We start from the raw sequence: 56,979 nt of genomic DNA on the forward strand, positions 1-56,979 counted from the left end.
TTGCCTAGACAACGCCGATCATGGACGCCCTCGCGTCTACTTGCGGTCCCACATCCCTTGGAATCGATCATCTAGGCCGACGGCGTCTCGCCCGCCGGCCCCGCCGGTGTCGCCGCCCGCTCGGCGGCGCTGCGCAGCACGCAGAACTCGTTGCCCTCCGGGTCGGCGAGCACCACCCAGCCGGCGCCGTCCGGCCTGGTCTGATCGTCGACGAGGGTCGCGCCGATGCCGAGCAGCCGCTCGACCTCCTCGTCCCGGGTCCGGTCGGCGGGTTGCAGGTCCAGGTGCAGCCGGTTCTTCACCGCCTTGCCCTCGGGCACGGCGATGAACAGCACCTCCGGGCCGCCCGGCGGCAGGAGCATCGCCTCCGGGTCGCCGGGGAGGTCGTCCGGCTGCATCGGGCAGTCGAAGACCTTCGACCAGAAGCCGGCCAGGGCGTACGTGTCGGAACAGTCGATGCTGATGTTGTGGATCGTCGAACTCACAGTGGTCCTCCACGAGGGTGATGTCGCGCAATCGTCGCTCAGCCGCTGATGGCCACCGGCCCGGGTACCGCCGGGGCGTCCACCGCCGGCAGCGTGACGGTCACCTCCAGGCCACCACCGGACTGGGCGACCACCCGGACCGTTCCACCGTGCGCCTGACAGACCGCGCGGACGATGGACAGCCCCAGGCCGGAGCCGCGCGCGCCGGTACGTTCCCGGCCGCCGCGCCGGAACGGCTCGAACAGCCCCGGCACGTCGGCCTGGTCCACCTCGAAACCGGTGTTGCCCACCACCAGCCACGAGCGGTCGCCGTCGGTGCCCGTCCGTACCCACAGCCGGCCGTGCAGGTGGTTGTAGCGGACGGCGTTCTCGATCAGGTTGCCGGCCAACCGGTCCAGCAGCCCCGGGTCGCCGACCACCGGGGCGGACTCCAGTGACGTCTGCACCCGCAGGCCGATCCGGTCGACCTCGCGGCGCATCGCGGACAGCGCGTTGGCGGTGCCGGTGGCCAGGTCGCACTCGCTGCGCCGGCCCAGCCGACCCCCGGCCTGGGCCTCGCTGCGGGCCAGCACCAGCAGCGCGTCCACCAGGCTGTTCGCGCGCTCCGAGGCGTCCCGCACCACGGTCGCCATCCGGCGGTACTCGGCGGCGTCCGCGTCGTCGTCACTGAGCGTCACGTCGATCTCGGTCCGCATGACGGCGAGCGGGGTACGCAGCTCGTGCGAGGCGTTCGCCACGAAACGCTTCTGCGCCTCGAACGCGGACGCGATCCGGTCCAACATCGCGTCGAACGTCTTCGCCAGCTCAGCCACCTCGTCGTCCGCGCCCGAGTAGCCGATGCGCTGGTCCAGGGTCGCCTCACCGAGCCGCTGGGCGGTCGCGGTCACCTGGTGCAGGGGTCGCAGCGCCCGGCCGGCCACCGCGTACGCGCCGGCGACCCCCACCACGCTGATCGCCAACAGCGCGACCAGGCCCTTGGCCAGCAACTCCCCGGAGGCGGAGTCGACAAGTTCGCGCTGCCACTGGGCCGCGTCCATCCGGCCGCCGTCGGAGAGCAGCACGGTCGTGCCGGGCACCAGTTCATCGGTGGGCCGCAGCGCGTCGCGGACCAGCAGCCACGCCAGTAGCACCAGGATCGCGCCCGCGCCGACCAGCAGTACGGCGTTGAGCAGCGTCAACCGCAGCCGCAGGGTGGGCCGCAGCCGTCCCGGCCGGTTCACGGCAGCACCTCGGCCGTGCGGTAACCCGCCCCCACCACCGTCTCGATCAACGGCGGATCGCCGAGCTTCTTCCGCAAGGTCATGACGGTCACCCGGACGATGGTGGTGAACGGGTCGGTGTTGGCGTCCCAGACCCGCTCCAGCAGCTCCTCGCTGGACACCACCGCGCCGCGGGCCTTGAGCAGCTCGCTGAGCACGCCGAACTCCTTGTTCGTCAGGTCCACCGGCACACCGGCGCGGGTGGCGACCCGGCGGGCCGGGTCGAGCACCAGGTCGGCCAGTTCGAGCACCGGCGGCGCGGCCGGGGTGGCCCGCCGACCCAGCGCCTGCACGCGGGCGACCAGCTCGTCGAACGCGAACGGCTTGGGCAGGTAGTCGTCCGCGCCGAGTTGCAGGCCCTCCACCCGGTCGGCCACCGTGCCGCTCGCCGTCAGCATGAGCACCCGGGTCAGCGCCCCGGAGGCGGCGAGGTCGGCGCAGATCTGGTCGCCGTGCACGCCGGGCAGGTCCCGGTCGAGCACCACCACGTCGTACCGGGTGACGAACGCCGCCTCGTGGCCGGCGTCACCGTCGTACGCCACGTCGACCGCCATGCCCCGCTTGCGTAACCCGCGCGCGATCGCGTCGGCGAGGTTGCGTTCGTCCTCGACCACCAGTACCCGCATCCCGGCCTCCTCGCTGCTGACCACCGACAACCTAGTGCCGACGGGCAACCATCCTCCCTCGCCGACGCGTCGTGCCCGCCGCTGGTCAGGTCGGCAGTCGCCACAGCCCGAAGTCGGCGTCCCGACGGCGACAGAGCAGCAGGCCGGTAGCGGCCCGGCAGTCCCCGGCGGCGTCCCGCAGCACGTCCAGCATGCGCACCGTGCCGCCTCGAACGTCCAACTCGGCGACGAGCAGACCGCCGTCGGGGTGTGGGCGTACCCCGATCAGCGGGCCGTCGACGTCGTACTGGGCGATCTCCCAGCGACCCAGCTTCGCCAGCACGCGACCGGTCGGTGGGTCGAGCACGACGAGATCCTGCGCCGCCGAACCGGAGCTGCTCTGCGTGGCCGCCAGCAACCGGTCGGCCTGCGGCCAGAACCACCCCCAGCGGTCGTCCTCCCACCGTGGCTCACCCGTCGCGGCGTCGATCGTCCGCCTCCCGCCGGCGGCGTTCTCGTTCTCCAGGCAGATGACGACGCCGCAGTCGGACACGAACGTCGCTCCGGCCGCGGGGATCCGCCAACGCTGGTCCAGATGGTCAAGTCCGTAGGCCGTGATGACGGACGGAGAGCCGTCGATGGTGGCCAGCAGGTCGTCCACCACCCGCAGGACGCGGGGCGTTCCGCCCGGAGGCGAGGGCAGGTCGGCGCGGGCCAGCACCGCTCCGGTGGCCGTTTCGCGGACCTCGACCTGTCCGCCCCCACGCAGGAGCACCAACCGGTCCACCCCGCGCGGGCCGTCGCGCAGGGTGAGGTCAAGGCCCGCCGCGATGGGCTCCTGCCAGCGCACGGTGCCGCAGCACGCGTCGACGGCGCGCAGGGCGCCCACTGCCTCGTTCTCGGCGGACCACAGCAGGATCGCGCCGTCGGGCAGTACAGCGGGCCTACCCGGCTGCTGCCAGCGATACGCGCCGGTCCGGGGGTCCAGCGCGATCGTGAGCGTCCCGGCGCCGTCCTGGCCGGTCTCGTACCCGATGGCCAGCAGCGTCTCGCCGGACCGGGCGACGCCCCAGTACCGGCCCTCGGCCGGCAGCGACGTACGCCAGACCGGCTCGCCGTTCGGCACTCGGGTGGCGGTCAACGTCCGCTGCCGCGTCGCCCCGATCGGCTCGACGAGGAAGACGACGTCGTCGAAGACGACCGCGTCGGCGCCGGCGGTGGCCGGCAGCGTCACCCCCACGCGCCGCGGATACGGCGTCGACGCGGCGAGGCCGACGAGCACCAGCAGCGCGACGAGCGCGGTGCGGGTCCGACGCCCCCTCCTCGACGCTGGGCGGGGCAGCGGATCGGGGTCCGACCCGTCCCGCAGCTCCCCGAGGTCGATCACCGCATCACTCACCGGGACAACCTCCAGAGCGCGGTCGAGCCGTCGAGCCGTCGGCAGAGCAGGACGGGCAGCGCCGACTGACACCCGCCCGCCACCTCCGGCAGGACATCCAGAATCCGCGTCCGGCCGGCGGTGAGGTCCAGCTCGGCCACGACGAGCCGACCGTCGGACGTCGGGCGTACGCCGAGCAGCGCGTCCTCCTTGCGTACCTGGTTCACGAGCTGCCACCGGCCCAACTCGGCGCGTTCCCGTCCGGTCCGCGCGTCGCGCACCGCGTACTGCTGCTCGGACGCGGCCACCAGCAGTCTGTCCCGCCGGACGTCCACCAGCATGTCCGGCCCCGGGTCCGACCAGCGGACGGCGCCGGTGGCGGGTTCGATGGTCTGGATGCCGCCGGTCTGCTGGACCGCGCACAGCAGATCCGCGCACGGGACCGCCCAGGCCACCAGCGGCACCGGTGATGTCCAGGCCCGCTCCATCGTGGGCAGCCGGAAGGCGACCAGCTCGGTGCTGCCGGGTGGTACGAGCAGCACCAGGTCGTCCACGACCTGCACCCGCTGGAACGCCGAGCGATCGCCGGGCAGCGTGTCGACGCTGTGTCGCAGGGCTCCGGTGTGGGCGTCGTACACCTGCACCTCACCGGTCGGCTGGACGAACACGATCTGGTCGACCTGCCCGCCCCGGCGGTGGAATTCGGTGCCACCGAACGGAACCGGCACCGACCACAGGAGCCGGCCGGTGTCGGGCGTCACCCGGCTCACCGTGCCCAGCGCGTCGCCCGTGTCGTGGGCGAGGAGCATGCCCCCGTCGGTCGCCCGCTGGGCGATCCCCGGGTGACGCCAGCGCCGCTGGCCCGAGCATTCCGCCTTGGATCCACACGGTCACGTAGTCACCGCTGCGGTCCAGCGCCGCCCGCCACCGACGCCGTACGCCGTCCCCGCCCGCCGGCCCGGGCTGGTCGTAGACGCTCAGGTACCGGTCCCCGGTGGGCGTGGACGCGTCGACCACCACGACGCTGTCCTCGGTGAGGTACGCCGAGGCGCCCGGCGCGGTCGGCACCGACGTGACGGCACGGTGCCGGACCGGTGTCGCGCCAGCGAGGGTGACCAGGGCAATCAGCAGCACGGCCACGGTACGCAGGGGGCGGCCGGCGGCGCGCGGCGGGCGGACCGGCGGCAGCGACCGAGGCTCGTCCCGGATCTCGCCCAGCTCGATGATCGACAAGGACCGTCCCTCCATCGCCGGCGCAACCGACCGGGTGCGGGCCGGCAAACCGGCCGTGGCCGTACCGGCCCGGCAAAAGCGACGCATCCTCGCCTGTACGATGGCGCGTCGTGGCTGTGCCGGTGGTAGACCCCTCGCTGAATTCCGTGACCGACCCCACGTCGGCCGAGGTCGAGCCGACACGGCGGCCTCGACGTCGCCCGGCCCGAGCCGACCTGTTGGCCCTCGGAGCCTATGTGGTGCTGGGCGTCTTCGTCTGCCTCAACTACTGGGGCGACGTGACCGGTCGGGTCTCGTCGCACCTGCCCACCGACCACAGTTGGTTCGAGTGGCTGTTCGCGCACGGCGCGTACTCGCTGCGGCACCTGGAGAACCCGCTGTTCACGGCCCGGCAGAACGCCCCGGACGGGGTGAACATGATGGCCAACACCTCGCTGCTCGGGGTGACGCTGCCGCTGGCCCCGCTCACCATGCTGTTCGGCCCGCAGGTGATGTACGCCCTCTACCTGGGCGGGGCCCTGGCCGCCACCGCCGGCACCGCGTACTGGATGCTCTCGCGGCATCTGGTGCGCTCGCGGGCGGCGGCCTTCGTGGGCGGCGCCTTCCTCGGTTTCGCGCCGGGCATCATCCACCACGCCAACGGCCAACCCAACTTCGTCTCCAACTTCCTGCTCCCGCTGATCGTGGTGCGGGTGCTGCGCCTCGGCGAGCCGGGGCGGTGGCGGCGCAACGGGTTGGCGCTCGGCGCGCTGGTGGCGTACCAGATCTTCATCAACGAGGAGATGCTGCTCCTCACCGCGCTGGCCTGCCTCGTCGTCGTGCTGGCGTACGCGGTACAGCGGCCCCGGGCCACCCGGGCCATGGCCGGGACGTTCCTGGCCGGGATGGGTGTGGCCGGTGGGCTGGCCCTGACGCTCACGGCGTACCCGATCTGGTTCCAGTTCGACGGCCCCCAGTCCTACCGGGGCCTGCAGGGTGGCGTCTTCCACAACTGGGGCGAGGACCTGGTCGCCTTCGTGACCTTCGCCCGGGACACCTGGGCGGGTGACCCGGAGGTGGAGAAGACGATCGGGCTGACCGAGCAGAACACCTGGTTCGGCTGGCCGCTGGTGCTGCTCTCGCTGGTGGCGCTGGTGCTGCTCGTACGCCGCTCGCTCGCCGCCCGGGTCGTCGCGGTGCTCGTCGTGGTGTTCACCGTGGCCTCGATCGGGCCGTGGGTGCGCTTCGACGGGGTGGAGACCGACATCCCCGGCCCGTGGTCGTACGTGTCGGACGAGCTGCCGCTGGTCGAGATGATGATGCCGACCCGGCTGGCCCTGGTCGTCGCCGCCGCCGTGGGCGTACTGCTGGCGCTGTTCTGCGACGCGGCGGCCCGCCAGGCCCGCGCGGGCCTCGCGCCGGCCCCGCGTGCCGGGGAGCCGGCCGCCGCGCCGGTCGCGCCGGCCGCGCCGCGCCGTCGGTGGCTGCGTCCCGTGGGGTACGCGGCGGTCGCCCTCGCCCTGCTGCCGCTGTTCCCCCGGCCGCTGCCCGCACAGCAGATCGACCCGCCGCCGCACTTCATCACCGCGGGCGGCTGGCGACCGTACGTGCCGGCGGGCCGGACCCTCGTGCCGGTGCCGATCCCGAGCAACGTGCACGGCCTGCCGACCCTGCGCTGGAGTGCCCTCACCGGGCAGGAGTTCCCGATTCCGGGCGGCTACTTCATCGGCCCGAACGAGCTGGGCGAGGGTGTCTTCGGCGCGCCGAACCGACCGACCAGCAGCCTCATCTACTCCACCATGGACTCGGGGGTCCTGCCCGCGCTCACCGACGAGAACCGGCAGCAGGCCGTCGAGGATCTGCGGTTCTGGCGGGCGTCGGTGGTGGTGCTCGGCGCCCACCCGCGTGAGGCGGTGCTGCGCGAGCTGGTCACCGCGCTGATCGGGCCGCCGCAGCGCGTCGACGACGTCTGGGTCTGGGACGTCCGCGCCCTGGTGGGCTGATCAACCGACGAGGGGCCGCACGTCCCACATCCACCCGCCGTCGACCGGGCGGCCCGCGCCGAGCAGGTCGTCGACGGTCCGCCGGACGGCGTCGCCGTTGGGCAGCCGGCCGAGTACCACGACCGCCGCTCGCCAGTGCCGCAGATCCTCGACGGCCTGGCGGCGGTCGACCTCGCCGAGCACGGGCGTCACGCCGGTTTCGGCGGCCCGGCGCAGCAGCACGGCGGTGGGACGGTCCGGGGCGCCCCAGCGGGCCGCCGGGTCGTCCGGCCCGCTCGGTCCGATGAAGTACCCGCCCGGGGCGTCGAACGACAGCCCGGTGCGCGCCGACCAGAGCATGACCGGGCTCAGCGCCGCGCCGGTGACCGGAGGCACGGACACCACGGTTCGCCCGGGTGGCACCAGCGCTCGCCATCCGCCCTCGGCGACGAAGGCCGGCACCGGCGGGACCGGAACAACGCGGATCGGTGTCGGCGTCAGCGGCAGCAACGCGGCGGCCACCGCCGACGCCCACACCAGCCGTACCGGCAGGCCCGGCACGGCCGTCCGGCGGGCCCCGGCGACGCGGTCCACGAAGAGCGCCACCAGGACGCCGAGCACCGGCACGCAGACCAGCGCGAACCGGGCCGGCACCGCGAGATCGAGCAGCGGCAGCCCGGCGACGAGCCGGTACGGGCCGGGGATCCCGGTGGCGCTGCCGTCCACCCGCAGGTCGGTGCCGAGCGACAGCAGGGCGAAGACCACACCGCAGCCGGCCAGCGCGCGGACCAGCGGTCGTCGCCACAGCCAGACCACGACCACGACGGCGAGAACCAGTAGCCCGGGGCCGAAGAACGAGTTCTCCTCCGTCGGGTTCGGTGAGAGCAGACCCGGCAGCCAGTCGTCCCCGAGCACCGTCTGCCGGGCCGAGGCGGTGAACGACGCCGCGTCGAGCTGGAAGCCGTGCGCGGCGAAGGCCATCCCGGTGTAGTGCTGCGGGCCGTGGAACTGGAACCACAGTGGGTACGCCAGCAGCACCGCGCCGACCACCGCCGCCACTGCGAGCCGGCCGAGGAGGGCCGGCGCGAGACGACGGGCCGCGGCCCGATCGGCCAGGGCGTAGCCCAGCGCGAACACCCCGGCGGCGAGCGCCAGGAAGACCAGCACCTCCTCGCCGATGAAGACCTGCCAGACGAGCAGCAGGCCGAGGCCGACACCGGGCCGCCACACCGCCGACCGGCCGGTGCCCGCCCGGAACACCAGGGCGAGGATCGCCGGCAGCAGGAACTGGGCGGCCACGTGCAGGTGCGCGCCGGCCTGGGCGACCATGCCGGGGGCGAATCCACAGACCAGCCCGCCGAGCGCGGCCGCGCAACGGGCGGAGACGAGCCGACGGCGCAGCAGCGCGTACCAGGCCGTGGCGGTGCCGGCGAGGCAGCCGACCACCGCCACACAGAACGCCACCTGCGAGCCGAACAGCAGCGTGACCGGGGCCAGCGGAACGCTCAGGCCGAGCACCGACGTGTTCGCCATCAGGTTGACGCCGTACGGCGCGTTCAGGGCGGCGCTGAAGAGCGGGTTCTCCCCCGCGACCACGGCGTGCGCCGCGTGGGCCAGCATCCACTCGAAGAGCACCTGGTCACCGGCCTGGTGGAAGAGCCGCTGAGGATGACCCCACTGCCGGCTGGTCAGCACCACGGCCAGCGCCAGGTAGCCCGCGACCACCAGCGCGTCCGGCAGCCACGCCGCTCGTGGCGGGGGCGCGGTCGGGGAATCGGCCGGCGTCGTCGACGGCGCCGTTCCCGTGGTCATCAGACCGAGCGGTCGGTCAGCGTCCGGACATCCCACACCCAGACGTCCAACTCCTGGCGACCGGGACCGACCAGCTCCTCGACGGTACGCCGCAACGGCTCGGCGTTCTGCTGACGGACCGGGAGCACGAGGATCGCCGCCCGCCAGTGCCGCAGCTCGTCCGTGAAGCGCCGGCGCTGCCGGTCGTCCAGTTTGGAGGTACGACCGGTGGTCGCCACCTCCTCCAGCAGTTGGCCCACTCCACTGGGCCGGCCACCGAACCGGCCCGGGTCACCGGTGTTGCCGTTGCGGGGGGCGAGGAAGTAGCCACCCGGGATCTTGAAGTCGAGGTTGGTCGCCGCCGCCCAGCGCATGCCGTGCGTGTTGCCCATGCTGGGCACCGGGATCGGCACGAGCGTCTGGTCGGGACCGACGTACGCCCGCCACCGGTCGGCGGTGATGAACTCCGGCACCGGGGGCCGGGAGACCATCCGCAGCGGCATCGGAGCGATCGGCAGCAGCGCGAACGCCAGGCCGGCGGCGGTGAGCGTCCGGACGGTACGTCGGTCGGCCGGCCGCAGCGCCCAGGCCCGCTCGACGGCGATCGCGAGCAGCAGGCCGATGACCACCGTGGTGATCAGACCGAACCGGGTCGGCACCACCGCGTCCAGCAGGGGCAGGTGCACCAGCAGCTCCCACGGCCCGGTGATCAGGTCCCGGTCCCACCAGGAGATCTGCTCACCGAGCGAGAGCAGGGCGAAGAACACGCCGGTCGCGGCGATCGCCCGCACGAGCATCTCCCGACGCAGCCAGACCACGACGCCGACGGCGAGCATCGACAGGCTCCAGCCGAAGAAGGCGTTCTCCTCCGAGTAGTTCGGCGCCAGGTTGACGTTGGCCCGCTGGTTGCCGCCGAGGGTGGCCGAGCCGGGCGCGAAGAAGGCGGCGATGTCGTTGCCGTAGTCCTGCACCGCGTCGCTGAGCCCGTGGTACGCCATCGGCCCGACGAACTGCACGTACAGGGGGTACGCCAGTAGCGCCCCGGCCAGCAGCGCGCAGGCGGCGAGACCGGCGGCCAGCGGTCGCCACGCCGCCCGCCAACGGGCCGGCTCCTGGACCACCACCGCGATCAGGAAGATCCCGCAGGCCAGCGCCGTGAAGAGCAGGATCTCCTCGTTGATGAACGCCTGCGCGGTGACGAGCAGAGCCAGCAGGACGCCGTCGCGGATCGGCCGGCGCGAGCGGGTCAGCACCAGGACCCGCCAGACGATGAACGGCAGCAGGAACTGGCTGATGATGTTCGGGTGCCAACTCGCGTGCGAGAGCATCGCCGGGGAGAAGCCGCAGAACCAGCCACCGACGGCCGCCGCGAGCGGCGTACGCACGATGTGGCGGCGGAGCACGAGATACCAGGCCATGGCGGTGCCGGCGAGGCCGAGCGTCACCAGCACCACGAAGGACACCGCCGGACCGAACAGCAGGGTCACCGGCACCATCGGGATGCCCAGCGCCAGCACCGCCGTGTTGGCCATCAGGTTGACGCCGTCGGGGTAGTTGAACTGCTCGGTGTAGAACGGGTACTCACCGTGCAGCACCACCCGTACCGAGTGGGCGAGGAAGAACTGCACCTGAGCCGGGTCACCGGTGTAGAGCGACGCCACCCGGCCGGCCGGGTCCAGCCAGATCCGGCTGGTCACCCAGAGGGCGGCGAGCAGGAACACCACCCCGACCGCCAGGTGCTGCCGCCGTCGGGTCCAGCGGGCCCAACGGCTCCGCCTCGGCCCGGACGCCGGGACCGTCCCGTCCGGCGCGGTGGTTCCCGACTCGGCGGTGTCCCGAGCGGTCTCGTGGGGCTCGGCCTGGTCCGGCTCGGCCTGGTCCGGGGCGACCCGGGACGGGACGGCCTCCTGCGGCGAGGTCGGGACCGGCACGGTCGTCTCGGGCACGGTGGAGGTCGGGGCGGTGTCGACATGGTCGGCCGGAGCGGCGGAGTCGCCGGGCGCCCCGACGGACCTGGCCCGGGAAGCGAGGGCGCGGGACTCGGCAGGCGTCACAGTCGGCGGAGTCTACCCGAGTGGCGAAAAGGCACTAAAGCCCCGGTGATGTCCATTGTGGCGGACGAGGAACCGGCCAGCGGCGGCGGCGCATCGGACATCTCGTACTATGGCGCTTTCCGACAGCGACGGCGAGGCGATCGGGGGCGGATCAGGTGACTCCGGGCCGCCGGCACGGCAGGACGCTCGCCGCCCTGCTGACGGCGTTGTTGGTCAGCACCGCGTGCGGTCCCGTCGCGGACCGGGCGCCTCGCGACCTGCGGGTGGGGTACGACAGCCTCGACGGCACGCTGGCCGTGTGGCCGCCCCGGGGCGATCTGTCCGGCGACCCCGCGGCGACGACGGCGGTCACCGAGGCGGTACGCGACTGGCGGTCACCGGACGACGACCGGGCGCACCTGCCGTCGTCCGGCATCCTCTTCTCCGGACGCGTCGACGGGGCCCCGGTGGCCCTGGTCGCGGCCGACGTGCCGGGCGAGAGCGCGTCCTGGCTGCTGCAACTCACCGGAGACGGCGGCCGGTACGCGATCAGCCGCGCCACCGAGTACACCGACCCCGGCTACCTGGTCTACTCCGACGTGCTGCCGGTCCAGACGAGCGGCGGTCGGCGCTACCTGGTCTCGGCCCGGGTGCAGCAGTTGCTCGGGCCACAGGGGCGGGCGTTGGCCGTCGCCGACGGCCTCAGCGCGCCGGTCGACGTGCCGGCCTGCGCGGCGGTCGGCGTGACGGCGACCCTGCGCGCCACCGAGTCACTGCCCCGGGGTCGGGCCGCCGACCGCCTGCTCGACCTGGGCACCGGCACGACCGACCCGCGTTATCCGCTGGTACGGGACGAGTCCGGCGCCGGCCGGCGGGCGCTCACCGGCCTGGACACCTGCGTCCTGGCCGGCGATCGGGGCCCCTTCGGCAGTATTCCGCGCCGGATCGGCGACCGGGACGCGCCGAAGTCGGTACCGACGTCCTGGCCGATGGCGAAGCTCTCGGTCCGGTCGCTCGGCGAGGTGGCGCTCGGCGGCGGCGAACCGGCCGAGTTGCAGCAGCTCAGCTGGGACACCGACGCCGGCACGATGACCGCCGTCGTCTACCGGCCGACGGACGGGAGCGCCCCGGTGGTCTCGCCGGCCGACCGGGCCACCCCGTTGCAGACGTACCAGCTTCCGATCCCCAACCAACCGCTGCTGGTGCTCAGCTGGCGGGCCACCCGGGACAGCTCGCTCTCCGTACCGCCGGGCACCCCGCTGCTGGTGGAACGCCCCGGCCTGGTGGTCGTGCCGGAGCCGTCCCGCACCCAGACCTACAGCCTCGCCAACACCGACAAAACCCACTACCGCTCAGTAAGCCCCCACCGCTAACCCCCCGGCCCCACCCCGCCCACCCCCCACCCCGTCGATCATGGGGTTGTGGTGGGGATTCCATGTGTATTTGCCCCTTTTACGAGGCACCACAACTCCATGATCGACGGGGCAAAGCGGGCACGCGCGGACGCGCGGACGCGCGACGGCGGGCGCCCCCGGGAGGGGCGCCCGCCGTCGGTGGAGTTGGGGCTAGTTCTGGGCTGCCGTGTTGCTGGTGGGGGTCAGGTGGTCCGGGGTGGCATCCAGGCCGGAGATCCAGCCGGTGACGTTCCGGGCGACGTCCTGCGCGGTCAGACCGAGGTCGGCGAGGATCTGCGCGCGGGTGCCGTGCGGGTGCCACTCGGCCGGTACGCCCAGGTCCTTGAGCGGCACCCGGACGTCGGCGTCGCGCAGCGCCTGGCCGATAGCGTCGCCGACACCGCCGACGCGGACGCCGTCCTCGATGCTGACCACGAGCCGGTGGCGGGCGGCCATGTCGACCAGCTCGGCCGGGACCGGGCGCACCCAGCGGGGGTCGACGACGGTGACGCCGTAGCCGTGTTCGGCGACCCGGGCGGCGACCTCCATGCCCATCTGGCCGAAGGAGCCGACGGCGACGAGGAGCACGTCGGTACGCGCCGACTCGGCCAGCACGTCGACGGTGCCGACCCGGCGCAGCGCCGGCAGGTCCGCGGCGACCGCGCCGGTCGGGAAGCGCAGGACGGTCGGGCCGTCATCGGTGGCGACCGCCTCGCGCAGCTCCTCGCGGAGGGTGGCGGCGTCCCGGGGAGCGGCGATCCGCAGACCGGGCACCACCCCGAAGACCGACATGTCCCAGATGCCGTAGTGGCTGGGGCCGTCCGGGCCGGTGATGCCCGCCCGGTCCAACACGAAGGTCACCGGCAGCTTGTGCATCGCCACGTCCAGCAGGACCTGGTCGAAGGCGCGGTTGAGGAAGGTGGCGTAGACGGCGACCACCGGGTGCAGGCCACCGAGCGCCAGGCCGGCCGCCGAGGTGGCGGCGTGCTGCTCGGCGATGCCCACGTCGTACACCCGCTCGGGGTACTTGCGGGCCAGCTTGGCGATGCCGGTCGGCTCGGCCATGGCGGCGGTGATGCCCACCACGTCGGGCCGTTCGTCGGCGACGGCCAGCAGTTCGTCGGAGAAGACGTGGGTCCACTTCACGGACGGCGCGGCCAGCAGGGTGCCGGTCTCCACGTCGAAGGCGCTGCTCGGACCGTGCAGGCAGTCCGCCTCGTCCTCCTCGGCCGGGCGGTAGCCGTACCCCTTGCGGGTCACGGCGTGCACGATCACCGGGCCGCCGAAGTTCTTCGCCGCGCGCAGGGCCGACTCGACGGCCGCCACGTCGTGCCCGTCGACCGGGCCGACGTACTTGATGCCCAGGTCCTCGAACATGGCCTGCGGCGCGACGGCGTCCTTGATGCCCTTCTTGACCGCGTGCAGCACCTCGTACATCGGCTTGCCGACAAGCGGGGTGGAGCCGAGGGCGTCCTTGACGGTGTCGAGGACCTTCTCGTAGCCCGGGTTGAGTCGCAGCGAGGAGAGGTGGTCGGCCAGCCCGCCGATGGTGGGCGAGTAGGACCGGCCGTTGTCGTTGACCACGATGACCAGCGAGTTGCCGGCGGTGGCGATGTTGTTCAGCGCCTCCCAGCACATGCCGCCGGTGAGGGCGCCGTCGCCGACCACGGCCACGACGCTGCGCTGTTCACCCCGCAGGGCGTACGCCTTGGCCAGGCCGTCGGCGTAGGAGAGCGCGGTGGAGGCGTGCGAGTTCTCGATGAGGTCGTGCTCGCTCTCGGCCTGGCTCGGGTAGCCGGAGAGGCCACCGCGCTGGCGGAGCTTGTCGAAGCCGGCCTGACGCCCGGTGAGGATCTTGTGCACGTACGCCTGGTGGCCGGTGTCGAACAGGAGCCGGTCCCGGGGGGAGTCGAAGACGCGGTGCATGGCCAGCGTCAGCTCGACCACGCCGAGGTTGGGCCCGACGTGCCCGCCGGTGCGGGAGACCTTGGCGATCAGGAAGTCCCGGATCTCGGCGGCGAGCACATCCAGTTCCTCGCCGGACATCCGCTTGACGTCCTGTGGACCGCGGACCGTCTCCAGCAGCCGACCGTGGTTGGCCGTGTCCTCTTCAACGCTCATGACCGGAGAGTCTATCGGCCGCCCGGTACTCCGCAGCCTGGCCCGAGCCGCTCACCCCGGAGCAGCCGGCTGAGCACCTGGTCAGGCTGGCGGCAGCAGCAGTCCGACGCACTCGACGTGCTGGGTCATCGGGAACAGGTCGAAGCCGCGCAGCGCCGTCATTCGCCAGCCCAGCTCAGCGAAGGTGCGGACGTCCCGGGCGAAGGCCGCCGGGTCACACGCCACGTACGCGACCGCCCGTGGACCGGCGGCGGCCAGGGCGCGCACCACCGGGGCACCGGCGCCGGAGCGCGGCGGGTCGAGCACCACCACGTCGACCGGGCCGGTGATCCGTCGGCGGGCCAGCGCGGTCTCCACCCGTGCCGACACGACCTCGACGCGGGGCAGGTCGGCCAGGTTCTCCCGGGCGGCGGCGACACCCTGCGCGGAGGCCTCCACCAGCGTCACCCGACCGGACGCGCCGACGCGGGCGGCCAGCCCGGCGGCGAACAGCCCGGCGCCCCCGTAGAGGTCCCAGGCGACCTCGCCCGGCCGTGGGTCCAGAAGCTCCAGCACGGCCGTGTTCAGCGTGTCGGCAGCCGCCGGGTGCACCTGCCAGAAGGCGGACGCGGGCAGCGCCCAGTCCCGCCCGGCGGCCACCTCACGGACCTCGGTGGGGCCGCTCACCGGGGTGACGACCCCGTCGCGGACCTCGGCGACGCTCACGTCCCCTCCGCCGCTGGCGACGGTCTCCACCGCCTCGGCCGCCGGCCAGCGCGCGCCGGTCGGACCGAGCACCGCAAGCTGTTGGATGGCGGGGTGGGCGATCCGGCAACGGTCGATCGGCACGACCTCGTGCGAGCGGTGTTTGAGCAGGCCGGCCCGATCGGCGGCGTCGACCGCGTAGCGGACCCGCGTACGCCAGCCGAGCAGCCCGCCCGGCAGCGCCTCGACCCGGACGCCCAGCCGGTCCAGCTCGACGTCGGTGAGCCCGCCGAGACGGGCCAACTGCTCACGCACCACGGCGGTCTTCCAGGCCAGCTGCGCGGGCGGGGCGACGTGTTGCAGGTCACAACCACCGCAGGCGCCCGGCTTCGCGTACGGGCAGGGCGGCTCGACCCGGTCCGGCGACGGGTCCAGGACGGTCACCGCGTCGGCGCGGACGAACCCCCGGTGCACCTCGGTGACCTCGGCGATCACCCGTTCCCCGGGCAGCGCGTGGCGGACGAACACCACCTGCCCGTCCACCCGGGCGACGCAGTGCCCGCCGGGGGCCACCGCGTCGACGGTCAGTTCGATCCGCTCGGCCTCGCCGAGGCCCCGTTCGGACGTCGGGGTCGCACCCGCGGTCGTACGCTCAGTCACGGCTGTCTCCCAGCTTCTCGCCGTCCACCGGGGCGGCCTCGCCGGGCGGCGGCGCGGCCACCGCCGCCGGCACGGTGCCCCGGGGTCCACGCGCCGGCGTGTTGGAGAGCGTGGCGTCGAGCCGGTCCAGGTTCTTGCTGGCGGTCGAGGCGAGCTGCCACGGCACGCTGACCACCATGACCCCCGGTTCGAAGAGCAGCCGGCCCTTGAGGCGCAGCGCGCTCTGGTTGTGCAGCAGGTTCTCCCACCAGCGCCCCACCACGTACTCGGGGATGAAGACGGTGACCACGTCGCGCGGCGACGTACGGCGGGTGGAGGCGACGAAGTCCAGGATCGGCCGGGTGATCTCCCGGTACGGCGAGTCGACGACGGTGAGCGGGATGGCCATCTCCCGCCGTTCCCAGTCGGCCTGGAGGTCGCGGGTGTCCTTCTCGTCCACGTTGACGGTCACCGCGGTCAACGTGTCCGGGCGGGTGGCCCGGGCGTACGCGATGGCCCGCAACGTCGGCTGGTGCAGCTTGCTGACCAGCACGATCGCGTGGTTGCGGGCGGGCAGCACGCCCCGGCTCTCGTCCGGCGGGGTCAGTTCGGCGGCGACCCGGTCGTAGTGCCGGCGGATGGCCAGCATCAGCGCGTAGATCACCGCCATCGCGGCGATTGCGATCCACGCGCCGAGCAGGAACTTGGTGATCAGGACGATCACCAGCACCGTGCCGGTCAGGCCCATGCCGAACGTGTTGATGGCCCGGGAGCGGTGCATCCGCTTGCGCGCGTCCGGGTCCCGCTCGGTGCGCAGCCGCCGGTTCCAGTGCCGGATCATGCCGGCCTGGGAGACGGTGAACGAGACGAACACCCCGACGATGTAGAGCTGGATGAGTCGGGTCACCTCGGCCTGGAACCCGACGATCAGGACGATCGCGAAGAGGGCGAGGAAAGTGATGCCGTTGGAGAAGGCCAGCCGGTCGCCCCGGGTGTGGAACTGGCGGGGAAGGTAGCGGTCCTGGGCGAGGATCGAGCCGAGCACCGGGAAGCCGTTGAACGCGGTGTTCGCGGCCAGGAACAGGATGAGCGCGGTCATCCCGGCCACCACGTAGAGCAGGAACGAGCCGGAGCCGAAGACCGTCTCGCCGAGCTGGGTGGTCACCGTCTTCTGCACGTACCCCTCGGGGCCCGAGACGATCTGCAGGGCCGGGTCCTCGACGAACTGGAGGTGGGTCAGCCGGGCCAGCCAGATGATCCCGACGAGCAGGCTGACCGCGATCGCGCCCAGCAGCAGCAGTGTGGTGGCGGCGTTGCGGCTCTTCGGCGCCTTGAACGCGGGAACGCCGTTGGAGATCGCCTCGACGCCGGTGAGCGCGGCGGCGCCCGAGCTGAACGTCCGCAGCAGCAGGAAGACCAGCGCGAAGCCGGTCACGCTGTGCTCGGCCTGGATGACCAGGTCGGCGCTGGGCGCGCGGAGGTCGTCGCCCAGAACGAAGACGCGGAACAGCCCGGTGAGCAGCATTCCGCCCATCACGATCACGAAGCCGTAGGTGGGGATGGCGAAGGCGGTGCCCGACTCGCGCAGCCCGCGCAGGTTGACCGCCGTCAGCAGGACCACCGCGACGACCGCGATCATGACCTTGTGGGTGGCCACGAACGGCACCACCGAGCCGAGGTTGGCCACGCCGGAGGAGACCGACACGGCCACTGTGAGCACGTAGTCGACCAGCAGGGCGCTGGCCACCCCGACGCCGAACTTCGGGCCGAGGTTGACCGTGGCCACCTCGTAGTCGCCGCCGCCGGAGGGGTAGGCGTGCACGTTCTGCCGGTAGCTGGCCACCACCGTGAGCATCACCACGACGACCGCGAAGGCGATCCACGGGGAGAACAGGAACGCCGACGCCCCGGCGATGGACAGGGTCAGCAGGATCTCGTCAGGCGCGTACGCGACGCTGGACAGCGCGTCGGAGGCGAAAACGGGCAGCGCGATGCGCTTCGGCAGGAGGGTGTGCTGAAGGCGGTCGGACCGGAACGGTCGACCGAGGAGCAGGCGCTTCAGCAGCGAGGTGGGACTGGCCACGAACGCCAAGAGTACGACCACCACTATGCGAACGCGGGGGAGGGCGATCACCGCCTCTCACGGCGGCGGGGTACGGTCGGTCCCCGTTCGCGACCGGGACGTGGCAGGCTCGCACTCGAAGGCCACCGGCAGCGGGAACGGTACGCACCTTGGGAGGGACAGCGTGCACGTCGTGATCATGGGATGTGGGCGGGTCGGATCGACCCTCGCCCACAGCCTGGAGTCCCGGGGACACTCGGTGGCGGTGATCGATCAGGACGCCGACGCCTTCCGCCGGCTCGGCCCCGACTTCGCCGGCGTCACGGTGACCGGGGCGGGCTTCGACGGCGACGTCCTGCGCCAGGCCGGCATCGAGCGGGCGGACGCCTTCGCGGCAGTCTCCAGCGGCGACAACTCCAACATCATCTCGGCGCGCCTGGCCCGCGAGACGTTCGGCGTGTCCCGGGTCGCGGCCCGGATCTACGACCAGCGCCGGGCGCAGGTGTACGAGCGCCTCGGCATCCCCACCGTGGCGACGGTGCGCTGGACGGCCGACCGGATGCTGCGGCACCTCGTGCCCGAGGGCAACGTGGAGATCTTCCGCGACCCGACCAGCACCGTGTCGATCGTCGAGGTCCCGGTGCACCGGGAGTGGATCGGTCACCCGGTGCACGTGCTGGAGCAGGCCTCGGGTGCGCGGGTCGCCTACCTGATCCGCTTCGGCATCGGAACGCTGCCCACCGCGTCCACCCTCGTACAGGAGGGTGACCAGGTGTTCATGCTGGTCAGCGACGACATCGTGGCCACGGTCACGGCGGTGGCGGCGACGCCGCCGGAAGGAGGGCACTGAGCCATGCGGATCGCCATCGCCGGCGCCGGCAACGTGGGCCGTTCGATCGCCCAGGAGCTGATCGAGAACGGCCACCAGGTGATGCTGATCGAGCGTCAACCCAAGATGCTCCGACCGGACCGGGTGCCCGCCGCCGAGTGGGTGCTCGCCGACGCGTGCGAGGTGGCCAGCCTGGAGGAGGCGAACGTCGCCGGCTGTGACGTGGTGGTCGCGGCCACCGGCGACGACAAGACCAACCTGGTGCTGTCGCTGCTGGCCAAGACCGAGTTCGCGGTGCCCCGCGTGGTCGCCCGGGTCAACCGGGCGGAGAACGAGTGGCTCTTCACCGAGCAGTGGGGCGTCGACGTCGCGGTGAGCAAGCCCCGGGTGATGGCCGCCCTGGTCGAGGAGGCGGTCACCGTCGGCGACCTGGTCCGGCTCATGACGTTCCGGCAGGGCGAGGCCAACCTGGTCGAGATCACCCTGCCGCCGACCGCCCCGTACGTCGGTCAGCCCCTGCACGCGGTGCCGCTGCCGCGCGACTCCGCCCTGGTGGCGATCCTGCGCGGCAAGCGTGTCCTGGTGCCCAGCCCGGACGACCCCATCGAGGCCGGCGACGAGTTGATCTTCGTTTGTACGGCTGAGGTGGAGGACGACGTGCGCGCGGTCATCCTCGGCCCGGACAGCGTCGAGCGGACCCGCGGCTCACGCTGAGCCGGCCCTGGCGTTGTTGGCCCTGCTCAGGCGCCGGGCAGCGGGGTGGGCTGCGACTCCCGGGTGACCCGGCGCACCGTCCAGACGGTGATGAGCAGCAACAGCGCGTACGGCGGATATCCCAGGGCCAACCGGGCGACGCCCAGCGCGGTGTCCTGGTGGGCCAGGTAGAGCCCGGCCTGCACGCCCACCTTGGCGAGCCACACCACGCCCCAGAGCACGGTCAGCCGGGTGAAGGTGCGCACCAGCTTCGGGTCGGTCCGCCATTCGGAGCGGCCCTTGGCGACCAGCACCGACCAGATCCAACCGACGAGGGGTTGTCGGACGGCCGCCGAGATCAGCAGGGCGATGCCGTAGCCGATGCCGTAGAGGATGCCGGGCAGGTAGAAGTCGCGCTCGTCGCCGGTGCGCCACGCGATGGCGGCGCCGATGCCGACGCCGAACAGACCGTTGACCGCGTGTCGGATCGGCCGGCGCTGGGCCAGCCGCAACCCGGCGATCAGCAGCGCGAGGGCCACCGAGGCGATCACGGCGAGCCGCAGGTCACCGATGATGTTGGCCACCACGAAGACGACCACCGGAATGCTCGACTCGACCAGCCCACGCCAGCCGCCGAGCTGGTCGGCCATCTGCTCGGCGATCGTCGGCAGCGCTTCGTCGTCCTCCGGAGGAGTCGCCGGTTGTGCCGCCCGGTCCTGTCCCGTCGTCATGACCGGCCTTCCGTCCGCGGCGCCGTCACTTCGGCGAGTCCAGCTCGTAGTACGGGTTGTAGATGACCTTGCGGTCGTCGCGCATCGCCACCCGGCCACGAGCGGTCAGGTGCCGCCCCGGCTCGATCCCGGAGATGTGCCGCCGGCCCAGCCAGACCAGCGTGACGACGTCGCTGCCGTCGTACAGGTCGGCCTCCAGCGTGGGCAGGTTGGTGCGCGGCGTGTAGACCACGGTGCGCAGCCGACCGGCGACCGAGACCAGTTGGCCCCGGGAGCACTGCTGGGCCAGGACGCCACCGCACTCGGCGCTCTCCTGCCGCAGCTCCTGCGCGTCGATCTCGGCCTCGCTGGCGGTGAACCGTTGCAGGATGCGCCGCAGCGACACCTTGCTCTCGTCGGTCGTCATGACCTCCGCGTCACCCTCTCCACGTTCGCCGGGACCGGCCCGGCTCCGGCGACGCCGGAACCGTCCCGCCAGCGTACGCCGACAGGGCCGGTTCCGGCGGGCCGGGACGCGGTCGTTCAGACCTGGCGGGGCTCGCTGGACGCGTCCTCGACCTGGTCGGCCATCTCGCGGGGCAGTCGCAGCGGCAACGGCTCACGGACCGGCTTCGCCTCCTGGCCACGGTCGACCACAAGGCCTTCCAGGCACTCGGCGAGCGGGCCCGAGCTGGCCGAGTCGGTGGCCGCCGGGCCCTGGAAGACGCCGCGGACCATCCAGCGCGGCCCGTCGACGCCGACGAACCGCAGGTTGGTCGGGCCGTCCGGGGTCCGTACCTGGGCGTGCAACTCCGTGCCGTACTCGCCGTCGACCTCCTGCGCGGAGGCGCCGTCCCGCAGCAGCGACTGCCGGATCTCCTCGCGCACCTCGTCCCAGATCCCCTCGGACCGGGGGGCCGCGAAGACGCCGAGCTGCAACGCGTTGTCCCCGTGCACCAGCACAACCTGCTGGATCACGCCCTGCGGGTCGGCCTGCACCCGCACCTCCACCTCGGCGACCGCCGGAATGTGCAGGCTGCCCAGGTCGAGTCGCTGCACCTCGTCGTCAACCTCGGAGATGTCGTACGGCCCGCGCACCAGCGCCGCCGCCGCGCCGCCCTCGTCGAGGACCTCGGTGGCCCGCTCGTCGCGGGTGTGCCGCCCGGCATCGGCCCGCTTTCGGGAGAAGATCACTGCGCCCACCCTCCGCTGTTCACGATCACCCTGCCACTTCTTCCGTCTGCCCGCCGGCCGGCGACGGCACCAGCTGAGCGTGCCCACCGGTCGAACCGTGCCCACCGGTCCCACGCGTGGACCCGGGCAGCTCGGCCACCGGCTCGAACCGCGCCCGTGCCACGCGCTGGATCACGAGCTGGGCGATCCGGTCCCCGCGAGAGATCTTCGCGGGCGTGTCCCGATCATGGTTGATCAGGTTGACCATGATCTCACCCCGGTAGCCGGCGTCGACCGTACCGGGCGCGTTGAGCACCGTCACGCCGAGCCTGGCCGCCAGGCCGGACCGGGGGTGGACCAGGCCCACGTAGCCCTCCGGCAGGGCGACGGCCACGCCGGTGGGCACCAGTGCCCACCCGCCGGGCGGCAGCTCCACGTCCGCGGCGGCCACCAGGTCGGCCCCGGCATCGCCGGGATGGGCGTACGTGGGCATCGGCAGCTCGGCATCGAGCAGCCGTACGGGCACGGGTACGACGTCGGTCACGGGTCCCCTCTTCGGTCCGGTTGTCTCCGGTGACCCTGCCATCCTGCCGGTTGGCCGGCCCGCCGTGCGCCGTACCCTCGCAGGAGTGAGCATGTCGCCCTCCCCGTCCGCCGATCGGCCAGGGGTTCCGGCCCGCCCGGCGTACGCCGAACGGCTGGACCTGCCCTGGTGGCTGTGGCTGATCAGCCTGGTGGCCGCCGGACTGCTGGCGGTCGAGATCTGGATGGGTGGTTCCGGCGCCCGCGCCTGGCTGCCCTTCGCCGTCCTGCTGCCGGTCACGGCCGTCGGGCTGTGGTGGCTGGGCCGGATCGGGGTGGCGGTCGTCGACGGTGAGCTGCGGGTGGACGACGCCCGGCTGCCGGCGCGCTTCGTGGCCGACGTGGTCCCGTTGGACGCCTCCGGGCGTCGTGAGGTGCTGGGCGTGGGCGCGGACCCGCTCGCCTTCGTGGTGCAGCGGCCGTGGATCAGCGGCGCGGTGCAGGTGGTGCTCGACGACCCGGCCGACCCGACCCCGTTCTGGGTGGTGAGCAGCAGGCGTCCGGTCGAGTTGGCCGAGGCGCTGCTGGCCGCGCGGGACACCGCCAGGCCCGCCGGCACCCGGCCTGCCGACACCCGGCCCGCCGACACCGGCCCCGGAGACGCCAGGCCCGCCGCCGCCAGGTCCGCCGACACCACGGCTGGCGAGCCGGGCTGAACGACGCCCAGGGCCGGCCCCAGGCCCGCCCCGGGACCCGCTCAGGGCCCGCTCAGGTGCCCGTGGGCGGGCCGGGCAGGGCCTGCGGTGGCGCCGGCCGGGCGATGCCGCGACGACGAAGGTCCGCCTGGAGCTGGTCGGCCATCTGGCGGGTGGCCCGGCGGTTCAGGAAGCTGGCCACCGCCGCGCCCGTGAGGAACGGCCCGAGGGTGGTGAGGTTGCGCCCGAAGCGGCGCAGCAGCATGTCCCGCATCTCCTTGCGGGCGGCGGTGCCGAGCACCGCGCCGACGCCCACGCCGGGCACCATCGGGTTGACCCCGCGCTGAGTGGCCCAGGAGTGCACCAGGGCCACCGCCCGCTGACTGCCGGCGTCCGGCAACGACACGCCGTGGATCTCGTGCAGCTCACCGATCAGTTTCAGCTCCACCGCCACGACGGCGACGGTCTCGGCGGCGAGCAGCACGGGCGCGGAGAGCAGCGTGGGCGCCACCGTCCACTCGACGGCGGCGACTCCCCCGCCGGCCGCGCCGATCCCGGCCGTGGCGCGGGAGGCGTTGCGGATCAGTCGCTCGGCCAGGGCGGCGTCGTCCAGGCCGGGAAAGTGTCGACGCAGGGTGGCCAGGTCCCGGACCGGCACGTGCGGGGCTATCTCAGCCACCGTGTCGACCATCCAGCGCACCGCGGCGCGGGGCTTGAACAGGTCGGAGATGCCCCGGCTGCGGGCCTGGGACACCATCCGGGTGAGTAGTTGGCGTCGCCGGGCCGGCGCGATGTTGTCCTCGGTCAACGCCGCGACGGTGGCGCCGAGGTCGTCCGCGCCGCCGTCGGTGGTGTCGCCTCGATCGCTCATGGGTGGAACCTCCCGGTGCTGTGGCTACCCGCTACGAGTCAAACAGGTACCCACCGGCGTCGCACGCCTACACCGGCAGCGGCGGCCCCGATGAGGAGGCCGCCGCCGGTGTCGTGCGTGTCAGACGCACTCTCGGCAGATCAGCTCGCCGTTGCGCTCGACCGCCAGCTGGCTGCGATGGTGGACCAGGAAGCAGCGGGCACACCGGAACTCGTCCTGCTGCATCGGTAGCACCTTGACAGTGAGCTCCTCGTCGGCCAGGTCGGCACCGGGCAGCTCGAAGCTCTCGGCGACCTCGGCCTCGTCGACGTCCACCGCGCCCGACTGTGAGTCGACGCGCCGTGCCTTGAGCTCTTCCAGGCTGTCCTCGCCGAGGTCGACCTCGTCGCGACGCGGGGCGTCGTAGTCGGTGGCCATCGGATGTCACTCTCCCATATCGATGTTGTCGCTTCCGGTTGTAACGCCGGACGACTCTGTTTCGGTTCCGCTGGCCGGCAACCACTTGTGTCGGGCACCCGACCCGCGGACCGTACGGGTCGGGACCGCTGGGGCCACTCCCCTGCGAGCGCGGAACCTTACCCCCCTTGGGCGAGGCATGTATACCGCCCTCGCGGCTGAGATGTACGCCCCCGCACGCGAAGTTGTTCCCAATGTGATTCAGGCGACACGAAGATAGGGGTAGTAGTACCCGGTTCGCGGTCGGCGCGCCGGCATGTCGGACTGTTTCCACGCGACGGCCGGACAACCGTTAACCTCAGCGGCGTATTCGACGGCCGACGGTCAGCGCGATCGTTGGCGGCCGCCACCACCCACCTCAGCTCCGGGAGCGCCCAGATGAGTTTTGCGCGAGTGCGAGCACTCGTCGTCGTCGGCCTGCTGGGGGTCCTGGCGCTGGCGTTCGTGATCACCGCGATCGTCCGGGACAGCCAGGGCAAGGCCGGCGCGGCGGGCAGCTGCCCGGACGGCTGGCCGCTGGCCGACGTCACCCTGCACGAGACCAAGGACGTCAAGATCAACGTCCTGAACGCGACCGACGAGCCGGGCCGGGCGAGCGCCGTCGCCGACGACTTCCGTAACCGCAAGTTCCAGGTCAAGAAGGTCGGCAACGCGCCCAAGGGCATCGACGACGTGGCCGTGCTGAAGTTCGGCCCCAAGGGTGTGAGCTCCGCCCACCTGCTGAAGGCGTACTTCCTGGACAACGCCGATCCGGTCTACGACCCCAAGCGCACGGACGACACCGTGGACGTCGTTTTGGGCAACGGCTTCCAGCAGCTCGCCACCACCACCGAGGTCAACCAGTCCCTCGGTGACCTGGGCCCGCCGGTCGCGCCGCCGGGTTCCTGCCCGTCCCCCGGCCCCAAGAAGTGACGGCCTGACCGGCAGTCCATCGGGATCAGGGGCCGCCGGAGGCGTCCAGGTCGGCCAGCCGGTCGTGCAGTCCGGCGAAGAGGGCCGGCGGGGCCGCGATCACCAGGTCCGGGCCGGCCGGGCGACCGGCCAGGCCGGCCACCCGAGCGCCCGCCTCGGCGGCGACCAGGCCTCCGGCGGCCTGGTCCCAGGCCGACAACCCCTTTTCGAAGTACGCGTCCAGCCGCCCCTCCGCGACCATGCAGAGGTCCAGCGCGGCGGCGCCGAGGCGGCGGATGTCACGTACCGAGGCGATCAGTCCGGCCACCACCGACGCCTGGTGCGCCCGACGGCCGGCGTCGTAGCCGAAACCGGTGCCGACGAGCGCCTGCCCCAGGTCGGTCTCACCCGAGCAGCGCAGCCGGACGCCGTCGCGCCACGCCCCGCCGCTGGCCGTGGCGGTCCACTCCTCACCGGTGTGCACATTGCGCACCACGCCGGCGACCACCGTCCCGTCCACCTCGGCGGCCAGCGACACCGCGCTGTACGGCAACCCGTAGAGGTAGTTCACGGTGCCGTCGATCGGGTCGACGATCCACCGCACCCCGCCCGGCGCCACCGGACCGGTGTCCGTCGTGCCGTACTCCTCGCCGAGGACCGCGTCCCCCGGTCGAAGCCGACGCAGGGCGTCGAGGACCTGGCGCTCGACGGCTCGGTCGGCGGCCGTCACCACGTCGGTGACCGTGCTCTTGGTCGCCGCCACGGAAACTCCCTCGACCCGCATCTCGTACGCGGTCGCCGCGGCGTCCCGCGCCACCTCGATCGCAATCGCTAACAATTCCCGCGGTAGCGGTGCCGAACGGTCCATTCCAGGGTCCCCTTCCGGCACGACCGGGGCGTTGCGAGCCGTGCGCGAGTATCATCCTTACAAAGTCCACATCTGCGCCGAATCGGCGGTCCCGCCGCCGTTACGCCGTGCGGCGCAGGATGATCGCCGCAGACGGCGTTACAATTCACCCCTGCCCACGCGCCACGGACCGCCGAGACCACGGCCGGCCCGGGACACGGGGGTCCCTCAACCACATCGCCCGGCCCGGTTGACCCGCCGTGTCGGACGACCCGGCCGTGCCCGCTCTTCGCCTCCGGAAGGTCATTCGTGACAGAACCCCGCCAGCCCGGCGCCGACGTTCGCTCGCTCACCGACACCCTGATCGCCCATGCGCAGAGCGCTGGCGGTCAGCTCACGTCGGCGCAGCTCGCGCGCACCGTCGAGACCGCCGAGGTGACTCCGGCCCAGGCCAAGAAGATCCTGCGGGCGCTCTCCGAGGCCGGAGTGACCGTGGTGGTGGACGGCTCGGCCAGCACCCGCCGCCGGGTCGCCGCAGCTCGCTCGACGACCCCCGCGTCCCGAGCCACCACCGCCAAGACGACCAAGAAGGCCGCCGCGCCCGCCCCGAAGCAGGCGCCCGCCTCCGACGAGGCGCCGGCGACGCCCGCCCCGCGCAAGGTGGCCGCTCGCAAGGCCGCCGGCAGCACCGCCGGGGTCGCCGCCGCGGCAGCCACCCCGGCCAAGGCGACCAAGTCCACCCGCGCGACCAAGGCCACGGTGGCTGCGGCGGCCGGCGCCAAGCCGGTCAAGGCAGCCGGCAAGGGCGAGGGCGCCGAGGGTGAGATCGACCCGGAGGAGCTCGCCGCCACCATCGAGGACGTGGTGGTCGAGGAGCCGGCCGAGCTGGCCCAGGCCGCCGAGACCGACGCCGCCGCGTCGGCCACCGACAACGACTTCGAGTGGGACGACGAGGAGTCCGAGGCGCTCAAGCAGGCGCGGCGCGACGCCGAGCTGACCGCCTCCGCCGACTCCGTCCGGGCGTACCTGAAGCAGATCGGCAAGGTCCCGCTGCTCAACGCCGAGCAGGAGGTGGAGCTGGCCAAGCGGATCGAGGCCGGGCTCTACGCCGCCGAGCAGCTGCGCGCGGCCGACGAGGGCGAGGAGAAGCTCGCCCGGGAGATGGTCCGCGACCTGGGCTGGATCTCCCGCGACGGCGAGCGCGCCAAGAACCACCTGCTCGAGGCGAACCTCCGTCTGGTCGTGTCCCTGGCCAAGCGGTACACGGGACGCGGCATGGCCTTCCTCGACCTCATCCAGGAGGGCAACCTCGGTCTCATCCGGGCGGTCGAGAAGTTCGACTACACCAAGGGCTACAAGTTCTCCACGTACGCCACCTGGTGGATCCGGCAGGCCATCACCCGCGCCATGGCCGACCAGGCTCGCACCATCCGTATCCCGGTGCACATGGTCGAGGTCATCAACAAGCTTGGCCGCATACAGCGTGAGCTGCTCCAGGACCTGGGCCGCGAGCCCACTCCGGAGGAACTGGCCAAGGAGATGGACATCACACCCGAGAAGGTGCTGGAGATCCAGCAGTACGCTCGGGAGCCCATCTCGCTGGACCAGACCATCGGCGACGAAGGCGACAGCCAGCTCGGTGACTTCATCGAGGACTCCGAGGCCGTGGTCGCCGTCGACGCCGTCTCGTTCTCGCTCCTGCAGGACCAGCTCCAGCAGGTGCTGCAGACGCTCTCCGAGCGTGAGGCGGGCGTCGTACGGCTGCGCTTCGGCCTGACCGACGGTCAGCCGCGGACGCTGGACGAGATCGGTCAGGTCTACGGGGTGACCCGGGAGCGGATCCGCCAGATCGAGTCCAAGACGATGTCCAAGCTGCGACACCCGTCCCGGTCGCAGGTTCTCCGGGATTACCTGGACTGAGCCTGTTTCGTCAACCGAACGTGTCGTTTTGACCACCTGGCGTGCAACGCCAGGTGGTGATCGTCCGGATGCACGAATGTGATCGTTGACGTGGCACCCTGGGTTCACGGCACACTGTCCCTGCCATGTGTGACCTCGGTCCCCCGCGGGCACACAGGGAAGGCAAGGCCCAGCACGGGTGTTGCACGATAGGTGAGCAACGACCGAAGAGATTGTTCATCGGTGACGACCAGAGGAGGAAGGCGATGACCCCGACCCTCACGCCGCCGCCCGAGACGGTGGCTCCCCCAGCCGCCGATGAACGGTGCGACCGCTGCAATGCTGCCGGCAAGCTCCGTATCTCTCTCTCGGGTGGGAGCGAGTTGGTGTTCTGTGGGCACCACGCGAACAAGTACGCGGAGGATCTCGTGAAGATCACCGTTCGGTTCGCGACGGACCCTGAGTTCAGCTGGCGTGGCGCCGATTTGATGGCGAACTAAGTCCGCAACCGACATAGCCGACCGGAGGTACCCCACACGGGGTGCCTCCGGTCGGCTATTTCCGTCCGGCCGGGCCAGCCGAGCGCCCGCCAAGATCCACGCAACTCCAGGGATGTTGCTGGTTCCGACGCACGGGAGGCAGCAACATCCCCGAAGTTGTGAAGATCTTGGGCATTGCGCCCCGCACCCGCACCCGCACCCGCACCCGCACCCGCACCCGCACCAAGATCGTGCTCGAACCAGGATGTAGTGGCCTCACAGACCCGTGACACCACTACATCAATGATCGAGCACGATCTTGGCGTGGTACCCGACACGTGGGGCCGCCCGGGCCGCCTGGGGTGCGGGGGGTCCGGAGGATGCCCGGCGTGGCGGAGGCGCGGATGCGACCCGCGCGTCCGTGCTGGGGTCGTGGGGTGCGTGGGGTCAGAGGGTCTGCACGGTGGCGATGCGTTCCTCGAGCTGCTCGATGGTGGCCTGGGCGCTCGGCGGCCCACCGCAGAGCCGGCGCAGCTCGGCGTGGATCTTGCCATGCGGCTGGCCGGTGCGGTGGTGCCGGGCGGCCACCAGAGCGTTGAGTTGGCGCCGGAGCGCCACACGACGCTGGGCGGCACTCAGGGGTACCGGAGGCGCCGCCACGGGCGCAGCGGCCGGCTGAGCGGCCCGCTCGGCGGTACGGCGACGCTGGGCGGCGAGTTGGTCCGCCTGCCGCTTGGTGAGCAGCAGGGAGACCTGGTCAGCGGTGAGCAGACCGGGCAGGCCCAGGTACTCCTCCTCCTCGGGCGTACCGGCCTGCGCGGCGGTCCCGAACGACGCGCCGTCGAAGATCACCTGGTCCAGTTCGGCGGTGGCCGAGAGCGCGGCGAACCGCTTCTCCAGCTCCCCGCTGGCCTGGTCGTCGCGCTGCGCGCGTTCCAGCAGGTCGTCGTCGAGGCCGTCGGAATCCTTGGGCTTGCCCAGGACGTGGTCCCGCTCGTTCTCCATCTCGCTGGCCAGCCCGAGCAGGTGCGGCACGCTGGGCAGGAACACCGAGGCGGTCTCACCGGGGCGGCGGGCCCGCACGAACCGGCCGATCGCCTGGGCGAAGTACAGCGGGGTGCTGGCGCTGGTGGCGTAGACGCCGACGGCGAGCCGGGGGATGTCGACGCCCTCGGACACCATCCGCACCGCGACCAGCCACCGCTGGTCAGACGCCGCGAACGTCGCGATCCGCGCGGACGCGCCCTGGTCGTCGGAGAGGACCACGGCGGCCTTCTCACCGGTCACCTGCTCGATCAGCTTGGCGTACGAGCGCGCAGTCTGCTGGTCGGTGGCGATGATCAGGCCACCGGCGTCGGGCATCCCGGCGTTGCGCAGCACGGTGAGCCGGGCGTCGGCGGCCCGCAGCACCTGCGGCATCCAGTCCCCCGCCGGGTCCAGGGCGGTACGCCACGCCTGCGCCACCAGATCCTGGGTCATCGGCTCGCCGAGGCGGGCCGCCAGCTCGTCCCCGGCGTTGGTACGCCAGCGGGTCTCCCCCGAGTACGCGAGGAAGAGCACCGGCCGGACGACCCCGTCGCGCAGCGCGTCGGCGTAGCCGTACACCGAGTCGGCCCGGGAGCGCAGCAGCCCGTCACCGCCCCGCTCGTACTCGACGAACGGGATCGGGTTGTCGTCGGAGCGGAACGGCGTGCCGGTGAGCATGAGTCGGCGTACGGCCGGCTCGAAGGCGGCCTTGACACCGTCACCCCAGCTGCGGGAGTCACCGGCGTGGTGGATCTCGTCGAGGATGACCAGTGTGCGACGGGTCATCGTGCGTCGCCGGTGCACCTGCGGGGCCATGCCGACCTGGGCGTAGGTGATCACCGCGCCGTGGAAGTCGGCGGCGGAGTGCACGTCGGCGTTACGGAACGCGGCGTCGAGCTGGATGCCCACCCGGGCCGCGGCATCGGCCCACTGGGTCTTCAGATGCTCGGTCGGTGCCACCACGGTGACCGCCTCGACGGTGCCGTCGGCGAGCAGTTCGGCAGCGATGCGCAGGGCGAAGGTGGTCTTGCCAGCGCCCGGGGTGGCGACCGCGGTGAAGTCGTCGGTACGTCGGCGCAGGTACTCCACCAGGGCCTTGCGCTGCCAGGCACGCAGTGCCGGGAACGTCTCGAGCACCGGCGTCCGGGCTGCCACGCGAAGCTCCTCTCCGACCGCACCAGGGCGGACACCGGGCGAGGGCCACGAGTACCGCCGCCCATGAAAACGCCTCCGCGCAGAAGCTGCCGCGAAGGCCGACTCAGCATAACCAGCGCGCGCCGGCAGGCCCAGGCGACGCCACGCTGGTCACATTCGCAACGGCGGCGGAGCGGACCTCACCAGGGGTCGCCGGTGTGCGGTGGACGCAGGGTCGCTACCGGCGCGGACCAGCGTCGACGCAGCGCGACCAGGCGCAACCCGAACACGCCGACGGCGGCGGCGGTGAGCGGCACCGGGCCGGTCTGGCCGGTCAGGTGGAGCAGAGCCACCGCGACCGATCCGACCAGCGCGGCCACCGCGTAGATCTCCCGGCGCAGCACCACCGGGATCTCCGCGGTGAGCAGGTCCCGGCCGAGCCCGCCGCCGATGGCGGTCAGCATGCCGATCAGGCAGGCGCCGACGGCCGGCACCCGGGCGTCGAGCGCCTTGAGCGTGCCGGTCACGGTGAACAACGCGAGGCCCGCCGCGTCGAGCACCAGCACGGTGGTGCGCAGCCGGGCGAGTTGCGGGTGCAGCCAGAACACGGCGACCGCGGTGATCGCGGCGGTCGCGGCGTACCGCCAGTCGGCGAAGGCCAGCGGTGGCACCTCGTCGATGACGAGGTCGCGGAAAATGCCGCCGCCGAGCGCGGCCACGAAGCCGACGAACGCGACGCCGAAGAGGTCGAGCCGTTTGGCCACCGCGGCCGAGGCCCCGGAGGCGGCGAACACCGCGACACCGGTCAGGTCGGCGAGGAGCAGGGCGGTGGAGGTGGTCACCGCCGCAGGCTACGTCGCCGGCCGAAGGACCGGCCGGGGTTCACTCGCGGTACGAGTCGTAGATCTCCTTGCACTTGGGGCAGACCGGGGAGCCCGGCTTGGCCGCCTTCGTGACCGGGAAGGTCTCTCCGCAGAGCGCGACGACGTAGGTGCCCATGACGGCACTCTCGGCGATCTTCTCCTTGCGGACGTAGTGGAACATTTCCGGACCCGTGTCGGCGTCCTTCAGCTCCGGACGCTCGAGAACCTCTGTGCTCACGTCTGCACCTCCAACCGACAAGTTTGGCAGGTCATCACGGCCGGGTCCACTTGAGGCCGGCCGGCGTCCGACCCCGTACGGTGCCCGTGTGACTGACTTTCGCATCAGCTACGGCACCGAGGTCGCCGCAGCCCTGCGCGACGGCCGACCCGTCGTCGCCCTGGAGAGCACCATCGTCTCGCACGGCCTGCCCCGCCCGCAGAACCTGCGGGTGGCGCGGGAGATCGAGCAGGCGGTCCGGGACGCCGGGGCGGTGCCGGCGACAATCGGCATGATCCGTGGCGAGTTGGTGGTCGGTCTGGACGACGCCCAGCTGACGCGACTGGCCACCGTCGATGGTGTGACGAAGCTCTCGGTGCGCGACCTGGCCGTGGCGGCGGCCACCGGCGCGGACGGCGCCACCACCGTGGCCGCGACCAGCGCGGTGGCCGCGGCGGCCGGGATCGGGGTGTTCGCGACCGGCGGGTTGGGCGGGGTGCACCGGGAGGCGGAGCACACCTTCGACGAGTCGGCTGACCTCGTCACCCTGGCCCAGACGCCGATCACGGTGGTCTGCGCCGGCGTCAAGTCGATCCTCGACGTGGGCGCGACATTGGAGCGCCTGGAAACCCTCGGGGTCGCCGTACTCGGCTACCGCACCCGACGGTTCCCCGGCTTCTACCTCACCGACGCCGGCTTCGACCTGGACTGGTCGGTGGACTCGCCGGAGCAGGTCGCCGCCGTACTGGCCGCCAGGGACGAGCACGCCGTGCACACCGGCGCGCTGCTCGTCGCCAACCCGCTGCCGGTCGACGAGCAACTCGACCCCGAACTGCACGACCGGACCCTCGCCGACGGCCTGGCCCTGCTCGAGCGGGACGGGGTGACCGGCAAGGCCGTCACGCCGTACCTGCTGGCGCATTTCCACTCGGCCACCGAGGGCGCGAGCCTCACGGTCAACATCCGCATCATCCTGCGCAACGCCGATCTGGCCGCGCGCATCGCGGTCGCCACGGTCGCCCGCGCCTCCGCCGTCCCGGCATGACCCCTGGGACCCGGGTGGTCGTCGTCGGAGACGTGATCACCGACGTGGTCGCGGTGCTCACCGGGCCGCTCGCGGCCGGCACGGACACCGCCGCCGAGATCAGCCTCGGCGGCGGTGGGCAGGCGGCCAATACCGCCGCCTGGGTGGCGGCCCAGGGGTTCGCCGTCACGCTCGTCGGCGCGGTCGGCGATGACGACGCGGGGCGCGACCGGGCGGCCGAGTTGGCCCGTGCGGGCGTGGACTGCGTCCTCGATCGGGTGCCGGGCGTACCCACCGGCACGGTGGTCGTGCTGACGGCGGACGGCGAGCGGACCATGGTCACGTCGCGGGGCGCGAACCTGCGGTTGAGCGCCGAGCACGTCGACAAGGCCATCGCGGCGGCGCCCGACGCGGGGCATCTGCACCTGTCCGCGTACACCCTGTTGGACGCCGCGTCGCGCGCGGCGGGGTTGCGGGCGTTGGCCGCCGCCCGCGAGCGCGGGCTCACCACCAGCGTCGACGCGGCCTCCGCGGGGCCGCTGCGGCGCGTCGGCGCGCGGACCTTCCTGGGTTGGGTACGCGATGTCGACCTGCTCCTGGTCAACGCGGACGAGGCCACGGTGCTGGCCGGCGGTCTGGACCCGGCGGCGCAGGGGCGGGCGTTGTCGGCGACGGCCCGGCGGGTGGTGGTCAAACGTGGCGCGGCGGGGGCGGTGTGGGTCGAGGGCCGCCCGGCCCTGGTCAGCGTGGCGTCGGCCCGGCGGGTGGCGGTGGTGGACGTCACCGGGGCCGGCGACGCCTTCGCGGCCGGTCTGCTGACCGCCTGGCTCGGCGGCGCCACCGCGACCGCGGCCCTGGACCGCGCGACCGAACTGGGGGCGCTGGCCGTCTCCAGTGTCGGCGCCCGACCACCGGCCTGAGGCGTCGGAGCCCTGGCCCGCAGGGCGGGTCAGGGCTCGACGTCGATGATCTTGTGAGGGCGCTCCTCGGCGGTGAGGCTCATGGGTGGGGTCTCGACCCGCCGCCGGGGGTGGAACCGGTTGGACAGCCGGTGCTCCTCCTTGGGCGGCCGGTCGTTGGCCAGCAGCACGGCCAACCACGGGATGAGCACCATGCCGACGGCGCACAACGGCAACCAGAGCCAGAGCAGGGGGGCTTTCGCGCCGACCAGGATCGCTCCGGCGACGATGCAGGCCACCCGGATGCCCATCATGAGGACATAGCGGCGCTGACGGCTCGTGAGCTGATCGTGCTGGCTGCGCGAGGCATCGGTGATCAGAATCGGCTCGTACGCCTGACGCTTCACCAGGAACCTCCTCGAGGGGATTACGCCCCATCCTGTCACCACGAAGCCGTGATCAGCGAATATCGAGCCATCCCGGTACGTGTTACGCGCGTGGTACGCTGCGCGACGTGGGCAGCAGGTTCAGCTTCACCGACGAGGCGTTGGCCAACCTCAGGGTCTACGACGTCACGCCCGGGGAAGTCTGGGAGGCGCTGCACAGCGCGCGACGGGTCATCCGCCACCTGGGCGACGACGTGATGGTGGTCTACGCCGCCGCCCGCCGGGGCCGTCGCCTGGCGGTGCTGCTCGCCGAGGCCGATGGCACCGACAACGACTGGGACATCCTCTCCGCCCGCGAGCTGAGCGACGTCGAGTCCAAGCGCTACGACGAGGCCGTGCGGAGAGATCGCCGATGAGGGGGGCCGTGACGATGCACCGCAACGACGCGACGAAGCAGTTCCACAGCGGCGACGACCAGCTCGCCGAGCTGATCGACGAGAGCCCCGCGGTGGACCTGCCCACACCCGACACCGACGTGCCGATGGTGAGCCGGTCGGTCCGGCTGCCGCTGGAGACCTACGAGCGGGTCCGCGCCGCCGCCGACGCCCGGGGCATCGGGGTCACCACGCTGATGCGGCAGTGGATCGAGGCCGGCCTCGCCGACCTGGACGACTCGGCCACCGTCTCGCTGGCCGACGTCCGGCGCGCGCTGGCCTCCCTGGCGCACCCCACCGCCGCCTGAACGTCAGCCCTGATCGGCCTTCGCCGCCGCCTTCATCTGCTGCTTGTACTCCCGCACCCGGCGCAGCGAGTCGGCGTCGGTGACGTCCGCCACCGACCGGTACGCGCCGGGGTCGCCGTACCCGCCGGCCGCCGTCCGCCAGTCCTGCGGGGTCACGCCGAACCGCTTGCCCAGCAGCGCCACGAAGATCTGCGCCTTCTGCCTGCCGAAGCCGGGCAGGTCGGCGACGCGTCGCAGCAGCTCCGGCCCGTCGGCGACGCCCGACCACAGCAGCGCCGCGTCGCCGTCGTAGCGCTCCACGAGCACCCGGCAGACCTCTTGCACCCGCGTCGCCATCGCCTTCGGGAACCGGTGCAGGGCGGGCGGGGTGGCGAAGAGCGCGATCAGCGCCTCGGTGTCGTAGCCGGCCAGCTCCGCCGCGTCCAGGTCGTGACCGAGCCGCTGAGCCAGCACGTACGGCGAGGAGAACGCCTTCTCCATCGAGACTTGTTGATCAAGGACCATGCCGACCAGCAGGGCCAGCGAGCTGCGCTCCAGCAGACGGTTGGCCTCGGGGTCGATGGGGAGCACGAGCGTCATGGCCACCATCCTGCCCCGCCCGCCGACCCGGTCGGACACCGACGCTCCGACGTCCGTCGGCGGGTGCCGCCGACTCGGGACGCGACGCGGGGCAGGATGGCGACGTGGACGAACACGACATGCTGCTCTCCCCCGCCGGCGTCGACGCCCTGCGGACCGCGCTGACCCGGGCCGGGTTCACCAGCAACGGCATCGCCGAACGGCTCGGCCCGCAGGCCACCGCCTCGGTCGCGCGCAACGACTACCGGGCCGCGCTGCGCGGAACCGAGGACCGGGATTCGCTCGCCACGCTGATCCGGCTGTTCATCTGCGACCAGACCGAACCGGAGGCCGCCGTCGCCGCCGCGTTGGCCCCGCTCGGGCTCGCCGAGGCGCTGGCCGGCGGGATCGTCGAGCGGTACGACGAGGGCCTGCGCGCCGGCGTCGACCTGGAACCGTACGGCGACGACTGGTGGGTGCTCGCCGACGTGCCGGCCTCGGCTCGGCCCGGTCGACCCCTGCACGCCGAACACGTGCTCGGTATCGGCGGCGCCACCCACACCCTGATCGGGGCGACCGTACGCCGGCCGGTCGGCGCCGCCCTGGACCTGGGCACCGGCTCCGGCGTCCAGGCCCTGCACCTCGCGACCCACGCCGACACGGTGACCGCCACGGACCTCTCCGATCGGGCCCTGCGCTTCGCGGCGACGAACGCCGCCCTCAACGGCCAGGACTGGGAGCTGCTGCGCGGCGACATGGTCGCGCCGGTGGCCGGCCGACGATTCGATATGGTGGTGAGCAACCCGCCGTTCGTGGTGGGCCCGGGCACCACCACACACGTCTACCGCGACTCGGGTCGGGTGGGTGACGCCATCGCCGCCGAGCTGGCCGCCGCCGCCCCCGGCCTGCTCACCGAGGGCGGCACCATGCAGTACCTCGCGAACTGGGTGCACGTCGCCGGTGAGGAGTGGGACGAGCGGGTGGCGGGCTGGTTCGCGGGTACCGGCCTGGACGCCTGGGTGATCCAACGCGAGGTCGCCGATCCGATGGCGTACGTCGACCTGTGGCTCACCGACGTCGGTGAGGGCACCGACCCGCAACGGGCAGCCGTCTGGCTGGACTGGTTCGACCAGCACAAGATCGAGGCGATCGGCTTCGGGATCGTGTCGCTGCGCCGCGGCGGCCACGCCGATCCGGTGGTCCGCGTGGAGGACCTGCGACAGCGGGTCCAGCCGCCGCTGGGCGACCAGATTGGCGCGTGGTTCGACCGCCAGGACTTCCTGCGGGTACGCGACACGGAGGCGTTGCTCGCCGAACGCTACCGGGCCGCCGACGGTCTCCAGCTCCGCCAGGAGGCCACCATGGGTGACGAGGGCTGGGCGGTCGACCGGCAGGTGCTCGCGATGCCGCACGGCCTGCGCTGGACCGAGGAGATCGACCCGTTGGTGCTGGCGCTGGTCGGCGGGGCGGACGGCCGCCTACCGCTCCGCGACCAGCTCGCCCTGCTCGCGGCCGCCCACGACGTCGAACCCGCCGAGATGGCCGAGGCCGCCGGCCCGATCGTCGCGCACCTGGTCGAGCGCGGCTTCATCGAGCCGGTGACCGAGTGATGTCGCCAACCGGCGCGTCGACGCTGCTGCCGATTCCTGCGGCGACGCTGCTGCCGATTCTTGCGGCGGCAGTGGTGCCCACGGCGGCGGCGCTGGTGCTGGTACCTGCGGCGGCAGTGGTGCCGACGGTGGCGGTGGTGCGCTGATGCGGGCCGTGGTGCAGACGGTGGGGCGGGCCAGCGTGACGGTGGACGATGAGGTCGTCGGTGCGATCGAGGACGGCCTGCTGGTGCTGCTCGGCGTGACGCACACCGACACCGCCGAGACCGCCGAGACGATGGCCCGCAAGGTGCACGAGCTGCGCATCCTGGACGACGAGCGGTCCGCCGCCGACGTCGGGGCGCCGATCCTGGTGGTCAGCCAGTTCACCCTCTACGGCGACGCCCGCAAGGGCCGCCGTCCGAGTTGGACGGCAGCGGCCCCCGCCGAGATGGCCGAACCCCTGGTGACGGCGGTGATAGAGGCCCTGCGCCAGCGCGGCGCGAAGGTCGAGACCGGCCGCTTCCGCACCCACATGCTCGTGGAAAGCACCAACACAGGCCCCAAAACAATCCTCCTAGACCTCTAATCCCTCCCCCCTCTCCTCCCACCCATCCGCCCCACCCCGTTGATCATGAAGTTATTGCCCGCTGGGCCGGCGTGTCGTGGCAATAAATTCATGATCAACGCCCGGAAGCGACGCCCGGAAGCCGGGGCGGGTCGGGGGCGGGTCGGGGGGCGCAGTCGTTGGGGTTACAGATTTCGGGGAGGATCTGGCGCGATTGCTGTCGGGTCCGCGATCAGCTCACTCCCGTTTCACGTCCCGCCCGCCAAGCTGTGTCTCACACCGGCACCACTGGGCCGGAGACACGGCACAGACGTGGGATACGGGGAGACAGAGATGACCGAACACCGGACGCGCCCGGCCACCAGCACCGAGACCGACGCCCTCACCGACCTGGACGCCACCGACGAGCGCGGCATCTCCACCGACCTGGTCCGGGCGTACCTCAACGGCATCGGCCGGACCAAGCTACTGACGGCCGCGCAGGAGGTCGAGCTGGCCCGGCGGGTCGAGGCTGGACTGTTCGCCGAGGAGAAGCTCGCCACCTGCACTCCGGTCTCGGAGGATCTGCGGTCCGACCTGGAGCTGATCGTCGTCGAGGGCCGCGCGGCCAGGGACCACCTGCTGGAGGCGAACCTGCGGCTGGTGGTCAGCATCGCCAAGCGCTACACCGGACGCGGGATGGCCTTCCTGGACCTCATCCAGGAGGGCAACCTCGGTCTGATCCGGGCGGTGGAGAAGTTCGACTACGCCAAGGGCTACAAGTTCTCCACGTACGCCACCTGGTGGATCCGGCAGGCCATCACCCGCGCCATGGCCGACCAGGCCCGCACCATCCGTATCCCGGTGCACATGGTCGAGCAGGTCAACCGGATGGTCCGGGCCCGCCGCGAGCTGGCGGTGACGCTGGGCCGCGAGCCCAGCGTCGCGGAGGTCGCGCGGGCGCTGGAGATTCCCGAGTTCCAGGTCATCGAACTCATCTCGTACGACCGGGAGCCGGTCAGCCTGGACCAGGCTGTCGGCGACGACGGTGAGAGCGCGCTCGGTGACTTCGTGGCCGCGGTGGACCCGCGTACCGACCCGGGCGAGGGTGCCGCGCACGGCGAGCTGCGCAACGAGGTGAGCATCGTGCTGTCCACGCTGTCGCAGCGGGAGCAGGCGGTCATCCGGCTCCGGTTCGGGCTGGACGACGGCCGGCAGCGCACCCTGGACGAGGTCGGCCGGGAGTTCGGCCTGTCCCGCGAGCGCATCCGTCAGATCGAGAAGGTGACGCTGCTCAAGCTGCGCGCGCCGGAGCGGGCGCAGCGCCTGGAGGCGTACGCCTGCTGACCCGCCCGAAGTTGTGGAAGGCCCTGGCGGTTCGCCGGGGCCTTCCCCCTTGCCGCGATGGTTGACTGGAGACCCCGACGAGAGGCCACCCGTGAACTGGACGCTGGAAGTCGTGATCGTGCCTGTGTCGGATGTGGACCGGGCCAAGAGCTTCTACGCCGACCAGCTCGGCTTCGCCGTCGACCACGACACCGTGATCAGTGATGACGCGCGGATAGTGCAGCTGACCCCGCCCGGCTCGGGCTGTTCGATCGTGATCGGCAAGGGCGTCGTCCCGGAGATGCCGCCCGGCTCGCTCAGGGGCCTGCAGCTGGTCGTGCCCGACCTGAAGCGGGCTCACGCCGAGCTGGTCGAGCGGGGAGTGCAGGTCAGCGAGATCCAGACGCTGGGCGTCAACCCCCGACCGGTGCCCGACCCGCTGGACAATGTCGGCTTCGTCTTCTTCGCCGACCCGGACGGCAACACCTGGGGCGTACAGCAGATCTCCAGCCGCGCCTGAGCGGCGCGCCCCTTCAGAGGCGGCGGGGGCCGGTGTCCGGGCGGGCGGCCGCGCCGCCGACGCGTACCTGGGCGTGCAGGACCGAGATGCCGTCCGGGCGGGCGAGCACCGGGTTCAGGGTGACCGAACGTACCCTCGGCTGCTCGTCGGCGAGCTGGCCGACCCGCAGCAGCAGGTCGGCCAGGGCCGCGCGGTCCACCGGCGCGGCGCCCCGGTGTCCCCGCAACAGCGGGGCCGCGCGGGGCTCGTCCACCAGTTCGGCGGCGTCGGTGTCGGTGAGCGGCACCGCCCGCCAGGCCCGGTCCCCGAGCAGGTCGGTGGCGACACCCCCGAGGCCGAAGCCAACCACCGGACCGAACGCCGGATCTTCCACCAGTTCCACCACGCAGGCCACCCCGGGCGGGACCATCGGCTGCACCAGCACGTCCGCGCCGAAGCCGGCGGCCATCTCGGTGTACGCGCGGCGGACGCCCGCCTCGTCGCGCAGGTCGAGACGGACCGCGCCCAGGTCGAGCCGGTGCCGCAGCCCCGGATCGGCGGCCTTGAGCGCCACCGGGAAACCCGCCCGCGCCGCCGCTTCGGCCGCCGCGTCGACCGTGTCCACGAGCGTCGACGGCACGGTCCCGATGCCGTACGCGGCCAGCAGCGCCACCGCGTCGACGGGGTCGGCGCGCAGCGCGACCTGCGCGGCGTCCCGGTCGATGCGGGGCAGCTGGGGTGCCACGCCGGGCGGGCGGCCCAGCCACCGCGCGTACCGGTGCACCCGGGCGAGGGCGCGGACGGCCTCCTCCACGCCGCCGTACGCGGGCACCCCGGCGGGCAGCCGGCCGACCAGGAACGTCGCCACGGTCGGTTTGCCCAGAGCGAGGGCCGCCGGAAGGGCGGCGGTGACGTCGGCGTCCACGTCGGTGCGTTGACCGGGCAGCGGTGGGGCGAAGACCACCACGAGGGCGTCCACCCGGTCGTCGCCGGCCGTCTCGGCGAGGGCGGTGGCGAACTCGGCGGCCCCGGCGCTCGGCCCGACGTCACGGGGGTAACCGTCGGCCACGGTCAGGCCCTGCGCCACGCACGCCGTCGCCGCCAACCCGGTCAGCGCCGACGAGTTGCCGACCACGCCGACCCGGTCGCCGGTGGGCAGGGGCTGGTTGGCCAGCAGCACCCCCACGTCGAGCAGTTCCGCCACGGTGTCCACCCGGATCACCCCGGACTGGGCGAAGAGCGCGGACACCGCCACCTCGTCCGGGCCGGCGGCGTCACCGACCCCGGGTGGGCGGGCCGGAGAGGCGAGCGCCACCACCGGTTTGGCGCGACCGATCCGCCGGGCCAGCCGGGCGAACTTGCGCGGGTTACCGAACGTCTCCAGGTACAGCATGATCACGTCGGTGCCGGGGTCGTCCTGCCAGTACTGCAACAGGTCGTTCCCGGACACGTCGGCCCGGTTACCGGCGGAGACGAAGCTGGACAGGCCGAGGCCACGCCGGTCCGCCTCGGCGAGCAGCGCCACCCCGAACGCGCCGGACTGGCTGAAGATGCCGACCCGACCGGCCGGCGGCAGCGCGGGCGCGAGCGTGGCGTTGAGGCGTACCGTCGGATCGGTGTTGGCCACGCCCAGGCAGTTCGGGCCGACCACGCGCATGCCCGCGGCGTGGGCCGCGCGGACCAGCGACCGCTGCGCGGCCGCGCCCTCGCCGCCGGCCTCGGCGAAGCCGGCCGAGATCACGACGAGGCCGTGTACGCCGGCGGCGGCCGCGTCGGCGACCACCGCGGTCGCCGCGTCCGGCGGGACCGCCACCACCGCCAGGTCCACCGCCATCTGGGCGTCGACAGCGCTCGGGTACGCGGGCAGCCCGGCCACTGTCGACGCGCTCGGATGCACCGGCACGACCGCGCCGGTGAAACCGCCGTCGCGCAGGTGCCCGAGCACCGCCGCGCCGACGCCCTGCCCGGTGGCGCTCGCGCCGGAGACGACGATGCCCCGCGGCGCGAGCAGACGGGCGATCGAACGCGCCTCGGTGCGGTGCTCCCGGCCGCGCTGCACCTCCAGGGTGGCCTCGGTCGGGGCGATCGGGAAGCTCAGGTGCACCACGCCGTCGGCGTACGCGCGCTGGACCTGGTAGCCGAAGTCGGAGAAGACCCGCAGCATCGTCCCGTTGGCCGGCAGCACCTCGGCGACGAAGCTCATGATGCCGTTGCGCCGGGCGGCGTCGGCCAGGTGCTCCATCAGCACCGAGCCGATACCCCGCCCCTGGAAGGCGTCCTCCACCACGAAGGCCACCTCCGCCTCGGGCGCCTGCGGGCCCAGGCGCTCGTACCGGCCGACCGCGACGATCTGGTCGGCGGCCAGCACCACGAACGCCTCCCGGTCGTGGTGGTCGACCGTGACGAAACGGATCAGGTCGCGTTCCGGGATGCGCGGGTACGGCGAGAAGTACCGCAGGTAGCGGGTGCGCTCGGAGAACCGGCTGTGCATCGCCACCACGCCCGGCGCGTCGGTCGGGTCGATCTGTCGCAACTGGACGGTGCTGCCATCGCTGAGCAGCACGTCCACGTTTTGGTCCACACTCGTCACCGGAAACGGCCCGGCTCAGTCCCGCGGGTCGTACGGATCGAGCCCGAGCAGCGGGAAGACGGTCTTGCGGGTCGCCGCGATGGCCCGGTCCACCGCGTTCGGCTCGCCCGTCGGCTGCCACGGCTCGTACGACGGGTCGGCGTCGTCGGTCATCCGCAGCGGGATCTCCCGGCCCGGTCGACGGGCCGCCGCCAACTCCCGCCAGGCGAGCGGGGTGAGCGTCGCCGGGTCGATCGGGTCGCCGGTCGCCACGGCCAGCAGGTGGGTCCACGCCCGGGGCACCGCCTCGACCAGCGCGTACCCACCGCCGCCGGTCGCGACCCAGCGGCCCTCGCACAGCTCGTCGGCGAGCGACCGCAGCGCGAGGTAGGTGGCGCGCTGCCCGTCCACCGTCAGGTTCAGGTCGGCCAGCGGGTCCAGCCGGTGCCCGTCCGCGCCGCACTGGGTGACGAGCACCTGCGGGCGGAACGCGCGCAGCACCGACGGCACGATCGCGTGGAACGCCCGCTGCCAGCCGCTGTCGTCGACGCCCGGAGGCAGCGGCATGTTCACCGCGCTGCCCTGCGCGCCCGGCCCGCCGGTCTCGTCGGGAAAGCCGGTACCGGGAAAGAGCGCGAGTGGCGTCTCGTGCAGGCTGACCGTGAGCACCCGCAGGTCGTCCCAGAAGATGTCCTGCACGCCGTCGCCGTGGTGCACGTCCACGTCGACGTACGCGATCCGCTCCGCGCCCAGGTCGAGCAACCGGGCGATGGCCACCGCCGGGTCGTTGTAGACACAGAAACCAGACGCCCGGGCGGGCATCGCGTGGTGCAGGCCACCGGCCACGTTGACGGCCCGGCGGGCGTCCCCCCGCCAGACCGCCTCCGCGGCGGCAACCGTCGCGCCGGCGATCAACGCGCTGGACTCGTGCATCCCCTCGAAGATGGGGTTGTCGGAGGTGCCCAGCCCGTACCCGGCGAACAGCGGGTCGCGCGGCGCGGCCCGTACGGCGGCCAGGTAGGCCGGGTCGTGCACGCGGGTCAGCAGGGCGTCGTCGGCGGGCTCCGGCTTGACCATGCGCACACCGGGTCGGGCCAGGACGCCCAGCTCCTGGGCGAGCGCGACGGTCAGCTCCACCCGGACCGGGTCGAGCGGATGGTCACCCAGGTTGTAGGCCAGCAGCGCGGGGTCCCACACCACCACCGTGTCGTCGGACATGAGCCCATCGTCGCACGGGGACCGTCGTCGGCCCGTCGCGCGCGCTGGTCAGCGCTCTGGTGTCGGCCCGGTGGCGACCGGCCGGGACGCGTCGGCGACCCAGTTGCTCCACGACCCGACGTACAGCGCGGCGTCCGGCCGGCCGGCCAGGTGCAGCGCGAGGACCGCCTGCGCGGCGGTGACACCGGAACCGCAGTACGCCCCGACCTCCCGCGCCCCCTCCAGGCCGACGGCGGCGAACCGGTCCCGCAGCACCTCGGCGGCCGGAAAGCGCCCGTCGGCGCCCACGTACTCGCCGGCGGGCAGGTTCGCCGCGCCGGGCACGTGACCGGCGACCGGATCGATCGGTTCGACCTCGCCCCGGAAGCGCGGTGCCGCGCGTACGTCGAGCAGCACGGCGTCGTCGGCGGAGGCCAGGGCGCCGGCCTGCCCGGCGTCGAGCACCGGGAGTGCACCGGGGTGCACCTCGACGTCGCCGGGGCGTGGGGTGGGCGCTTCGGTGGAGACCGGTCGGCCGGCGGCGACCCATGCCGGGAAGCCCCCGTGCAGCAGGCGCACCGGCCGGTGCCCGGCCCACCGCAACGTCCACCAGGCGCGTGCGGCGGCCAGGCCGTCGCCGCCGTCGTACACCACCACGGGGTGACCGGAACGGACGCCAGCGGCCCGCAGCGCCCCCCGCAGCGCGCCCGGGTCGGGCAGCGGGTGCCGCCCGCCGACGCCGGGCGGCCCGCACAGCGCGGTGTCCAGGTCGACGAAGACCGCGCCGGGCAGGTGGCCGGCCAGGTAGTCGTCGTGGCCGGGCGGGCCGGTGAGCCGCCAGCGGACGTCGAGCAGGGTGGGCGGGTCGGCGTCGGCGAACTCGGCGGCGAGCCGGTCGACCTCGACGAGCAGCTCCTCGGTACCGGACATGCCGACCATCCAACACCATCCGGGTCACCACGGCGCGATTCGGCAGCGGTCGCTCGGCGCGCGGCAGGGTAGCATCGTGCATCGGAGGGCCGCTTACCTTATGAAGTCTCACGATCTGGTCGACACGACCGAGATGTACCTGCGCACCATCCTCGAGCTGGAGGAGGAGGGAGTGCCGCCGCTTCGCGCCCGGATCGCCGAGCGCCTCAAGCAGAGCGGCCCCACCGTCAGCCAGACCGTGGCCCGGATGGAGCGCGACGGCCTGCTCACCGTCGAGGGCGACCGGCACCTGACGCTCACCGCGCTCGGCCGGGGCAGCGCCGTGGCCGTGATGCGCAAGCACCGCCTCGCCGAGCTGCTGCTCGTCAACGTCATCGGGATGCCCTACGAGGAGGCCCACGAAGAGGCCTGCCGCTGGGAGCACGTGATGAGCGACGCCGTCGAGAAGCGGGTGTACGACCTGCTCAACCGGCCGACCCGCTCGCCGTACGGCAACCCGATCCCGGGCCTGGAGGAGCTGGGTTCCCCCGGGGCCCCGGCCAGCGAGGCCGGCGAGGGCGAGCGCAACCTGGCCTTCCCCGGGCTCTCCGGGCCGGTCGTGGTCCGCCGGATCTGCGAGAGCGTGCAGACCGACTCCGACGTGCTGCGCCAGCTGCACGCCGCGGGCGTCGACCCGGGCGCCACGGTGACCGTGGCCCAGGAGCGCGACGGGGTGTCGATCGACCGCTCCGGTGACCGGGTACGGCTGCCCCGCGAGGTCGCCTCCCGGGTGTTCGTCGCCGCCAGCTGACCGGGCGCGGGCGTCACAGCGCCCGGGTGTCCACCTTCTTGGCCAGCCCGACGAGGTTGCCGGCCATCTTGTCCGCCGCCGCGCGCTCGGTCCCCCGGGCGCCGGTCCAGGTCAGGCTGGCGAGACGCCCGTCGCTGGCAAGCCACCCGACCTCGGCGACCGGCCCGTGCCCGTCGCTCGCGGCGGCGGTCCGCCGGTACGCCTGCTGACCCAGGCCGGTGATCTTCGTCGCCTTGTCGGGCACCACGTCAGCGCCGAAGGTGGTCTTGTCGATGCTGGTCTCGGACACGCTGAGCATCAGCTCCGGCAGCGCCGCGCGTTCGGCCCGGACCACGCAGGTGTGGGTGTCGTTCCGGTCGCTGGCCGCCGCCACGTCGAAACGCACCTTGACGGTCTGCTCGATCACCACGAAGTCCAGCAGCCGGCAGGCCCCGCCCGACGACGCCGCCGCCACGTCCAGGGCCACCGGCGCCGGTGGTGGCACCGCCACCGGCCCGGCCTCGGCGGCACAGCCGCTCACCAGCAGGCCCGCCAGCCCGGCGACCACGATCCGCCCGCGCACGTTCCACCCTCTCGCCGACCGACGGCGGAAGGGGGCCCGCCGGATGTCCGTCGGAAACCGTACGGGGTGTCCGGGTCCGGCGGAAGTCCTCATTCCGAGGGTGGATCGTCCACGTACGGGCAGTGCCGGCAACCGCGTCCGCAGCACGTGCCGCGACGGGCCAGGAAGGCGGCGCTGAGCACGAACAGACCCGTCGCCGGGTCGAGGTAGCCAGCCTCTCCGGCGGCCAGCGCGGCGTCGTGCGCGGCGATGATCCGGGCCCGGTCGGGATGCTCGGGCGGCAGGCGGGACGGGTGCGGCTCGGTGAGCGGCCGTCCGGCCAGGGGTCGTCGCTCTCCGCTCACCCGCGCAGTCTAGGAAGCCTGCTTGAGTCTCCACCGGGGGGAGACGTGAGGGTGGGGGCATGAGCGGTGACGAGCGGTACACGATCGGCGACCTGGCACGGCGCACCGGCCTGAGCGTCAAGACCATCCGCTACTACGCCGACAGCGGGATCGTCCCGCCGACCGGCCGGAGCTCCGCCGGCTATCGACTGTTCGACGCCGCGGCGGTCACCCGGTTGGAACTGGTCCGGACGTTACGCGAGCTGGGCGTGGATCTGGCCGCCATCCGTCGGGTGGTGGACCGCGAGGCGCCCCTGCGCGAGGTGGCGGCCACCCACGCGCAGGCCTTGGCGGCGCAGATCCGCGTGTTGCGACTGCGCCAGGCGGTGCTGACCGTCGCGGCGCGGCGCGGGGCCGGCGCGGCGGAGGTCGACGACCTGCACCGGTTGGCCCAGCTCACCGCCCACGAACGGGCGCAACTGGTGGACGACTTCCTGGACACCGTCTTCACCGGCGACCCGCCGACGTACCCCGGGGTGATCGTCTCGATGACGCCGGAGCTGCCCGACGACCCCAGCGCCGAGCAGGTTCAGGCGTGGGTGGAGCTGGCCGAGCTGTGCCGGGATCCCACCTTCCGGGCGAGTATGCGGCGGCTCGCCCGTCAGCACGCCGCCGACAACGACGTGCCCGGTCTCCCCCGCCCGGACGCCGTCGCCGTCGTCCGCGACGAGGTGGCGGGCGCGCTGGCCGCCGGCATCGATCCGACCGGAGACGAGGCCGAGCCGGTGGTCGCGGCGGTCATCCGCCGGTACGCCCACCTGCACGGCCTCGCCGAGGACGCCGACCTGCGCCAGCGGTTGGTGGATCGGCTGGTCCTGGCCAATGACCCTCGCCGGGACCGCTACCTCGACCTGCTGTCGGTGATCAACGGCTGGTCGGGTGGGGGTGCGGTCGCGCCGGCCGTGGACTGGTTCGTCCGGGCCCTGCGCGCCCGGATGCGCCTGCAGGCTCGCTCTCAGCCGAACCAGGTCATCGCCTGACCATGGCCCCGGGTCCAGGCCAGCGGCTTGCCGTCCAGCGCGAGGACATTGTGCAGCGCTGCGTCCGGCAAGTCGGGTAACCCCTCGTAGGGCAGCACCTCCGGAGCCTCGTTCGCGATCCAGTGCCCCGGCAGCTCACCGACCAGCCGCACGAACGCGTCCCGGCGCGCGGCGGGCACCTGATAGAGCACCGAGGTGTGGAAGATGACGAGCGTCGCGTCGGCCGGCGCGCGGGCCGCCAGCGCCGGCAGGTCGTCCACCAGGTCACCCCGCACCAGCAGCGGCGGGTCGGCGGCGGCCACGGCCGCCGCCGCGCGCAACCGGGACCGCCGGTGCGCGTGCTCCGGCCAGATCAGGGCGTCCAACCACGACACGTCGTCGGGGTCGGTCACGTCGAGCGGGTTCAGGTCGAGGCCAGCCCGCCACACCACCTGGGGTACGCGCCCAGGCGGCGTCAACCCGCTGGCCGCGCACTCCAGGATGGGCACGCCGTCGCCGACCTGGTGCTCGCCGTACCGGTAGGCGTACCGGTCGGGGTAGAGGCAGAGCCCGGCGGACGCACCGACCTCCAGCAGGGCGAGGGGCTGCGGCAGCGCGGCGAGCACCGGCAGCAGCACCGCGCACCGGCCCGCCTCGTTCGTCTGGGTGGCCCTGCGCTTCAGCTCGGTGTCGATGACCGGCCAGTGGGCCAGCACGTAGTCGTGGAACGCGGCCGGGTCGTCGACCGGGCCGCCCAACCAGCGGACCACGCCGAACAGCAGATTCGGCTGTCGCTTGGCCGGCGGGAGCGCGTCGAGCAGGGCGAGCAGGGCGTGGTCGTCGGCGACGGCGTACGACAGCCGCTCGTACGTCGGTGAGACCCCGTGTGCCTCGCGCTGCGCGAACTCGACGTACGCCTCGGCGGTTGTCATGCCCTGATCGTCGCAGTCCATTGGTCGGCAGTTCAGCCACGCAGCGCTCCGCCCGCCCAGCCTGGTCGGCGGCCATCATCGTGACGGGCGTACCCCTGCCTCCGGACCAGCGCGGCGGACAGGACGGTGGCCAGCATGACGGCACCCACGACGATGCTCAGTGTGTGCTGAACGACGGCCACGCCGGGATACTCGACGGCCACGTAACCCGGCGGCCGGATGATGGCCATCGGGAGCTTCCAGCAGCCCCAGGCGAACAGCGACCCCGACGCGGCGAACGCGAGCGACATCGGAATCCAGCGCGGCAGCCGTGCCGGGCGGTGGTGGTCCAGCGCCCAGACGCTCCACCCGCCCACCAGCGCCCACAACGCCGCGCTGCCGTTGAGGAGACGGTCGTTGAGATCCCCAACACCGGCGCGATGCGCGGGCGTGAGGCCCAGCGTGCCGTCAGGATCCCGCCAGGGCGGGAACGGCGTGCCGTCTCGTCCCTCGACCGAGGGAAACGCTCACGCCCCCGGCCCCAGGTACATCCGTGCGTTGACAGCACCTGCCCTCACCTTGGCCTTTGCCGTGATCACTTGATGCTGGCCAGTTGCCCCTCAGCCCGTGCGACTGGTCAGCATCAAGTGATCACGCGGGCGTCTTGTTCGGAAGCGCCGGCAAGACACTCAGCCCGGCAGGGAGGATTCCAGGTCACGACGGGTGAGGGCGGCGCGCAACCCGAGCCCTTCGGCCGCCAGATTCTCCCGTCCGCCCTGCTCCCGGTCGATGGCGCAGACGACCGAGTCGACCTTCGCGCCGCTGGTCCGCAACTGCCGGCATGACGCCAGCAACGCGCCGCCGGTGGTGACGACGTCCTCGATCACCACGACCCGCCGACCGTCCACAGGGGTGCCCTCGGCAGCCTTGCCGGTGCCGTACTCCTTCGCCTGCTTTCGTACGAACGCGGTCGGCAGCCCGGTCAGCTGCGACATCACGGTGGCGATCGGGATGCCGCCCATGTCCATTCCCGCCAGCACGTCACACTCGGGCAGCAGGGCGACCATCGCCTCGGCCACCTCACGCAACAGGCCAGGCTCTGCCTCGAACAGGTACTTGTCGAAGTACTCGTCGCTCGTCTGACCGGAGCGCAGGCGGAACGACCCGGTCAGGTGGCACGTTTCGTAGACGCGGCGCGTAAGGGGAGAAGTCATGCTGCCAGCCTCGCAAACGGCGCTGCCCCGAAGTGAACCCGAAATGGCGAAGATCGACTCGCGTTTCATGATGTCGGGGCATCCCGACGGGGTTGATAGCCCGGCTTCAAGGACACCGGGGTCGATCAGCAGGCGGAACGCCGCGAGCGCGGCAGGTGCCCCTGCCGCGCTCGCTAGCGTTTCGCGTACGTCAGCTGCAGCCGCTGGTGGAGCCGCAGCCCTCGCAGACGTAGCAGCTACCGGCGGGGCGCATCTTCGTACCGCAGGTGAAGCAGAGCGGCGCGTCGGCGGCCTTGCCGATGACGGCCTCCAGCAGTTCGGTGCTGGAACCCACGCTCGTCACCGGCTTGGCGGCGGCCACGTCGGCCATCTCCTGGGCCGGCTGGGCGACCGCCTCGGTCTTGGCCGGAGCCTCCACCGGAGCGGAGGACGCCATCGCGGTGAGGTCCGCACCGGTGACGGCCGCGGCCTCCGCGTCGGCCTCGGCCCGCAGCTGGGCGGCCCGCTCACCGGCGGTGAAGATGCCCAGCTCGGCGCGGCGCTCGTAGGGCAGGAAGTCCAGCGCCAGGCGACGGAAGATGTAGTCCATCACCGAGGCCGCCATCCGCACGTCCGGGTCGTCGGTCATGCCGGCCGGCTCGAAGCGCATGTTGGTGAACTTGCTGACGAACGTTTCCAGCGGCACGCCGTACTGCAGGCCGATGCTGATGGCCACCGAGAAGGCGTCCATCACGCCGGCCAGGGTCGAGCCCTGCTTGGACATCTTGAGAAAGACCTCGCCGAGGCCGTCGTCCGGGTAGGACGACGCGGTGAGGTAACCCTCGGCGCCACCGACGGAGAAGCTGACCGTCTCGGACGGGCGCTTCTTCGGCAGGCGCTTGCGCACCGGCCGGTACTCGATGACCTTCTCCACCGCGGCCGGCGCGGCGGTCGTGGTCTCGACGGCGGCCGGCTCGGTGGCCTTGTTCTTCTTGGCCACCGACAGCGGCTGGCCGACCTTGCAGTTGTCCCGGTAGATCGCCAGCGCCTTGAGGCCGAGCTTCCAGCCCTCGAAGTAGATCTTCTCGACGTCCTCGACGGTAGCCGCCTCCGGCATGTTGACCGTCTTGGAGATGGCGCCGGAGACGAACGGCTGGATGGCCGCCATCATCCGCACGTGGCCCATCGGGGCGATGGTCCGCTCACCCATGGCGCAGTCGAAGACCGGGTAGTGCTCCGGCTTGAGCCCGGGGGCGTCCACCACGTGCCCGTGGTCGGCGATGTGCTCGACGATCGCCTCGACCTGCTCCTCGGGGTAGCCGAGGCTGCGCAGGGCGCGCGGCACGGTCTGGTTGACGATCTGCATCGAGCCGCCGCCGACCAGCTTCTTGAACTTGACCAGCGCCAGGTCCGGCTCCACGCCGGTCGTGTCGCAGTCCATCATGAAGCCGATCGTGCCGGTCGGGGCGAGAACGCTGGCCTGCGCGTTACGCCAACCGAACTTGTCACCGATCTTGTTGCCCTGGGTCCACTGCCTGGTCGCCTCGCGGACGATCGCGGTGGCCACCGGGCTGGTCGGCTTGATCTCGTCGTTGGCCGCGGCGTGCTTGCGCATGACCCGCTTGTGCGGCTCGGCGTTGCGGGCGTAGCCGTCGTACGGGCCGACGACGCCGGCCAGCTCGGCCGAGCGGCGGTACGCGGTGCCGGTCATCAGCGACGTGATCGAGGCGGCGACCGAGCGGCCCTGCTCCGAGTCGTAGGGCAGGCCGGTGGCCATCAGCAGCGCGCCCAGGTTGGCGTAGCCGATGCCGAGCTGCCGGTACGCGCGGGAGGTCTCGCCGATCTTCTCGGTCGGGAAGTCCGCGAAGCAGATCGAGATGTCCATCGCGGTGATGACGAACTCGACGGACTTGACGAACTTCTCCACCTCGAAGCCACCGTCGGCACGGAGGAACTTCATCAGGTTGAGCGAGGCCAGGTTGCACGAGGAGTTGTCCAGGTGCAGGTACTCCGAGCACGGGTTCGACGCGGTGATCCGCCCGGTCTCCGGGCAGGTGTGCCAGTCGTTGATCGTGTCGTCGTACTGCAGACCGGGGTCGGCGCACTCCCAGGCTGCCTGGGAGATGGAGCGGAACAGGTTCTTGGCGTCGACGGTCTCGATCACCGAGCCGTCCAGCCGGCCGCGCAGCTCGAAGCCCTTGCCGTTCTCGACCGCCGACATGAACTCGTCGGAGACCCGGACCGAGTTGTTGGCGTTCTGGTACTGCACGCTGACGATGTCGGAACCACCGAGGTCCATGTCGAACCCGGCGTCACGCAGCGCGCGGATCTTGTCCTCCTCGCGCGCCTTCGTGACCACGAACTCCTGGATGTCCGGGTGGTCCACGTCGATGATGACCATCTTGGCCGCCCGGCGGGTCGCGCCGCCGGACTTGATGGTGCCGGCCGAGGCGTCCGCGCCGCGCATGAAGCTGACCGGGCCGGAGGCGTTGCCGCCGGAGGAGAGCAGCTCACGGGACGAACGGATGCGCGACAGGTTGACCCCGGAGCCGGAGCCGCCCTTGAAGATCAGCCCCTCCTCCTTGTACCAGTCGAGGATAGAGTCCATCGAGTCGTCGACGGCCAGGATGAAGCAGGCGCTGACCTGCTGCGGCGACGGCGTGCCGACGTTGAACCAGACCGGCGAGTTGAAGCTGAACACCTGGTGCAGCAGCATCCAGGTCAGCTCGTGCGCGAAGACCTCGGCGTCGGCCGGGTTGGCGAAGTAGCCGTACTCCTCGCCGGCGGTGCGGTAGGTGCTCACCACCCGGTCGATGAGCTGCTTGAGCGACCACTCCCGCTCCGGGGTCCCCACCGCGCCCCGGAAGTACTTGGTGGTGACGATGTTCGCCGCGTTGACGCTCCACGACTCCGGGAACTCCACGCCCCGCTGCTCGAAGTTGATCGAACCGTCCCGCCAGTTCGTCATCACGACGTCCCGGCGCTCCCACGAGACCTCGTCGTACGGGTGGACCCCCTCCGTCGTCCACACGCGCTCCATCTTCAGCCCCGCGCCTGCCTTGTTCCGTGAACGGCTCGTTGTCACGCCGTCGCCCCCCTCGTCTGCGCGGTCACCCACCGCGCGTCCTGATCTCTCGAAAAAACAGTGAAGTCTCAGTTGGTACGGCCGGCGGCCTCGACCGCGTCGGCCCGACCCTGCTCGCGGGCTCGCGCCGCAGCCCGCAGCGTCTCGATCTCGCGCTCGAAGTCGGCGAGCGAGTCGAAGGAGCGGTAGACGCTGGCGAACCGCAGGTAGGCGATCTCGTCCAGGTCGCGTAGCGGACCCAGGATCGCCAGGCCCACGTCGTGGCTGGGGATCTCGGCGGCCCCCTTGGCCCGGACCGTCTCCTCCACCCGCTGCGCGAGCAGCGCGAGTGAGTCGTCGTCCACCGGCCGGCCCTGGCACGCCTTGCGCACCCCGCCGATGATCTTCGTGCGGCTGAACGGCTCGGTCACCCCGCTGCGCTTGACGACCGCAAGGACCGCCTCCTCGACCGTGGTGAACCGCTTGCCGCACTCCGGGCAGGAGCGCCGCCGTCGGATGAGCTGACCGTCGTCGGCCTCCCGCGAGTCGACCACCCGGGAGTCGGCGTGCCGGCAGTACGGACACCGCATCGCGGACCCCCTAATCATGATCAATCGCGTCGTACCGGACGCACCCGGGCACAGACCGCCGCAACGGTGCCATGCGCTCATGGCGCCCGCTGTGATCGACCCTACGGGAGTGCGGTCGGTAGTCAGACCCAACCTGTGGGCAACTTACGCCCGTGTCACTACTACATCTAGGGGTCGACGGTATGTCGCCGACGAACCCGGGTCAAGTTGACCGGCGTGTCCGGCGCGTCACGCACCATCGGCGTCATCCACCCCCCGCGAGACCAACGCCGACACCCCGCCCGGGTTACCGAAATCGGTCGATAATCGAACACGCGTGCTACTCGACGTACCATTTATCAGAACATCCGTACGAGGAGAGTGGTTTTTCACCCCGACACGCCGGTGAGAGGTCGTACAGATGTTTGAAAATGACCGATCTCACCTATACGGTCAGGAACAACCGCACGCACCACGAGCCGACGAGGCACCCAGCGCCGACCAGGGAGGACGGACGTGACCGAGGACCGGGCCAGCCGGCCGGAGAGCCCGCAGCAGATTACCGAGGCGGGCCCGCCGGCCACCCGACGCCGCACCGCCGCGCGCAGCCGGACGGGTCAGCCCGCCGTGCGCCCGGTCACGCCGGTGGTCAGCGCCTTCCCCGACCCGGCGACGGTCGACCTGACCGCCCGCCAGCGCCGCATCCTGGAGTTCATCCGCACCTGGGTGGAGCGGCACGGCTACCCGCCGAGCGTCCGGGAGATCGGCGAGGCGGTCGGCCTGGTGTCCCCGTCGAGCGTCGCCTACCAGCTCAAGGAGCTGGAAAAGAAGGGCTTCCTGCGACGCGACCCGAACCGGCCGCGCGCCGTGGACGTCCGCGCGCCCAGCGAAGCCATCGACGACGAGCTGTCCCGCGCCCAACGGCCCACCCCGGCGTACGTGCCGATGCTCGGCCGGATCGCCGCCGGTGGACCGATCCTCGCCGAGCAGGCCGTGGAGGACATCTTCCCCCTCCCCCGCGAGCTGGTGGGCGAGGGCGAGGTCTTCATGCTCCAGGTCAAGGGCGACTCGATGCTCGACGCGGCGATCTGCGACGGCGACTGGGTCGTCGTGCGGCAGCAGCCCACCGCCGACTCGGGTGAGATCGTGGCCGCCATGCTCGACGGCGAGGCGACCGTCAAGACCTACCGTCGCCGTGACGGGCACGTCTGGTTGATGCCGCAGAACCCGGCCTTCGACCCGATCGCCGGTGATGACGCCACCATCATGGGCCGGGTCGTGGCGGTACTCCGCCGGATCTGACCGACACGCGGGTGGGTGCCGTCAGCGCTCACCCGCGTCCGCTAGGCCGTTCGCCCCCTGCTGACCGGGCAATCCAGGCAGGGCCGTCGCGGTGCGGGCCCAGGTGACGCCAGTCGCGTCAGTAGCGGTCGCCCCGAGGGCCACGACCGCCGCCGGGATGCTGCCCGTACGGGTCGACGGGCGCGTCATCCTCACGTCGGCGACCGGGCCGCTGACCCCGGTAGTCCGGCTCCTGCCCACCGCGCCGCGGCGGCTCGGCCCGACCGCCGCCCGCTCGACCACCGCCGGGCTGACCACCGCCAGACTGGCCGCCGCCGCCATACACACCGCCGCCCGGCCGGCCACCGCCGCCACCGGGCCGACCCCCTCCGGGACCGCCGGCACGGCCGCCGCCGTACACGCCGCCGCCGGCCGGAGCGCCGGCCGGAGCGCCGCCGCCCCCACCTCCACCGGGCCGGGCAGCGCCGTAACCGCCTCCTGCCGGGCCGGCCGGACGCCCACCCCCGCCGCCCGCGCCGCTGGGGCGTTCGCCTCCCGCGCCATAGACAGCACCGCCAGCGGGAGCGGGACCACCCCGGCCGGAGCCGCCGTAGACCCCGCCGCTGGCTGCCGCTCCGCCGTACACGCCGGCGTTGGGACGGCCGCCAGCCGGCGAAGCACGGTCGGCCCCGGGCGTGCCAGCACGATCGTCGGCGTCGTCCGCCGAATCGTCCGCGGCGGGCGGTCGACGGCGGGCGCGCACGATGCCGACGATGCCGGCGCCGACGAGCAGCAGACCGAGTACGCCGACCGCGCCCACCAGATAGGTGATGTCGGTGAAGCTGAGCCCGTCCATCCACGACTTCTTGGCCGCCGGCTTGTCGCCCGCGGTCGCCGCCAGCGGCTCCGCCGCACTGGTGGACGGCGTGTAGCTCAGGACGTCAACCGGCTCGTCGGCGGCGAACTGACCGGCGTCGGAGACCGTGACGAAGGACTTGCCGTCCGGGGTGTAGGAGATGGCCTCGCCGAACGGGTCGGCCAGTGCCGTCACCCGTGGCTTGCCGGTCGTGAGCGCTCCCACGATGTCGTTGTCGGTGACGTCGTACTCGAAGGCGTCCGCGTAGGTGCGGACGACGACACGGGTGCCGTCCGGCGACCGGGCGGCGCCGGTGATCGCGAGCCGGCCGTAGACACTCAGCGGATTCTCGGTGGTGGTCTTCGGCAGCTTGATCTCGCCGACCTTCTTCATCGGCACCGGCGGGGTGTCGCCGTTGTTCAGCTTCGCCGTCGGGGTGAAGATCTCCGAGTTGCCCTTCGCCACCTTCGTGATGATCAGTGGCAGGCCGTCGGCCCCCACCAGCAGCGCCTCCGCGTCACGGGGCTTGTTCTCCGGGTAGGAGAGCCGGTGCAGCACCGGCTGCTTGTTGCCGGCGATCGGCATTGTCCAGACCGCGATCCGCGTCCGTCGCTCCTTGCTGGTGGCGTTGTCGCCGATGTCACCGATCCACAGGGTGTCGCCCTTCGGCGAGACGGCGAGATCCTCGGTGTCGAACGGCCCCGCGCCCGAGTAGCGGACCGGCTCCTTGACGACCTTGCACTTGCTGTCGAGGAAGAAGATCCGTTTACGCGAGTCGACCTCGGTGCCGTCGTTGATGACGATGTAACCGCTCTTGGTCGCCACCAGGCCGGACAGCTCCCGCAGGCGCTCGTCGGTCACCGTGCAGCGCTTCTTGCCGGCGGCCGCGGCGAGCGGTTGGGATGACACGGGAGCGGGAGCTGCTACGGCGACTCCGGCCAGCGCCACGGTTGCCCCGAACAGGCCGAGGGCAACCGTGACCGAGGAAACAACGCGGCGCATTCGGCCAGTGTCGCATGCCGCGCGTTTCCGATGGATGACGCCGGGGCCGCTCAAGGCCGGCTGCCGACCGCCTCACCCTCGCGCGCCACGTCGTACGGCGCCAGCTCGGCGGCGAGCGCCGCGCTGACCCGGACGTGCAGCAGAGTGCCTTCCGCCAGGTGCGACGTGCTGAGCACCTCGCCCGAACGGTGCACCCGGGACACGAGGTCCCCCCGGTCGTACGGCAGGACAGCCCGCACCTCCACGGCGGGCTGCGGGAGCCGCTCCTCGATCGCCGCGCGCAACCCGTCAATGCCCCGACCGGAGTGCGCCGAGACGAAGATCGCGTCCGGCCAGAGGCGCTTGAGCCGCAGCAGCGTGTCCTCGTCGGCGGCGTCGGTCTTGTTGACCACCAGCAGCTCGGGGAGCCGGTCCGCGCCCACCTCGGCTAGCACCTCGTGCACCGCCCGCACCTGCTCCTCCGGATCCGGGTGGGTGCCGTCGACGACGTGCACCACCAGATCGGCCTCCGCGACCTCCTCCAGCGTCGAGCGGAACGCCTCGACGATCTGGTGCGGCAGGTGCCGTACGAAGCCGACCGTGTCGGAGAGCGTGTAGAGCCGCCCGTCCGAGGCGGTGGCCTTGCGGGTCGTCGGGTCCAGCGTGGCGAACAGCGCGTTCTCCACCAGGACGCCCGCGCCGGTCAGCCGGTTGAGCAGGCTGGACTTGCCGGCGTTGGTGTAGCCGGCGATGGCCACGGCGGGCACCGAGTTGCGGGTACGACGGGCACGCTTGGTGACGCGTACCGTCTTCATGCTCTTGATCTCGCGACGCAGCCGGGAGATGCGGTGGCGGATGCGCCGCCGGTCCGTCTCCAGCTTGGTCTCACCGGGACCACGGACACCCACACCGCCGCCGGCGCCGCCGCCGCGACCGGAACCACCGGTCTGGCGGGACAGCGTCTCACCCCAACCGCGCAGACGGGGGAGCAGGTATTCGAGCTGGGCCAGCTCGACCTGCGCCTTACCTTCCTTGCTCTTGGCGTGCTGGGCGAAGATGTCGAGGATCAGCGCCGTGCGGTCGACGACCTTGACCTTGGTGCGCTGCTCCAGGTTGCGCAGCTGCGACGGGGACAACTCGCCGTCGCAGATGACCGTGTCGGCGCCGGTGGAAAGCACCACCGCGCCGAGGTCGTCGACCTTGCCGCGACCGATGTAGGTGGCCGGGTCGGGTCGCGTACGACGCTGGATCAGCCCCTCGAGCACCTGCGAGCCCGCCGTCTCGGCGAGCGCGGCCAGCTCGGCCAGGGAATTCTCCGCGTCGGTCACCGTGCCCTCGGTCCAGACGCCCACCAGGACCACCCGCTCCAGCCGCAGCTGGCGGTATTCCACCTCGGTGACGTCGCTGAGCTCGGTGGAGAGGCCTGGGACGCGCCGGAGAGACTGCCGCTCCGACAGGTCCAGCTCGCCGGTGGTGACATCGTCGAACTCGTCCTCGACGGGGACGAAGTTCTCCTGGTCTCGCAAGCGGTTCTCCTGTCCGTTTTGATAAGTAGAACGTAATCCTGACACGTCACAACGCCCAGCGCACCTGCTATATGCCCGTGCTGGAGGTCGCCAAAAGCGGGGGCGAATACCAGTCGACCTCCACAACCCGGTAGAAATGCTCAGGCGGCGGCCGACCGGCCGCACAGCCGTGACGGAGGGATCCCGTGGCCATCACCCGACTGCCGAGCGCCGGATTTTCGATCACCATCCGGATCGCCGTGACCGCGGACGCATCCTCGATCGGTCGGCTCACCACCTCCGTCGGTGAAGCCGGGGCGATCGTCACGGCGCTGGACGTGGTGGACTCGGACCCGACCCACGTGATCGTCGACCTGACCTGCGACACCGCCGACGCCAAGCACGCCGACCAGGTGGTCGACGCGCTCCGGACGCTGGACGGCGTGGACGTGCGCAAGGTGTCCGACCGGACGTTCCTCCTACACCTCGGCGGCAAGATCGAGGTGACCTCGAAGGTCGCGCTGCGCAACCGTGACGAGCTGTCCCGCGCGTACACCCCGGGGGTGGCCCGGGTCTGCATGGCGATCGCCGAGAACCCGGCGGACGCCCGGCGGCTGACCATCAAGCGCAACACCGTCGCGGTGGTCAGCGACGGGTCGGCGGTGCTCGGCCTGGGCAACCTGGGCCCCGCCGCCTCGCTGCCGGTGAT

The 56,979-nt window shown here is 72.4% G+C and carries 55 protein-coding genes (1 of these 55 only partly in view); 21 read left to right on the forward strand and 34 right to left on the reverse strand.

The annotated features are described in order from the left end of the window. Positions 1-71 precede the first annotated feature (71 nt). The 5 genes from ACLQ25_RS10535 to ACLQ25_RS10555 form a co-directional block, all read right to left on the reverse strand. Positions 72-485 carry a VOC family protein gene (locus ACLQ25_RS10535; RefSeq protein WP_425730706.1) on the reverse strand — a complete coding sequence of 138 codons (414 nt, stop codon included), beginning with the start codon at positions 483-485 and terminating at the stop codon, positions 72-74. Positions 486-523: 38 nt separating this feature from the next. After that, positions 524-1,705 carry a sensor histidine kinase gene (locus ACLQ25_RS10540; protein WP_425730707.1) on the reverse strand — a complete coding sequence of 394 codons (1,182 nt, stop codon included), beginning with the start codon at positions 1,703-1,705 and terminating at the stop codon, positions 524-526. Then, positions 1,702-2,370, reverse strand: coding sequence for a response regulator transcription factor (locus tag ACLQ25_RS10545; protein WP_355053305.1), 669 nt, complete (start codon positions 2,368-2,370; stop codon positions 1,702-1,704). Before ACLQ25_RS10545 ends, ACLQ25_RS10540 begins: the two co-directional genes overlap by 4 nt. Before the next feature lie 85 nt (positions 2,371-2,455). After that, complete coding sequence (locus ACLQ25_RS10550; RefSeq protein ID WP_425730708.1) at positions 2,456-3,748, reverse strand: PQQ-binding-like beta-propeller repeat protein; 1,293 nt, start codon at positions 3,746-3,748, stop codon at positions 2,456-2,458. Then, positions 3,745-4,536 (reverse strand): PQQ-binding-like beta-propeller repeat protein, encoded by a 792-nt coding sequence (locus ACLQ25_RS10555; protein WP_425730709.1) that lies wholly within the window; start codon positions 4,534-4,536, stop codon positions 3,745-3,747. The genes ACLQ25_RS10550 and ACLQ25_RS10555 overlap by 4 nt, the downstream gene beginning before the upstream one ends. A gap of 570 nt (positions 4,537-5,106) precedes the next feature. Between ACLQ25_RS10555 and ACLQ25_RS10560 the strand changes: the two genes are divergently transcribed. Then, positions 5,107-6,942: a hypothetical protein gene (locus ACLQ25_RS10560; protein ID WP_425730710.1), complete on the forward strand. Its 1,836-nt coding sequence runs from the start codon at positions 5,107-5,109 to the stop codon at positions 6,940-6,942. Here the strand turns inward: ACLQ25_RS10560 and ACLQ25_RS10565 are convergent, their stop codons facing one another. Continuing rightward, entirely contained in the window at positions 6,943-8,733 is a 1,791-nt protein-coding gene (locus ACLQ25_RS10565) for a hypothetical protein (RefSeq protein WP_425730711.1), read from the reverse strand. It abuts the gene before it with no gap. After that, positions 8,733-10,448 carry a hypothetical protein gene (locus ACLQ25_RS10570; RefSeq protein WP_425730791.1) on the reverse strand — a complete coding sequence of 572 codons (1,716 nt, stop codon included), beginning with the start codon at positions 10,446-10,448 and terminating at the stop codon, positions 8,733-8,735. Before ACLQ25_RS10570 ends, ACLQ25_RS10565 begins: the two co-directional genes overlap by 1 nt. A 473-nt stretch (positions 10,449-10,921) precedes the next feature. Here ACLQ25_RS10570 and ACLQ25_RS10575 point away from each other — a divergent pair, with 473 nt between their 5' ends. Further along, positions 10,922-12,118: a hypothetical protein gene (locus ACLQ25_RS10575; protein WP_425730712.1), complete on the forward strand. Its 1,197-nt coding sequence runs from the start codon at positions 10,922-10,924 to the stop codon at positions 12,116-12,118. 192 nt (positions 12,119-12,310) lie between these two features. On the opposite strand, the gene dxs is transcribed toward ACLQ25_RS10575, so the two are convergent. The 3 genes from dxs to ACLQ25_RS10590 form a co-directional block, all read right to left on the reverse strand. Then, positions 12,311-14,260 (reverse strand): 1-deoxy-D-xylulose-5-phosphate synthase, encoded by a 1,950-nt coding sequence (gene dxs / locus ACLQ25_RS10580; RefSeq protein WP_425730713.1) that lies wholly within the window; start codon positions 14,258-14,260, stop codon positions 12,311-12,313. Between the two features lie 81 nt (positions 14,261-14,341). Next, complete coding sequence (locus ACLQ25_RS10585) at positions 14,342-15,604, reverse strand: class I SAM-dependent RNA methyltransferase (RefSeq protein ID WP_425730714.1); 1,263 nt, start codon at positions 15,602-15,604, stop codon at positions 14,342-14,344. Next, positions 15,597-17,666, reverse strand: a complete 2,070-nt coding sequence (locus ACLQ25_RS10590) for an APC family permease (RefSeq protein WP_425730715.1) — start codon at positions 17,664-17,666, stop codon at positions 15,597-15,599. The genes ACLQ25_RS10585 and ACLQ25_RS10590 overlap by 8 nt, the downstream gene beginning before the upstream one ends. A gap of 163 nt (positions 17,667-17,829) precedes the next feature. Here ACLQ25_RS10590 and ACLQ25_RS10595 point away from each other — a divergent pair, with 163 nt between their 5' ends. After that, positions 17,830-18,495 carry a potassium channel family protein gene (locus ACLQ25_RS10595; RefSeq protein ID WP_425730716.1) on the forward strand — a complete coding sequence of 222 codons (666 nt, stop codon included), beginning with the start codon at positions 17,830-17,832 and terminating at the stop codon, positions 18,493-18,495. Positions 18,496-18,498: 3 nt separating this feature from the next. Then, on the forward strand, positions 18,499-19,188 hold the full coding sequence (locus ACLQ25_RS10600) for a potassium channel family protein (RefSeq protein ID WP_355053285.1): 690 nt from the start codon (positions 18,499-18,501) through the stop codon (positions 19,186-19,188). Between the two features lie 26 nt (positions 19,189-19,214). On the opposite strand, the gene ACLQ25_RS10605 is transcribed toward ACLQ25_RS10600, so the two are convergent. The 4 genes from ACLQ25_RS10605 to dut all read right to left on the reverse strand — a co-directional run bounded on the left by ACLQ25_RS10605 (position 19,215) and on the right by dut (position 21,594). Further along, positions 19,215-19,898 carry a DUF3159 domain-containing protein gene (locus ACLQ25_RS10605; RefSeq protein ID WP_425730717.1) on the reverse strand — a complete coding sequence of 228 codons (684 nt, stop codon included), beginning with the start codon at positions 19,896-19,898 and terminating at the stop codon, positions 19,215-19,217. Between the two features lie 25 nt (positions 19,899-19,923). Then, positions 19,924-20,304, reverse strand: coding sequence for an OB-fold nucleic acid binding domain-containing protein (locus ACLQ25_RS10610; RefSeq protein ID WP_357122730.1), 381 nt, complete (start codon positions 20,302-20,304; stop codon positions 19,924-19,926). 116 nt (positions 20,305-20,420) lie between these two features. Next, entirely contained in the window at positions 20,421-21,071 is a 651-nt protein-coding gene (locus ACLQ25_RS10615; protein ID WP_425730718.1) for a DUF3710 domain-containing protein, read from the reverse strand. 25 nt (positions 21,072-21,096) lie between these two features. After that, positions 21,097-21,594 carry a dUTP diphosphatase gene (gene dut, locus ACLQ25_RS10620; protein ID WP_425730719.1) on the reverse strand — a complete coding sequence of 166 codons (498 nt, stop codon included), beginning with the start codon at positions 21,592-21,594 and terminating at the stop codon, positions 21,097-21,099. 85 nt (positions 21,595-21,679) lie between these two features. Between dut and ACLQ25_RS10625 the strand changes: the two genes are divergently transcribed. After that, positions 21,680-22,288 carry a DUF3093 domain-containing protein gene (locus ACLQ25_RS10625; RefSeq protein ID WP_425730720.1) on the forward strand — a complete coding sequence of 203 codons (609 nt, stop codon included), beginning with the start codon at positions 21,680-21,682 and terminating at the stop codon, positions 22,286-22,288. A 52-nt stretch (positions 22,289-22,340) separates the two neighbouring features. Here ACLQ25_RS10625 and ACLQ25_RS10630 read toward each other — a convergent pair whose 3' ends face one another. Then, the gene (locus ACLQ25_RS10630) at positions 22,341-23,138 is read right to left on the reverse strand and encodes a hypothetical protein (RefSeq protein WP_425730721.1); all 798 of its coding nucleotides are present in this window, start codon (positions 23,136-23,138) and stop codon (positions 22,341-22,343) included. A gap of 120 nt (positions 23,139-23,258) precedes the next feature. Then, positions 23,259-23,555 (reverse strand): DUF4193 domain-containing protein, encoded by a 297-nt coding sequence (locus ACLQ25_RS10635; protein ID WP_007075406.1) that lies wholly within the window; start codon positions 23,553-23,555, stop codon positions 23,259-23,261. 432 nt (positions 23,556-23,987) lie between these two features. Between ACLQ25_RS10635 and ACLQ25_RS10640 the strand changes: the two genes are divergently transcribed. Then, the gene (locus tag ACLQ25_RS10640) at positions 23,988-24,506 is read left to right on the forward strand and encodes a LytR C-terminal domain-containing protein (protein ID WP_357123363.1); all 519 of its coding nucleotides are present in this window, start codon (positions 23,988-23,990) and stop codon (positions 24,504-24,506) included. Between the two features lie 25 nt (positions 24,507-24,531). Here the strand turns inward: ACLQ25_RS10640 and ACLQ25_RS10645 are convergent, their stop codons facing one another. Next, positions 24,532-25,353, reverse strand: a complete 822-nt coding sequence (locus ACLQ25_RS10645) for an inositol monophosphatase family protein (RefSeq protein WP_425730722.1) — start codon at positions 25,351-25,353, stop codon at positions 24,532-24,534. 288 nt (positions 25,354-25,641) lie between these two features. Here ACLQ25_RS10645 and ACLQ25_RS10650 point away from each other — a divergent pair, with 288 nt between their 5' ends. Next, the gene (locus tag ACLQ25_RS10650; RefSeq protein WP_425730723.1) at positions 25,642-27,252 is read left to right on the forward strand and encodes an RNA polymerase sigma factor; all 1,611 of its coding nucleotides are present in this window, start codon (positions 25,642-25,644) and stop codon (positions 27,250-27,252) included. A 245-nt stretch (positions 27,253-27,497) separates the two neighbouring features. Next, entirely contained in the window at positions 27,498-27,731 is a 234-nt protein-coding gene (locus tag ACLQ25_RS10655) for a DUF7455 domain-containing protein (RefSeq protein ID WP_357393593.1), read from the forward strand. A 426-nt stretch (positions 27,732-28,157) separates the two neighbouring features. On the opposite strand, the gene ACLQ25_RS10660 is transcribed toward ACLQ25_RS10655, so the two are convergent. The 3 genes from ACLQ25_RS10660 to ACLQ25_RS10670 all read right to left on the reverse strand — a co-directional run bounded on the left by ACLQ25_RS10660 (position 28,158) and on the right by ACLQ25_RS10670 (position 30,971). Next, on the reverse strand, positions 28,158-29,891 hold the full coding sequence (locus ACLQ25_RS10660) for a DEAD/DEAH box helicase (protein WP_425730724.1): 1,734 nt from the start codon (positions 29,889-29,891) through the stop codon (positions 28,158-28,160). Between the two features lie 179 nt (positions 29,892-30,070). Beyond that, positions 30,071-30,712, reverse strand: coding sequence for a trimeric intracellular cation channel family protein (locus tag ACLQ25_RS10665; RefSeq protein WP_357122704.1), 642 nt, complete (start codon positions 30,710-30,712; stop codon positions 30,071-30,073). Between the two features lie 40 nt (positions 30,713-30,752). Continuing rightward, positions 30,753-30,971, reverse strand: a complete 219-nt coding sequence (locus tag ACLQ25_RS10670; RefSeq protein ID WP_088946800.1) for a DUF3039 domain-containing protein — start codon at positions 30,969-30,971, stop codon at positions 30,753-30,755. A gap of 88 nt (positions 30,972-31,059) precedes the next feature. Between ACLQ25_RS10670 and ACLQ25_RS10675 the strand changes: the two genes are divergently transcribed. Both ACLQ25_RS10675 and ACLQ25_RS10680 read left to right on the forward strand, forming a co-directional pair. Further along, the gene (locus ACLQ25_RS10675) at positions 31,060-31,995 is read left to right on the forward strand and encodes a pseudouridine-5'-phosphate glycosidase (RefSeq protein WP_425730725.1); all 936 of its coding nucleotides are present in this window, start codon (positions 31,060-31,062) and stop codon (positions 31,993-31,995) included. Next, entirely contained in the window at positions 31,992-32,894 is a 903-nt protein-coding gene (locus tag ACLQ25_RS10680; protein ID WP_425730726.1) for a carbohydrate kinase family protein, read from the forward strand. Before ACLQ25_RS10675 ends, ACLQ25_RS10680 begins: the two co-directional genes overlap by 4 nt. A 29-nt stretch (positions 32,895-32,923) precedes the next feature. On the opposite strand, the gene ACLQ25_RS10685 is transcribed toward ACLQ25_RS10680, so the two are convergent. Continuing rightward, entirely contained in the window at positions 32,924-33,283 is a 360-nt protein-coding gene (locus ACLQ25_RS10685; RefSeq protein WP_425730792.1) for a DUF3099 domain-containing protein, read from the reverse strand. Positions 33,284-33,387: 104 nt separating this feature from the next. On the opposite strand from ACLQ25_RS10685, the gene ACLQ25_RS10690 reads away from it, so the two are divergent. Further along, complete coding sequence (locus ACLQ25_RS10690; RefSeq protein WP_124771959.1) at positions 33,388-33,675, forward strand: hypothetical protein; 288 nt, start codon at positions 33,388-33,390, stop codon at positions 33,673-33,675. A 14-nt stretch (positions 33,676-33,689) separates the two neighbouring features. Then, positions 33,690-34,001: a hypothetical protein gene (locus ACLQ25_RS10695; RefSeq protein WP_425730793.1), complete on the forward strand. Its 312-nt coding sequence runs from the start codon at positions 33,690-33,692 to the stop codon at positions 33,999-34,001. Between the two features lie 3 nt (positions 34,002-34,004). On the opposite strand, the gene ACLQ25_RS10700 is transcribed toward ACLQ25_RS10695, so the two are convergent. After that, positions 34,005-34,589, reverse strand: coding sequence for an HhH-GPD-type base excision DNA repair protein (locus ACLQ25_RS10700; RefSeq protein ID WP_425730794.1), 585 nt, complete (start codon positions 34,587-34,589; stop codon positions 34,005-34,007). A gap of 95 nt (positions 34,590-34,684) precedes the next feature. Between ACLQ25_RS10700 and ACLQ25_RS10705 the strand changes: the two genes are divergently transcribed. The 5 genes from ACLQ25_RS10705 to ACLQ25_RS10725 all read left to right on the forward strand — a co-directional run bounded on the left by ACLQ25_RS10705 (position 34,685) and on the right by ACLQ25_RS10725 (position 38,541). After that, complete coding sequence (locus ACLQ25_RS10705) at positions 34,685-36,169, forward strand: DUF7059 domain-containing protein (RefSeq protein ID WP_425730727.1); 1,485 nt, start codon at positions 34,685-34,687, stop codon at positions 36,167-36,169. Then, positions 36,166-36,315: a hypothetical protein gene (locus ACLQ25_RS10710; protein ID WP_425730728.1), complete on the forward strand. Its 150-nt coding sequence runs from the start codon at positions 36,166-36,168 to the stop codon at positions 36,313-36,315. Before ACLQ25_RS10705 ends, ACLQ25_RS10710 begins: the two co-directional genes overlap by 4 nt. Beyond that, on the forward strand, positions 36,315-36,737 hold the full coding sequence (gene dtd, locus ACLQ25_RS10715; protein WP_425730729.1) for a D-aminoacyl-tRNA deacylase: 423 nt from the start codon (positions 36,315-36,317) through the stop codon (positions 36,735-36,737). Before ACLQ25_RS10710 ends, dtd begins: the two co-directional genes overlap by 1 nt. Positions 36,738-37,049: 312 nt before the next feature. After that, complete coding sequence (gene sigB / locus ACLQ25_RS10720; protein WP_425730730.1) at positions 37,050-38,042, forward strand: RNA polymerase sigma factor SigB; 993 nt, start codon at positions 37,050-37,052, stop codon at positions 38,040-38,042. 91 nt (positions 38,043-38,133) lie between these two features. Beyond that, positions 38,134-38,541 carry a VOC family protein gene (locus ACLQ25_RS10725; RefSeq protein WP_425730731.1) on the forward strand — a complete coding sequence of 136 codons (408 nt, stop codon included), beginning with the start codon at positions 38,134-38,136 and terminating at the stop codon, positions 38,539-38,541. Between the two features lie 13 nt (positions 38,542-38,554). Here the strand turns inward: ACLQ25_RS10725 and ACLQ25_RS10730 are convergent, their stop codons facing one another. From ACLQ25_RS10730 to ACLQ25_RS10740, 3 genes are read right to left on the reverse strand one after another with little or no spacing between them, the layout of a single operon-like run. Further along, complete coding sequence (locus ACLQ25_RS10730) at positions 38,555-41,110, reverse strand: GNAT family N-acetyltransferase (protein WP_425730732.1); 2,556 nt, start codon at positions 41,108-41,110, stop codon at positions 38,555-38,557. A 15-nt stretch (positions 41,111-41,125) separates the two neighbouring features. Beyond that, on the reverse strand, positions 41,126-42,307 hold the full coding sequence (locus ACLQ25_RS10735; RefSeq protein ID WP_425730733.1) for an acetoin utilization protein AcuC: 1,182 nt from the start codon (positions 42,305-42,307) through the stop codon (positions 41,126-41,128). 48 nt (positions 42,308-42,355) lie between these two features. Next, on the reverse strand, positions 42,356-43,216 hold the full coding sequence (locus ACLQ25_RS10740) for a sulfurtransferase (RefSeq protein WP_425730734.1): 861 nt from the start codon (positions 43,214-43,216) through the stop codon (positions 42,356-42,358). Between the two features lie 100 nt (positions 43,217-43,316). Here ACLQ25_RS10740 and ACLQ25_RS10745 point away from each other — a divergent pair, with 100 nt between their 5' ends. Next, complete coding sequence (locus ACLQ25_RS10745) at positions 43,317-44,006, forward strand: metal-dependent transcriptional regulator (RefSeq protein ID WP_357393611.1); 690 nt, start codon at positions 43,317-43,319, stop codon at positions 44,004-44,006. A 13-nt stretch (positions 44,007-44,019) separates the two neighbouring features. Here ACLQ25_RS10745 and ACLQ25_RS10750 read toward each other — a convergent pair whose 3' ends face one another. Together ACLQ25_RS10750 and ACLQ25_RS10755 are read right to left on the reverse strand one after the other, a co-directional pair. Then, positions 44,020-44,568, reverse strand: a complete 549-nt coding sequence (locus ACLQ25_RS10750) for a hypothetical protein (RefSeq protein WP_425730735.1) — start codon at positions 44,566-44,568, stop codon at positions 44,020-44,022. An 89-nt stretch (positions 44,569-44,657) separates the two neighbouring features. Next, entirely contained in the window at positions 44,658-44,912 is a 255-nt protein-coding gene (locus ACLQ25_RS10755; RefSeq protein WP_355234625.1) for a DUF5522 domain-containing protein, read from the reverse strand. Between the two features lie 59 nt (positions 44,913-44,971). Here ACLQ25_RS10755 and ACLQ25_RS10760 point away from each other — a divergent pair, with 59 nt between their 5' ends. Next, entirely contained in the window at positions 44,972-45,931 is a 960-nt protein-coding gene (locus ACLQ25_RS10760) for a MerR family transcriptional regulator (protein WP_425730736.1), read from the forward strand. Here ACLQ25_RS10760 and ACLQ25_RS10765 read toward each other — a convergent pair. The 5 genes from ACLQ25_RS10765 to nrdR all read right to left on the reverse strand — a co-directional run bounded on the left by ACLQ25_RS10765 (position 45,907) and on the right by nrdR (position 51,668). Further along, positions 45,907-46,842 carry a DUF2332 domain-containing protein gene (locus tag ACLQ25_RS10765; RefSeq protein ID WP_425730737.1) on the reverse strand — a complete coding sequence of 312 codons (936 nt, stop codon included), beginning with the start codon at positions 46,840-46,842 and terminating at the stop codon, positions 45,907-45,909. The two genes, ACLQ25_RS10760 and ACLQ25_RS10765, sit on opposite strands and share 25 nt — an antisense overlap. A gap of 32 nt (positions 46,843-46,874) precedes the next feature. Continuing rightward, the gene (locus tag ACLQ25_RS10770; protein ID WP_425730738.1) at positions 46,875-47,198 is read right to left on the reverse strand and encodes a hypothetical protein; all 324 of its coding nucleotides are present in this window, start codon (positions 47,196-47,198) and stop codon (positions 46,875-46,877) included. A 312-nt stretch (positions 47,199-47,510) separates the two neighbouring features. Further along, a complete protein-coding gene (gene pyrE, locus ACLQ25_RS10775) occupies positions 47,511-48,035 on the reverse strand; it encodes an orotate phosphoribosyltransferase (protein WP_425730739.1) in 525 nt (174 codons plus the stop codon). 190 nt (positions 48,036-48,225) lie between these two features. Continuing rightward, positions 48,226-51,132, reverse strand: coding sequence for a vitamin B12-dependent ribonucleotide reductase (locus tag ACLQ25_RS10780; RefSeq protein WP_425730740.1), 2,907 nt, complete (start codon positions 51,130-51,132; stop codon positions 48,226-48,228). Positions 51,133-51,167: 35 nt separating this feature from the next. Then, entirely contained in the window at positions 51,168-51,668 is a 501-nt protein-coding gene (gene nrdR / locus ACLQ25_RS10785) for a transcriptional regulator NrdR (RefSeq protein WP_355053254.1), read from the reverse strand. Positions 51,669-52,163: 495 nt separating this feature from the next. On the opposite strand from nrdR, the gene lexA reads away from it, so the two are divergent. Continuing rightward, positions 52,164-52,949, forward strand: a complete 786-nt coding sequence (gene lexA, locus ACLQ25_RS10790) for a transcriptional repressor LexA (RefSeq protein WP_425730741.1) — start codon at positions 52,164-52,166, stop codon at positions 52,947-52,949. Between the two features lie 118 nt (positions 52,950-53,067). Here the strand turns inward: lexA and ACLQ25_RS10795 are convergent, their stop codons facing one another. Both ACLQ25_RS10795 and hflX read right to left on the reverse strand, forming a co-directional pair. After that, positions 53,068-54,786, reverse strand: a complete 1,719-nt coding sequence (locus ACLQ25_RS10795) for a hypothetical protein (protein WP_425730742.1) — start codon at positions 54,784-54,786, stop codon at positions 53,068-53,070. A gap of 50 nt (positions 54,787-54,836) precedes the next feature. Continuing rightward, positions 54,837-56,291 (reverse strand): GTPase HflX, encoded by a 1,455-nt coding sequence (gene hflX, locus ACLQ25_RS10800; protein WP_425730743.1) that lies wholly within the window; start codon positions 56,289-56,291, stop codon positions 54,837-54,839. Positions 56,292-56,476: 185 nt separating this feature from the next. Between hflX and ACLQ25_RS10805 the strand changes: the two genes are divergently transcribed. Continuing rightward, positions 56,477-56,979 carry the beginning of an NAD-dependent malic enzyme gene (locus tag ACLQ25_RS10805; protein ID WP_425730744.1) on the forward strand. Its footprint extends 964 nt past the window's final position, so the window shows 503 of its 1,467 coding nt (coding positions 1-503); its start codon is at positions 56,477-56,479; its stop codon lies off the right edge, out of view.

It is taken from the genome of Micromonospora sp. DT44 (assembly GCF_049841635.1).
Taxonomy (GTDB): Bacteria; Actinomycetota; Actinomycetes; order Mycobacteriales; family Micromonosporaceae; genus Micromonospora.

Excerpts from the sequence above, each read along its gene's own strand:
- pyrE (WP_425730739.1), bottom strand. The coding sequence starts at position 48,035 with ATGACTTCTCCCCTTACGCGCCGCGTCTACGAAACGTGCCACCTGACC.
- ACLQ25_RS10565 (WP_425730711.1), bottom strand. The coding sequence starts at position 8,733 with ATGACCACGGGAACGGCGCCGTCGACGACGCCGGCCGATTCCCCGACC.
- ACLQ25_RS10740 (WP_425730734.1), bottom strand. The coding sequence starts at position 43,216 with ATGTCCGGTACCGAGGAGCTGCTCGTCGAGGTCGACCGGCTCGCCGCC.
- ACLQ25_RS10545 (WP_355053305.1), bottom strand. The coding sequence starts at position 2,370 with ATGCGGGTACTGGTGGTCGAGGACGAACGCAACCTCGCCGACGCGATC.
- ACLQ25_RS10655 (WP_357393593.1), top strand. The coding sequence starts at position 27,498 with ATGACCCCGACCCTCACGCCGCCGCCCGAGACGGTGGCTCCCCCAGCC.
- ACLQ25_RS10760 (WP_425730736.1), top strand. The coding sequence starts at position 44,972 with ATGAGCGGTGACGAGCGGTACACGATCGGCGACCTGGCACGGCGCACC.
- ACLQ25_RS10600 (WP_355053285.1), top strand. The coding sequence starts at position 18,499 with ATGCGGATCGCCATCGCCGGCGCCGGCAACGTGGGCCGTTCGATCGCC.
- nrdR (WP_355053254.1), bottom strand. The coding sequence starts at position 51,668 with ATGCGGTGTCCGTACTGCCGGCACGCCGACTCCCGGGTGGTCGACTCG.
- ACLQ25_RS10610 (WP_357122730.1), bottom strand. The coding sequence starts at position 20,304 with ATGACGACCGACGAGAGCAAGGTGTCGCTGCGGCGCATCCTGCAACGG.
- ACLQ25_RS10555 (WP_425730709.1), bottom strand. The coding sequence starts at position 4,536 with ATGCTCCTCGCCCACGACACGGGCGACGCGCTGGGCACGGTGAGCCGG.
- ACLQ25_RS10735 (WP_425730733.1), bottom strand. The coding sequence starts at position 42,307 with ATGTCCGACGACACGGTGGTGGTGTGGGACCCCGCGCTGCTGGCCTAC.
- ACLQ25_RS10765 (WP_425730737.1), bottom strand. The coding sequence starts at position 46,842 with ATGACAACCGCCGAGGCGTACGTCGAGTTCGCGCAGCGCGAGGCACAC.
- ACLQ25_RS10795 (WP_425730742.1), bottom strand. The coding sequence starts at position 54,786 with ATGCGCCGCGTTGTTTCCTCGGTCACGGTTGCCCTCGGCCTGTTCGGG.
- ACLQ25_RS10695 (WP_425730793.1), top strand. The coding sequence starts at position 33,690 with ATGCACCGCAACGACGCGACGAAGCAGTTCCACAGCGGCGACGACCAG.
- ACLQ25_RS10680 (WP_425730726.1), top strand. The coding sequence starts at position 31,992 with ATGACCCCTGGGACCCGGGTGGTCGTCGTCGGAGACGTGATCACCGAC.
- ACLQ25_RS10635 (WP_007075406.1), bottom strand. The coding sequence starts at position 23,555 with ATGGCCACCGACTACGACGCCCCGCGTCGCGACGAGGTCGACCTCGGC.
- ACLQ25_RS10630 (WP_425730721.1), bottom strand. The coding sequence starts at position 23,138 with ATGAGCGATCGAGGCGACACCACCGACGGCGGCGCGGACGACCTCGGC.
- ACLQ25_RS10700 (WP_425730794.1), bottom strand. The coding sequence starts at position 34,589 with ATGGTGGCCATGACGCTCGTGCTCCCCATCGACCCCGAGGCCAACCGT.
- dtd (WP_425730729.1), top strand. The coding sequence starts at position 36,315 with ATGCGGGCCGTGGTGCAGACGGTGGGGCGGGCCAGCGTGACGGTGGAC.
- ACLQ25_RS10645 (WP_425730722.1), bottom strand. The coding sequence starts at position 25,353 with ATGGACCGTTCGGCACCGCTACCGCGGGAATTGTTAGCGATTGCGATC.
- ACLQ25_RS10605 (WP_425730717.1), bottom strand. The coding sequence starts at position 19,898 with ATGACGACGGGACAGGACCGGGCGGCACAACCGGCGACTCCTCCGGAG.
- ACLQ25_RS10745 (WP_357393611.1), top strand. The coding sequence starts at position 43,317 with ATGAAGTCTCACGATCTGGTCGACACGACCGAGATGTACCTGCGCACC.
- dxs (WP_425730713.1), bottom strand. The coding sequence starts at position 14,260 with ATGAGCGTTGAAGAGGACACGGCCAACCACGGTCGGCTGCTGGAGACG.
- sigB (WP_425730730.1), top strand. The coding sequence starts at position 37,050 with ATGACCGAACACCGGACGCGCCCGGCCACCAGCACCGAGACCGACGCC.